The organism is Streptomyces sp. NPDC085596, from assembly GCF_044541565.1.
Lineage (GTDB): Bacteria > Actinomycetota > Actinomycetes > Streptomycetales > Streptomycetaceae > Streptomyces.
In genome coordinates this window covers 56,842-101,692 of sequence record NZ_JBITTC010000013.1, presented here as the reverse complement: position 1 = coordinate 101,692, position 44,851 = coordinate 56,842, and the positions used below count along the sequence as shown (strand labels likewise).

40 protein-coding genes, 1 tRNA gene and 1 riboswitch (1 of these 42 cut by a window edge) are annotated in these 44,851 nt (G+C 71.1%); of the genes, 27 read left to right on the top strand and 14 right to left on the bottom strand.

Features of this window, described 5'->3' with window-relative positions; genetic code table 11:
• The 17 genes from ACIGA3_RS29830 to ACIGA3_RS29750 form a co-directional block, all read left to right on the top strand.
• The coding region (locus tag ACIGA3_RS29830) for an RHS repeat-associated core domain-containing protein (protein WP_399721512.1) at positions 1 to 4,611 on the top strand (4,611 nt) is incomplete at its 5' end.
• Between the two features lie 138 nt (positions 4,612 to 4,749).
• Positions 4,750 to 5,187 (top strand): DUF4304 domain-containing protein, encoded by a 438-nt coding sequence (locus tag ACIGA3_RS29825; RefSeq protein WP_399721511.1) that lies wholly within the window; start codon positions 4,750 to 4,752, stop codon positions 5,185 to 5,187.
• Positions 5,188 to 5,345: 158 nt separating this feature from the next.
• The gene (locus ACIGA3_RS29820) at positions 5,346 to 6,464 is read left to right on the top strand and encodes a hypothetical protein (protein ID WP_399721510.1); all 1,119 of its coding nucleotides are present in this window, start codon (positions 5,346 to 5,348) and stop codon (positions 6,462 to 6,464) included.
• A 40-nt stretch (positions 6,465 to 6,504) separates the two neighbouring features.
• Entirely contained in the window at positions 6,505 to 7,500 is a 996-nt protein-coding gene (locus ACIGA3_RS29815) for a hypothetical protein (RefSeq protein WP_399721509.1), read from the top strand.
• The gene (locus ACIGA3_RS29810; RefSeq protein WP_399721507.1) at positions 7,501 to 9,267 is read left to right on the top strand and encodes an insulinase family protein; all 1,767 of its coding nucleotides are present in this window, start codon (positions 7,501 to 7,503) and stop codon (positions 9,265 to 9,267) included.
• Positions 9,268 to 9,444: 177 nt separating this feature from the next.
• Entirely contained in the window at positions 9,445 to 10,065 is a 621-nt protein-coding gene (locus ACIGA3_RS29805; RefSeq protein WP_399721506.1) for a hypothetical protein, read from the top strand.
• 151 nt (positions 10,066 to 10,216) lie between these two features.
• Positions 10,217 to 10,855 carry a SurA N-terminal domain-containing protein gene (locus tag ACIGA3_RS29800; protein WP_399721504.1) on the top strand — a complete coding sequence of 213 codons (639 nt, stop codon included), beginning with the start codon at positions 10,217 to 10,219 and terminating at the stop codon, positions 10,853 to 10,855.
• A gap of 141 nt (positions 10,856 to 10,996) precedes the next feature.
• Positions 10,997 to 11,992, top strand: coding sequence for a nucleoside triphosphate pyrophosphohydrolase (locus ACIGA3_RS29795; RefSeq protein ID WP_399721502.1), 996 nt, complete (start codon positions 10,997 to 10,999; stop codon positions 11,990 to 11,992).
• 107 nt (positions 11,993 to 12,099) lie between these two features.
• Complete coding sequence (locus tag ACIGA3_RS29790; RefSeq protein WP_399721500.1) at positions 12,100 to 13,467, top strand: cytochrome P450; 1,368 nt, start codon at positions 12,100 to 12,102, stop codon at positions 13,465 to 13,467.
• A 123-nt stretch (positions 13,468 to 13,590) separates the two neighbouring features.
• Positions 13,591 to 14,625, top strand: a complete 1,035-nt coding sequence (locus tag ACIGA3_RS29785; protein ID WP_399721498.1) for a transglycosylase family protein — start codon at positions 13,591 to 13,593, stop codon at positions 14,623 to 14,625.
• 181 nt (positions 14,626 to 14,806) lie between these two features.
• A riboswitch (cyclic di-AMP (ydaO/yuaA leader) is annotated at positions 14,807 to 14,985 on the top strand.
• A gap of 4 nt (positions 14,986 to 14,989) precedes the next feature.
• Positions 14,990 to 15,700 (top strand): transglycosylase family protein, encoded by a 711-nt coding sequence (locus tag ACIGA3_RS29780; RefSeq protein WP_399721496.1) that lies wholly within the window; start codon positions 14,990 to 14,992, stop codon positions 15,698 to 15,700.
• 347 nt (positions 15,701 to 16,047) lie between these two features.
• Positions 16,048 to 17,337, top strand: a complete 1,290-nt coding sequence (gene eno, locus ACIGA3_RS29775) for a phosphopyruvate hydratase (RefSeq protein ID WP_399721494.1) — start codon at positions 16,048 to 16,050, stop codon at positions 17,335 to 17,337.
• 167 nt (positions 17,338 to 17,504) lie between these two features.
• Complete coding sequence (locus ACIGA3_RS29770) at positions 17,505 to 17,981, top strand: septum formation initiator family protein (RefSeq protein WP_399721492.1); 477 nt, start codon at positions 17,505 to 17,507, stop codon at positions 17,979 to 17,981.
• A gap of 45 nt (positions 17,982 to 18,026) precedes the next feature.
• Positions 18,027 to 18,590 carry a DUF501 domain-containing protein gene (locus ACIGA3_RS29765; protein ID WP_399721490.1) on the top strand — a complete coding sequence of 188 codons (564 nt, stop codon included), beginning with the start codon at positions 18,027 to 18,029 and terminating at the stop codon, positions 18,588 to 18,590.
• Positions 18,587 to 19,528, top strand: a complete 942-nt coding sequence (locus ACIGA3_RS29760; RefSeq protein ID WP_399721488.1) for an exopolyphosphatase — start codon at positions 18,587 to 18,589, stop codon at positions 19,526 to 19,528. Before ACIGA3_RS29765 ends, ACIGA3_RS29760 begins: the two co-directional genes overlap by 4 nt.
• A 466-nt stretch (positions 19,529 to 19,994) precedes the next feature.
• The gene (locus tag ACIGA3_RS29755; RefSeq protein WP_399721486.1) at positions 19,995 to 21,377 is read left to right on the top strand and encodes an NAD(P)/FAD-dependent oxidoreductase; all 1,383 of its coding nucleotides are present in this window, start codon (positions 19,995 to 19,997) and stop codon (positions 21,375 to 21,377) included.
• A 193-nt stretch (positions 21,378 to 21,570) separates the two neighbouring features.
• Complete coding sequence (locus ACIGA3_RS29750) at positions 21,571 to 22,875, top strand: class I SAM-dependent methyltransferase (protein ID WP_399721484.1); 1,305 nt, start codon at positions 21,571 to 21,573, stop codon at positions 22,873 to 22,875.
• Positions 22,876 to 22,934: 59 nt separating this feature from the next.
• Here the strand turns inward: ACIGA3_RS29750 and ACIGA3_RS29745 are convergent, their stop codons facing one another.
• The gene (locus ACIGA3_RS29745; RefSeq protein WP_399721482.1) at positions 22,935 to 25,463 is read right to left on the bottom strand and encodes an ABC transporter permease; all 2,529 of its coding nucleotides are present in this window, start codon (positions 25,461 to 25,463) and stop codon (positions 22,935 to 22,937) included.
• A complete protein-coding gene (locus ACIGA3_RS29740; RefSeq protein ID WP_399721480.1) occupies positions 25,463 to 26,233 on the bottom strand; it encodes an ABC transporter ATP-binding protein in 771 nt (256 codons plus the stop codon). The genes ACIGA3_RS29745 and ACIGA3_RS29740 overlap by 1 nt, the downstream gene beginning before the upstream one ends.
• A gap of 389 nt (positions 26,234 to 26,622) precedes the next feature.
• On the opposite strand from ACIGA3_RS29740, the gene ACIGA3_RS29735 reads away from it, so the two are divergent.
• Positions 26,623 to 26,706, top strand: a tRNA-Leu gene (locus ACIGA3_RS29735).
• Positions 26,707 to 26,761: 55 nt separating this feature from the next.
• Here the strand turns inward: ACIGA3_RS29735 and ACIGA3_RS29730 are convergent.
• Together ACIGA3_RS29730 and ACIGA3_RS29725 are read right to left on the bottom strand one after the other, a co-directional pair.
• Positions 26,762 to 27,013, bottom strand: coding sequence for a hypothetical protein (locus tag ACIGA3_RS29730; RefSeq protein ID WP_399721478.1), 252 nt, complete (start codon positions 27,011 to 27,013; stop codon positions 26,762 to 26,764).
• 178 nt (positions 27,014 to 27,191) lie between these two features.
• Positions 27,192 to 27,599 carry a helix-turn-helix domain-containing protein gene (locus tag ACIGA3_RS29725; RefSeq protein ID WP_399721476.1) on the bottom strand — a complete coding sequence of 136 codons (408 nt, stop codon included), beginning with the start codon at positions 27,597 to 27,599 and terminating at the stop codon, positions 27,192 to 27,194.
• Between the two features lie 239 nt (positions 27,600 to 27,838).
• On the opposite strand from ACIGA3_RS29725, the gene ACIGA3_RS29720 reads away from it, so the two are divergent.
• From ACIGA3_RS29720 to ACIGA3_RS29700, 5 genes are all read left to right on the top strand, one after another.
• The gene (locus ACIGA3_RS29720; protein WP_161148036.1) at positions 27,839 to 28,054 is read left to right on the top strand and encodes a hypothetical protein; all 216 of its coding nucleotides are present in this window, start codon (positions 27,839 to 27,841) and stop codon (positions 28,052 to 28,054) included.
• Between the two features lie 70 nt (positions 28,055 to 28,124).
• On the top strand, positions 28,125 to 28,343 hold the full coding sequence (locus ACIGA3_RS29715; RefSeq protein WP_330236235.1) for a hypothetical protein: 219 nt from the start codon (positions 28,125 to 28,127) through the stop codon (positions 28,341 to 28,343).
• A 122-nt stretch (positions 28,344 to 28,465) separates the two neighbouring features.
• Entirely contained in the window at positions 28,466 to 30,412 is a 1,947-nt protein-coding gene (locus tag ACIGA3_RS29710) for a hypothetical protein (RefSeq protein WP_399721474.1), read from the top strand.
• An 84-nt stretch (positions 30,413 to 30,496) separates the two neighbouring features.
• Complete coding sequence (locus ACIGA3_RS29705) at positions 30,497 to 31,168, top strand: hypothetical protein (RefSeq protein ID WP_399721472.1); 672 nt, start codon at positions 30,497 to 30,499, stop codon at positions 31,166 to 31,168.
• Between the two features lie 257 nt (positions 31,169 to 31,425).
• A complete protein-coding gene (locus ACIGA3_RS29700; RefSeq protein WP_399721470.1) occupies positions 31,426 to 32,286 on the top strand; it encodes a Bax inhibitor-1/YccA family protein in 861 nt (286 codons plus the stop codon).
• A gap of 79 nt (positions 32,287 to 32,365) precedes the next feature.
• On the opposite strand, the gene ACIGA3_RS29695 is transcribed toward ACIGA3_RS29700, so the two are convergent.
• Positions 32,366 to 32,593: a DUF4287 domain-containing protein gene (locus ACIGA3_RS29695; RefSeq protein WP_399721468.1), complete on the bottom strand. Its 228-nt coding sequence runs from the start codon at positions 32,591 to 32,593 to the stop codon at positions 32,366 to 32,368.
• Between the two features lie 98 nt (positions 32,594 to 32,691).
• Between ACIGA3_RS29695 and ACIGA3_RS29690 the strand changes: the two genes are divergently transcribed.
• Positions 32,692 to 33,003 carry a hypothetical protein gene (locus ACIGA3_RS29690; protein WP_399721466.1) on the top strand — a complete coding sequence of 104 codons (312 nt, stop codon included), beginning with the start codon at positions 32,692 to 32,694 and terminating at the stop codon, positions 33,001 to 33,003.
• 28 nt (positions 33,004 to 33,031) lie between these two features.
• Here ACIGA3_RS29690 and ACIGA3_RS29685 read toward each other — a convergent pair whose 3' ends face one another.
• The 3 genes from ACIGA3_RS29685 to ACIGA3_RS29675 form a co-directional block, all read right to left on the bottom strand.
• The gene (locus ACIGA3_RS29685) at positions 33,032 to 33,814 is read right to left on the bottom strand and encodes a hypothetical protein (RefSeq protein ID WP_399721465.1); all 783 of its coding nucleotides are present in this window, start codon (positions 33,812 to 33,814) and stop codon (positions 33,032 to 33,034) included.
• A gap of 307 nt (positions 33,815 to 34,121) precedes the next feature.
• Positions 34,122 to 35,342, bottom strand: coding sequence for an acetyl-CoA C-acetyltransferase (locus ACIGA3_RS29680; protein ID WP_399721463.1), 1,221 nt, complete (start codon positions 35,340 to 35,342; stop codon positions 34,122 to 34,124).
• A 137-nt stretch (positions 35,343 to 35,479) separates the two neighbouring features.
• Complete coding sequence (locus ACIGA3_RS29675) at positions 35,480 to 36,508, bottom strand: SGNH/GDSL hydrolase family protein (protein ID WP_399721461.1); 1,029 nt, start codon at positions 36,506 to 36,508, stop codon at positions 35,480 to 35,482.
• Between the two features lie 161 nt (positions 36,509 to 36,669).
• On the opposite strand from ACIGA3_RS29675, the gene ACIGA3_RS29670 reads away from it, so the two are divergent.
• Positions 36,670 to 38,061 (top strand): cystathionine beta-synthase, encoded by a 1,392-nt coding sequence (locus tag ACIGA3_RS29670; protein WP_399721459.1) that lies wholly within the window; start codon positions 36,670 to 36,672, stop codon positions 38,059 to 38,061.
• Positions 38,062 to 38,404: 343 nt separating this feature from the next.
• Here the strand turns inward: ACIGA3_RS29670 and ACIGA3_RS29665 are convergent, their stop codons facing one another.
• A complete protein-coding gene (locus ACIGA3_RS29665; protein ID WP_399721457.1) occupies positions 38,405 to 39,055 on the bottom strand; it encodes a LysE family translocator in 651 nt (216 codons plus the stop codon).
• Positions 39,056 to 39,170: 115 nt separating this feature from the next.
• Between ACIGA3_RS29665 and ACIGA3_RS29660 the strand changes: the two genes are divergently transcribed.
• Entirely contained in the window at positions 39,171 to 40,508 is a 1,338-nt protein-coding gene (locus ACIGA3_RS29660) for a PLP-dependent aminotransferase family protein (RefSeq protein WP_399721455.1), read from the top strand.
• 147 nt (positions 40,509 to 40,655) lie between these two features.
• Positions 40,656 to 41,498 carry a MurR/RpiR family transcriptional regulator gene (locus ACIGA3_RS29655; RefSeq protein WP_399721453.1) on the top strand — a complete coding sequence of 281 codons (843 nt, stop codon included), beginning with the start codon at positions 40,656 to 40,658 and terminating at the stop codon, positions 41,496 to 41,498.
• Between the two features lie 81 nt (positions 41,499 to 41,579).
• Here the strand turns inward: ACIGA3_RS29655 and ACIGA3_RS29650 are convergent, their stop codons facing one another.
• The 5 genes from ACIGA3_RS29650 to ACIGA3_RS29630 form a co-directional block, all read right to left on the bottom strand.
• Positions 41,580 to 41,951, bottom strand: coding sequence for a hypothetical protein (locus ACIGA3_RS29650; RefSeq protein ID WP_399721451.1), 372 nt, complete (start codon positions 41,949 to 41,951; stop codon positions 41,580 to 41,582).
• 23 nt (positions 41,952 to 41,974) lie between these two features.
• Entirely contained in the window at positions 41,975 to 42,472 is a 498-nt protein-coding gene (locus ACIGA3_RS29645) for a roadblock/LC7 domain-containing protein (RefSeq protein WP_399721450.1), read from the bottom strand.
• Positions 42,473 to 42,503: 31 nt separating this feature from the next.
• Positions 42,504 to 43,328, bottom strand: a complete 825-nt coding sequence (locus ACIGA3_RS29640) for a transcriptional regulator (protein WP_399721448.1) — start codon at positions 43,326 to 43,328, stop codon at positions 42,504 to 42,506.
• Entirely contained in the window at positions 43,325 to 43,714 is a 390-nt protein-coding gene (locus tag ACIGA3_RS29635; RefSeq protein WP_399721446.1) for a hypothetical protein, read from the bottom strand. Before ACIGA3_RS29635 ends, ACIGA3_RS29640 begins: the two co-directional genes overlap by 4 nt.
• A gap of 180 nt (positions 43,715 to 43,894) precedes the next feature.
• Positions 43,895 to 44,851, bottom strand: partial view of a diaminopimelate decarboxylase gene (locus ACIGA3_RS29630; RefSeq protein ID WP_399721522.1) — the 3' portion only. The gene runs 429 nt beyond the window's last position; the window shows 957 of its 1,386 coding nt (coding positions 430–1,386); the start codon falls outside the window, past its right edge; it ends in the stop codon at positions 43,895 to 43,897.

The following is a 44,851-nucleotide window of genomic DNA, read 5'->3' as shown; positions in this document are numbered from 1 at the left end:
AACGTGCAGGTCTACCAGCGGGCCCTGTCCGCCACCGAGGTGTCCTCGCTCTACGGAAAGGGCCGCACCGGCGGCACCGTCGGCTCCTCCACCGCGCAGACCACGAAGTACGCCTACGACAAGCGCGGTCTGCCGTCGTCGATGACGGACGCGGAGAACCACACCACCGACTACACCTACGACGAGGCCGGCAACCTCGCGGTCACCACCGCCCCGGCGGTCCAGTCGGAGGCCGACGGCACCAACCCCGACACCGTCCGTCCGGTCACCACCTCCGGGTTCAACACCTTCGGCGAAGCCGTCGAGGAGAAGGACCCCAACGGCCTGGTCACCGGCACGGCGTACGACGCGGAGGGCAACAAGGTCTCCGAGACCCTGCCGTCCTACACCCCGTCGGGCGCCGCGCAGCCCAACGCGGGCACGACCGTGTGGACCTACGACAGCGAAGGGAACCAGACCTCCGTCACCTCACCGGGCGGCAAGACCTCGTCGAACCTGTTCGACCAGCTCGGCGACGTGGTCCAGAGCACCGCGCCGGACGGCACCAAGACCCATGCCGTCTACGACACGGCCGGTGACCAGCTCTCGGCGACGGACCCGACCGGTGCCCAGACGCAGGCGACGTACGACTTCATGGGCCGTCCGCTGACGCAGACGACGCTGGAGCGCTACCCGTCGACCCGGACGCTGACCTCCACCAGCTCCTACGCGGTCACCACCGGAAACCCCTACGGCGCGCACGTCGCCTCGACCACCAGCCCCGGCGGTGTGTCGTCGACGTACGCCTACAACCGCGCGGGTGACATCACCTCGGTCACCGACGCGGCCGGCAACGCCACCAAGTACGCCTACGACTTCGAGGGCAACCCGTCGAAGACGACCCTGGCGGACGGCACCTACACGACGACCGACTACAACGCGTCCGGCGACCCGACGGCCACGCACTCCTACGACGCCGGCGGCACCCAGCTCTGGACCACGTCGCAGCAGTACGACGGCGTCGGCAACATGACCGCCGCGACGGACGCCAACGGTCACACCAGCCAGTTCACCTATGACGCGGCCGGGACGATCACCCAGGAGACGCAGCCGGTCGACGCGACGACGTCGATCACCACGACCTTCGGCTACGACCAGGCGGGCAACCGCACCCGGTTCACCGACGGCCGCGGCAACTCCTGGCGCTACGCGTACACGCCGTGGGGTCAGCAGGAGAAGGTGATCGAGCCGACCACGTCGAAGTTCAGCTCGGCGGCCGACTCGACCACGACCTTCGCCTACGACGCGGACGGCCAGGCGACGAAGGCCACCCTGCCGGGCGGCACCACGACGTCGATGACGTACGACGGCAACGGCCAGCTGAAGACGATGTCCGGCTCCGGCGCGGACGCGGTGACGGCCACCCGCAGCTTCTCCTACGACACCGACGGCCGCGTGCTGTCGGCGGACACGGCGGAGGCGGGCACGGTCGGAGCGGTCGACCACCAGAGCGCGACGCACGACGCGTTCACCTACGACGACCGCGGTGACACCCTGACGACGTCGGGCTCGGCCGGTTCGTCCAGCTTCGCCTACAACAACGACGGCGCGATGACCTCGCGCACGGACGCCGCGGGCACCACGTCCTACGGCTACGACACCGCGGGCCGCCTGTCCTCGCTCAACGACGCGGCGACCGGCACCCAGCTCACCTACTCCTACGACCAGCTCAACCAGGTCAAGTCCGTCAAGTACGGTGCGACCGGCCAGACCCGCACCTTCGGGTACAACACCGCGCACGAGCTCACCACCGACACCCTGGTCCAGGGCGCGTCTACCCTGGCGAGCTTCGCCTACGGCTACGACAAGAACGGCAACCTGACGTCGAAGACGACGACAGGCGTGTCGGGCGCGTCCAGCAACACCTACGGCTACGACTGGGCGAACCGCCTCACGTCGTGGAACAACGGCTCCACCAACACGACGTACGGGTACGACGCCTCGGGCAACCGCATCCGCAAGGGCTCGGACGTCTACACGTACGACCAGCGCGACCAGCTGACGTCGGACGGTGTCCACACCTACGACTACTCGGCACGCGGCGCGATGACCCAGGAGTCGTCGGCGTCCGGCACGCTGTCGTACAAGACGGACGCGTTCGGCGACCAGATCGTCGCGGGTGACCAGGCGTACAACCTGGACGCGGTGGGCCGCAACATCACCGACCGGGACACCTCGGCCGGCGGACTCACGCGGACCTTCGCCTACTCGGGCGGGGGCAACACCATCGCCTCGGACGGCGACTTCACCTACACCCACGACACGGGCGGCGGTGTGGTCGGTGTGAAGCCGGTCGGCGGCGGCGCCGGAGCGCTGGCCCTGACCGACCAGCACAACGACGTGGTCGGCACCTTCACCTCCGGCGCGACCGCGCTGGCCGGCTCGGCCTCCTACGACCCGCTGGGCAAGGTGGTCTCGCCGACCGACACGGTCACCGGCCACCTGGGCTTCCAGTCCGGCTGGACCGAGCCCGGCTCGGGTGACGTGGGCACGGCCTCGCGCTGGTACAACCCGGACACCGGGCAGTTCCTCAACAAGGACAGCATGTCCTTGGACGCGGTGCCGAACTCGGTGGCGGCGAACCCGTTCGCCTATGTCGACGACAACCCGCTGGCAGGTACCGACGAGTCGGGCAACTGCTCCTGGTACGACGTGGTCTGCGGGGCGAAGAAGGCCGCGCACCATGTGGCCCACACGGTCAAGCATGTGGCGCACAAGGTCTACCACGCGGCCAAGCATGTGGCCCGCAAGGTGGTCCACGCGGTCAAGCACGTGGCACACAAGGTCGCGCACCATGTGCGGGACGTCTACCACGCCACGGTCCGGGCTGTGCGTCGCGTCTACCACTACGCGGCACGGCACGTCAGACGCGCGTATCACCAGGTAGTCCATGCGGTGCACTCGGCTTACCACGCGGTGAAGAAGGCCGCGCACCGGGTGGTCCACGCGGTGAAGAAGGCGGCGAAGAAGGTCGCCCACGCGGTGAAGAAGGCCGCGCACGCGGTGGCCCATGCCGCCCGTACGGCCTACCACGCCACGGTCAAGGCGGCGAAGACGGCGACGAAGTTCGTCAAGAACCACGCCGCCGCGATCACGTCGCTCGTGGTCTCCACCGCGGTCTTCGCGGGCTGTGAAGCCTTCACGGCCGGCATCGGCTCCATCGGCTGCGCGGCCGTCGCCGGCGCGGCGGGCGCCCTGGTCGAACAGGGCTTCAAGTGCGCCGACAACGGCGGCGACGACTGCAGCGTGGGCGCCTTCGCGGGCTCGGCGGTCGAGGGCGCGGTAACCGGCGCGGCCGGCGGAGCCCTCGGCGAACTCGGCGGCAAGATCCTCGCCAAGGCGGCCCCCAAGGCCCTCGAGGTCGCGGGCGGCCTCTTCGGTAAGGGAGCGACAGAAGCCGGCGAATCAGCCACAGCCGACGCGACGGACGAAGCCGCGGCAGCGGCAAAGTCCGAGGCATCGGGAACCAAGTCCCAGTCCCACTCGGACGAGGCACCGGCGGAAGAAGGCGCTAGCTGCCCGATCAGGCCGCACAGCTTCACCGGCTCGACGCAGGTCCTGATGGCCGACGGTACGACCAAGGCCATCGATCACATTAAGGTCGGCGACACGATAGCCAACTCGGTGCCTGGCGCTAAGGGCACGGAGGCGCACAAGGTCACGGCGGTGATCGTGACGCACACGGACCACGACTTCGTGGACCTGGCGATCAGGAAGACCGGTGACAAGCGCTCGGTGAAGGCCGGCGCCAAGTCCCTGGCCAAGAAGGCGGCCCGCAAGGCGGCCTTCGGTCTGGCAGCGTCGGCCGCGGTCCTGGGCGCACTGTCGGCCGCCCACGGCCACGGTGACACCCATCCGGCGACGGCACCGGTGGCAGCGGTCACCAAGGCGTCTTCGACACAGGTGACCGAGCCGAAGCCCGCGCACCTGACGACGACCTTCCACCACCCCTTCTACGACGAGACCCAGTCAGCCTTCGTCGAAGCCAAGGACCTCAACCCCGGCGACGTCCTCCAGACGCCCACCGGCACGACCGAGGTCACCGGTGTCCGCCTGTTCCACGCGGACACCACGACGTATGACCTCACCATCGGAGCCCTCCACACGTACTACGTGGAGGCTGGCAACACTCCAATCCTCGTTCACAACATCAAGCCGGGCGATAAGTTCGAATGCGGGGTCGGCGGTGAAATCACAGATCCGCAGTTCACGGGTGTCAGTCTGAACAAGCAGATCGGAGATGCATACGCCAACGATATGGCTGCAGGTATCCCGGGTGCTAAGCGCGAGGTGAGCCATTCCATGGCGAATGGAACCACTCGGCGGACGGACATCGAAGCTCCCCTTCCTTCGGGTGGCACCAAGGGAATCGAAGTGAAGGTGGGGCGCGTCTCCAACGTTTCGTCGATCCGACAGGAGATGGCGAACGATGCGACGTTGCTCAGCGATGGAACTCACGCGGAGCAAGAATGGGAATTCTTTAGGAGCCCTTTGACCGGAAAGATGGGTCCGACCGGTAGCGTTGCCTGGCGACTCCTTAATCAAGGGGCCAAGATCAAGCTTCACTACTAGCACTCCATTCGTCGGATGCCCGCGTGGAAGACTTCCTCTTGATGGAGGGATTCACGCGGGCATCCGCGCACTTCTGCGCTAGAGTGCTGTGCTGTTGATTCAGGGGGGTCTTGTGGATGTTGGGAGTGGTGGTGCTTAGTGACCGCACAGGAAGTGTTTTCCGCGGCAGTTCGACAGGGTGTTGCTCCGGAGTTGCGGAAGCAGGGCTTCGTCGGATCTGGTCAGGTGTTCGAGCTCCCGGATCCGAACGTTTGGCTGCTGCTCGGTATTCAGAAGTCATCCGGTGCGTCTGTGGATCGACTGAAATTCACTGTAAATCTTGCGGCGGTACCCAAGGGGAAGTGGCAAGAAATTCTTGACTCGGGGGCCAAGTATCCGTCGCGACCGAGTCCCAATAAGGTTTACGGCAAGTGGGCCTGGTGGGCGAGGATTGGTGAACTGATGCCGGGCGGGCAAGACTTGTGGTGGGTCGTTACAGGCGATGCCGGGAAGGGTGACTTGGTGCGCAAGGTCGTGTCAGCGTGTGTAGAGTATGGAATTCCTGCTTTGCGAGAGCAGGGTAATTTGTATGGATGAGTTTAGGGTGTGTGGTCTGGGGGTGTGGAGCCCCATCGCGGTTCGGTAATAAATTACACGAGGCCGGCGTGTTTCTCGGAAGCTTCGAATAATGCTCCTCCTCCGCGCCTAGCTAAGCCCGTCGTCTGCTTTTCGCTCATTCTTCAAGGAAACTCCCCGTGAACCCCTTCATAGCCATAGCCGGGGTAAGTGCCCTCGGTTACGCCGCCGTCACCATCCCCCGCAATGCCCGCAAGGCACGGGCGCAGCGGGCCGAGCAGGCGGCCAGGACGAAGCGGGTAGTGATTGATCCCGTCGAGTTCGGGCTCGTGCCGGGGGATCAGCTGGACGCGCAGTATGCCGGGCCGGACCCGGAGGCGGATGCCGTTGCCGCGGCGGCTGTCGCCGGGGACTGGCGGGTCGCGGCCAACTACCTGGCGGGGGCCGGGCGGGACTGGGATCTGCGGTGGTACCGGCTCGGCATCCTCGTGCACGCGGCCGTGGAGGACGACGGTTGGCTGCTGGAGTGGCGCAGGGAGTACCCGCACGACCCCGCCGCCGCCCTCGTCCACGCCGACGCGCTGGTCGCGTTCGCCGGCGAGGCCCGCGGCGCGAAGGGCGCGAAGCACACCACCGCCGAACAGTTCGAGAACTTCCACCAGTTGCTCGCCCAGGCGCTGCCCGCGTGCGAAGAGGCGGCCCGGATGGCGCCCGACGACCCGACCCCCTGGGTCGCCCAGATCACCATCGCCCTGGGCCTGGGCTGGTCGCACGACCACTTCCGGGCGCTGTGGGCCGAGATCACGGCCCGCGACCCGCACCACTTCGGCGCCCACGTGGCGGCCCTTCAGTACTGGTGCGCGAAGTGGCGCGGCTCCGACGAGCTGATGTTCACCTTCGCCGAAGAGGCCGTCGCCTCCGCGCCCCGAGGCAGCCTGCTCCCCGTACTGCGCCTGTATGCAGCGTTCGAGCACCAGTTCCGGGTGAACGACCTGTCCGTCTACCAGAAGCCGTTCATGACCACGGCCATCGACGCCACCCTGGACGCGGTCGACCAGGTACCGGCCGACCACCACCGTCTCCCTACCGTCCGCCATCTGCTGGCCAACGCGCTGTTCCGCACCGAGCGGTTCGCGGAGGGCGTCGAGCAGTTCCGGGCCGTCGGTGCCTATATCGGCGGCGTCCCGTGGAGCTACTCCGGCAACTCGGTCAAGTCGTTCGTCCACGCCCGTACCAACACCTTCATCGGGTGGGACAAGGAGGGCCGTCCGGCGCCCCCGGCCCGTGCCGCCCGCTGACGAGAACCCGCTTGTCACACCCCTCGCCTAAGATCCGGGCATGTCGCTCGCCTCCCCGCTCCCGCCCCCGGACTTCGAGATCACGTCCGCCTATCCCGAAGTCGCCTGGCTGCGGCAGGCGGTGGCCGCGTGGGACTGGGCGGGGGTGCGCCAGTACCTCGCCGGACTGCCGCAGGGGAGCGACACCTCCCAGGTCTTCGGCGTGGTGGCCGGGACGGAGGGCGTCGAGCGGGCCCTGCGCGACCTGGTGGCGGCCGCCCCCGACGACGTGTTCGCGCTGACCCTCCTCGGCGCCCGTGAGGTCGAGATCGGCTGGGAGGTCCGTACGGGCGCCCGCGCCGAGAGCGTGACCCGAGAGCAGTTCGCCACCTTCCACGCGCACCTGCGCACCGCCGAACAACTGCTCATACGCGCCACCGCCCTCGACCCGTCCTACGCCCCCGCCTGGGCCGAGCGGCTCAACACCGCCCGAGGGCTCCAGCTCGGCCAGAACGAGGCGCGCCGCCGCTACGACCGGCTTGAGAAGTCCCACCCGCACCACTTCACGGCCCAGACCCGGCTGCTCCAGCAGCTGTGTCCCAAGTGGGGCGGTAGCTGGGAGGCCGCCCACTCCTTCGCCCGTGACCGCATGCTCGGCGCCCCCGACGGCGCCCTGAGCGCGGGGCTGGTGGCGGAAGCGCACCTCGAGCACTGGCTGGACCTGGACGCGGGCGAGGAACGGCACGCGTACCTGCGGCAGTTCCACGTCCACGCGGAGCTGGTCGAGGCCGCCGGACGGTCCGTGCTCCACCCGGAGTTCCGGCGCGATCCCGGCTGGGTCACCGTCGCGGGCTGTTTCGCGGCCCTGTTCTCCCTGATCGGCGACACCGCCCGCGCCGCCGCCCACTTCCGCGCGCTGGGCAACCTGGCGTCGAAGGTGCCCTGGAGCTATCTCGGCGAGCCGGCCGAGGTCTACGTACGGCACCGGGACGCGGCCCTCGCCTCCGCGTCCGCCCCCTTTCCGAATGCCGCGCACCGCGCCGAACCGAGGCCGTAGATGAACCCGCAGTCCGCCGTCCACCACACCGAGGTCGACGGCATACCCACCCTCTTCACGTACGCCGCCGGGCCGATGCGCGCCGGGCTCGTCTTCCGGGTCGGGGTCGCCGACGAGACCCTCGGCCGGGCCGGGCTCACCCATCTGACCGAGCACCTCGCGCTGTACCGGCAGGGCGTAGCGGACTACCACTACAACGGCGCGACCAAGGCCGCGTTCACCCACTTCCACGTGGAGGGCGCCGAGCACGAGGTCGCCGCCTACCTCACCGGTGTCTGCGCCTCCCTCACCGACCTGCCCATGGACCGGCTGGAGACGGAGAAGGAGATCCTGCGCACCGAGGAGTCCCGCCGCGAGACGAGTTCGCTCCCGCTGTGGCGGTACGGCGCCCAGGGATACGGCCTGGTCAGCTACCCGGAGTGGGGTGTGCGCAACGCGAGCGCGCACGACGTGTGGCAGTGGGCGCAGAGCTGGTTCACGCTGGACAACGCGGTGCTCTGGATCGCCGGTGAGCGCATCCCGGCCGGCCTCTCCCTCAAGCTGCCCGCGGGCGACCGGCGACCGATGCCCGCGGTGACCTCGGCCCTGCCCGTCACCCCGGCGTACTTCTCGGACGGCAGCGGCGGGGTCCTGCTGGACTCCGTGGTCGCCGACACGGCCGCGGCCCGGCTGTACTCGGCCGTCCTGGAGCGCGAACTGACCCGCGCCCTGCGCCAGGAGGGCGGCTACTCGTACACGACCGCGAGCGACCTCACGTCCCGGCGAGACGGTTTCGCCGTCGTGACCGCGTTCGCGGACGCGCTGCCCGCCAAGCAGGACGCGGTGCTCGGCGGCTTCGTCGACGTGCTCGCCGGGTTCCGGGCGGGCCGGATCGACCAGGCCGACCTGGACGCGGTGCGCGGCCGCGCCGACGCCGCCCTGACCGCGCCCGAGGCGGCGGCGCGACGGCTGCCCGGCATGGCGGAGGACCTGCTCGCGGGGCGCCCGTCGCACGATGTCGCTGAACTGCGTGCCGAGCTGTGGACGGTGACACCGGGGCACCTGCACGAGGTGGCCCTGTCGGCTGCCGGGACGGCCCTCATGCAGGTGCCCTCCGGACACTCGGCGGACTGGGCCGGGTACACGGCCGCGCCGACCGCCTCGGACCACGCGGTCACCGGCCGGCGCTTCATCACGGGACGGGCGGGCGACGCCGAGCTGACCGTGGGCGACGACGGCGTCAGCCTGACGGAACGGTCGGCCCCCGGACCCGACGGGACGCGGGTGGCGACCGTCCTCCACCGCTCCTGCGCCGCCATGCTGAGCTGGCCCGACGGCGGCCGCCGGCTCATCGGCACCGACGGCCTGACCGTCGATGTGGAGCCGGCGGTGTACGGCGTCGAGGCGAGCACCATGGCGGCCATCGACGCCGCGGTACCGCCCGACGCGGTGGTGCTGCTGCCGCCACGGCAGAATCCACCGCGCCTGGACAGGGCACCGGCGTCCGGCACCACCACAGCCGCACGCTCCAGGGCGACCCCTGCCACCGCCGGCACCGCCCCGGCCGACCGGCCCCGGCGCACCGGAGGCCAGACGGTGGCGATGGTCCTCCTCGGGGTCCTGGGCGGCTGCTTCGCCCTGCTTGCCCTCATGCTCACCGTCTTCGGCGCGGACGATCCGGAGACCAGCACCGGCGAGTGGCTCGCCATCTCGGGGTTCCTATGGGGGGTCACCGCCCTGCTGGCGTGGCCCGCCGTACGGATTCTGCGGCGCACCAGCCGGAGGTGAAGGCGCCGGCCCACCCAGGTTTTGCTGTTGCTTAAGTGAGTCTTGTGATTTTCATGGCGGGATCTTTTCTGGGAGTCGGACGGGCGTGGGCTACGGTGCCAACCGGTTTCGGCATCGTGGATACGTGTCAGCAGCCGTAGAACCCGTGCCGGTCCGGAGCAGGAGAGCAGGTAGTTCGTGACCAAGCAGGTCCGACAGGTGACGCAGTCGCGTCCGGCGGCGACGCGGCGGCCGGAGGCGGGGGTCGCCCGCTTCGGCCGGGCTCTCGTCTCCTGGCTGCGCTCCCTCAGCAGGCGCACGATCATGCTTGCCACAGGCACCCTGGCTGTCGTCGCCGCGGTCGTCGTGGTGTGCGCGTTCCTCTTCGGGGGCGACGACCGGCCGCCCATCCCCGACACCCGTGCGCGGCACTACACCGAGATCGACGCCTGCCTGCTCACCGGCAAGGACGGCATCGCGGCCGGCACCCCCGCCGCGGCCGTCTGGCAGGGCATGCAGGACGCCTCCCTCAAGACGCACGCGCGGGTCAACTACCAGCAGGTTATGGGGGAGCAGAGCGTCGGCAACGCGCGGCCGTTCCTCAACAGCATGCTCCAGGGTTCCTGCGAGGTCGTCGTGGCGGTCGGCGGACCCGAGGTCTCCGTCGCGGCAGAAGCGGCGCCGAAGTACGGCAAGACCAGCTTCGTGCTGGTCGGCGGCGGGCGCTCCGGGGACAACGTGTCGGTCGTCCGCACCGGCGAGGGCCTGCGGGCCGACGTGGCGGGCGCCGTCGAGCGGGCGGTCGACGCGAAGAGCTAGCGGGCCCGCGTGACACGGGAAACACCGGCGGCGGTGCCCGAACTCGTGGTGAATCGTTGGTCCAATGGGTTGGCCGGAGCAGTACGGCTGCCTAACATCGATCACCGCAAGACTTTGTGCACCGTCGCACAATCTCCTCAGGAGGTTCCCCTTGCTCCGCCGCCGTCGCACCGCGCTAGCCCTCACCGCCGCGATCGCCGCCGCGGCCCCGCTCCTGACCGCCTGCGGCAACGACGCGCATCCCGGCGCGGCGGCTGTCGTCGGCGGCTCGCGCATCACCGTGTCGCAGCTGGAAGGCCGGGTGAACGAGGTGCGGGCGGCGCAGCGGGCGGAGGTGTCCGACCAGGCCCAGTACCAGCAGGTCCTGGCCTCCACCGGCAGCCTCACCCGCGACACCCTGCACAACATGGTCCTCGACCAGGTGCTGCACCGCGCCGCGCGGGACCAGGGCGTCACGGTCACCCGCAAGGAGGTCCAGCGGATGCGCACCGACCTGGAGAAGCAGGCCGGCGGCACCAAGCAGCTCCAGTCCGCCTGGCTCCAGAAGTACGGCATCGCACCCGAGCGTCTCGACGACAACCTCGGGCTCCAGATCGAGGCGCAGAAGCTCGCCACCAAGCTGGGCACCGACACCAGCCAGCCCCCGTTCTGGGACGCCCTGTCCAAGGCGTCGAAGGAACTCCACATCGATGTGAACCCGCGCTACGGCGCCTGGGACGTGGCCAAGAGCAGCCGGGTCGACGCCCGTACGCCCTGGCTGCGGGACGCCTCGGCGGCCCAGAGCGCCTGACGGACGCGGTACGCCCGGCGCGGGCCGTGTGACCTGCTGGTTCCCGGCCCCGCGCGACGTGTCGGTCATACGATCACAGGACTCTCCCGTCCCTGTGGATAACTCGACCCGTCATTTCGCGTCCTGGGTTACGTTCGGATCGTGAACGCAATCAGCCCCGAAACCGCCCCTGGCCGCATCGTCCTGCTCACCACCAGCCACCGCGTCGCCCCCGGCCTGCTGTCCTGGCCCGCCTGGCAGGCGCTGCGCACCGCCGACGCCGTGCTGTGCGCGGACGGCGCCCATCCGCAGGTGCCGTATCTGCGCGAGGCCGGCATAGCGGTGTCGGAGGCGTCCCCCACCGCCGAGGAGCTGGTCGACGCCTGCGCGGGCGACCGGACCGTGGTCGTCGTCGCCACCGGCGAAGGGGAGCCCGCTCTCACCGACGGCCTCGCCCGGCTCGCCGGATCGGGCCGGGTGCAGATGCCGGAGCTGGAGCTGCTCCCCGCCTCCTACGACCTGCCCGGCGCCCGCCTCCTCGACCTCGTCCAGGTCATGGACCGCATCCGCGCCGAATGCCCCTGGTCCTCCCGGCAGACCCACGAGGGCCTCGCCAAGTACGGCATCGAGGAGGCGTACGAACTGGTCGAGGCGATCGAGGCCGGCGACCGGGAGGAGCTGCGGGAGGAGCTGGGCGATGTGCTGCTCCAGGTCGTCTTCCACTCCCGCATCGCCGAGGAGGACCCGGACGCGCCCTTCTCCATCGACGACGTGGCCGGGGGCATCGTCACCAAGCTGATCCACCGTCACCCGCATGTCTTCGGCGAGGAGGAGGCCGAGACACCCGAGGACGTCAAGGCGCACTGGCTGCGCACCAAGGCCGAGGAGAAGCAGCGCACCTCGGTGACGGAAGGCGTCCCCCTCGGCCAGCCCGGCCTCGCCCTCGCCGCCAAGCTGGCCTCCCGCGTCCGCACCGCCGGCCTGGACGTCCCCCTGCCCCAGGGCGACGGCATCGGGTACGAGCTGCTGGACCTGGCCGCCCGCGCCGAGGAAGCGGGCGTCGACCCGGAAGCGGCCCTGAGAGCGGCCGCCCGCACCTACCGGGACGCGATACGCACAGCCGAGGGCGTGCCCGCCCCGGACGACGACACCGAGTAGCCCAGGCCGGCAGGGCCCGGGACCCCAATAGACCGGCAGGGGCCCGGGACCCCAATAGAGAGGAGCCGACCCGCACCCCGCCCCCGCCCTCCGGATACCGTCGAGAGGTGACCCAGCCGCACCAGCCCACCCCTGACGACCCCACCCCCGAAGACCCGGCCGGAGCCCCCGCCGGAGCCTCCGCCGAGGACACCGCCCCGGAGCTCTTCACCTGGGAGTTCGCCGCCGACCCCTACCCCGCCTACGCCTGGCTCCGGGAGCACGCTCCCGTGCGCTGGACCAAGCTGCCCAGCGGGGTGGACGCGTGGCTGGTCACCCGGTACGCGGATGCCAAGCAGGCCCTGGCCGACCAGCGGCTCAGCAAGAACCCGGCACATCACGCCGAGACCGCGCACGCCAAGGGCAAGACCGGCATCCCCGGTGAGCGCAAGGCCGACCTGATGACCCACCTGCTGAACATCGACCCGCCGGACCACACCCGGCTGCGCCGCCTGGTCAGCAAGGCGTTCACCCCGCGCCGGGTCGCCGAGTTCGCGGACAGGGTGCAGGAGCTGACGGACGACCTCATCGACCGGTTCGCCGAGAAGGGCTCGGCCGACCTCATCCACGAGTTCGCCTTCCCGCTCCCCATCTACGCCATCTGCGACCTGCTCGGCGTCCCGCGCGAGGACCAGGACGACTTCCGGGACTGGGCGGGCATGATGATCCGGCACGGCGGCGGGCCCAGGGGCGGGGTGGCGCGTTCGGTGAAGAAGATGCGCGGCTATCTCGCGGACCTCATCCACCGCAAGCGCCAGGCACTCCCCGCCGAACCCGAGCCCGGCGAGGACCTGATCTCGGCGCTCATCCGGGCCTCCGACCACGGCGAGCACCTCACCGAGAACGAGGCCGCCGCCATGGCCTTCATCCTGCTCTTCGCCGGCTTCGAGACCACCGTCAACCTCATCGGCAACGGCACCTACGCCCTGCTCACCCACCCCGGGGAGCGCAGGCGGCTCCAGCTCTCGCTGGCCGCCGGGGAGACCGGACTGCTCCAGACCGGGGTGGAGGAACTGCTGCGCTACGACGGCCCGGTGGAGCTGGCGACCTGGCGTTACGCAACCGGGCCGCTCACCATCGGCGGCCAGGACATCGCGGCCGGGGACCCGGTGCTGGTGGTCCTCGCGGCGGCGGACCGCGACCCGGAGCGGTTCGCCGACCCGGACCTGCTGGACCTCGGCCGCCGCGACAACCAGCACCTGGGGTACGGGCACGGCATCCACTACTGCCTGGGCGCCCCGCTCGCCCGGCTGGAGGGCCAGACCGCGCTGGCCACCCTGCTCACCCGGCTCCCGGACCTGCGCCTGGCGGCCGATCCGGCCGAACTGCGCTGGCGCGGCGGGCTCATCATGCGTGGACTGCGCACACTGCCGGTGGAGTTCACACCGGTCGGTCCCAGTCGTGAAAGCGCACATGACGGACGTTCAACTATGTGATCTTCACGTGATCTGTGCGGCATGAACTTGTGACAAGCGATCGTCTGCCGATACGTTCACCCATCAGTGTGGCGCCGAGCACCACTTGCCACGCCGTACTGCTGTCGCACGAAAGGCAACCGCATGCTCTCCGGGAACGGTAGGCACCGTCGACCCCGCCAGGCTCCGGCGCTCCTCGTCGCGGCCGGCGTGACCACGTCCGCCATCGCCATCCCGCTCCTCGGGGCGGCGAGCGCGAACGCGGCCGACGGCACCACCTGGGACAAGGTCGCCGAGTGCGAGAGCGGTGGCTCCTGGAGCGCCGACACCGGCAACGGTTACTACGGCGGCCTCCAGATATCCCAGGACGACTGGGACAAGTACGGCGGCACGCAGTACGCGGCCAGCGCCGACCAGGCCAGCCGTTCGCAGCAGATCTCGGTGGCCGAGAAGATCCTCGACGAGCAGGGCACCACCCACTGGGCCACCTGCGCCCTGCTCGCCGGACTGACCTCCAACTCCGGCTCGGTGGACGTCGACACGGGCGTGAGCGAGTCCCCGTCCGCGGACCAGGACGGCTCCGGCGGCGGTACCGACAAGGCGGACGAGACCCCCGACGCGGGCGCTTCGTCCGATGATTCCGACTCGTCCGGACTGGGGAATTCGTCCCCCTCGTCCGACTCCTCCGCCAAGGAGACCGGCAAGCCGTCCGCGAGCGCCGAGGAGAAGGCCGGTTCCGGCCACTCCGGCAAGGACACCGACACCTCCCGCTCCGGCGCCTCGGCGCCCGCGGCCTCCGGCGGTGGGTACAAGGGTGGCGGTTCGGCCTCCAGTGCCCCCGCGGCCAAGGAGTCGGACGACTCGTGGGAGGCCGGCGGCTCCTGGAGCCTGGTCGACACCGGTGACCTCGGTGGCGGTGGCCGTCACCGCGGGGGCAGCGCCGAGGAGAGCGTGACGGGCGGTCAGCACGCGGCCGGAACGGGCCGCCATGCCACCGCCTCCCCGACCACCTACACCGTCCGTGACGGTGACACGCTCGGCTCCATCGCCGACTCCCTTGACGTGGACGGCGGGTGGGAGGCGCTCTACTCCGCGAACAAGCAGGCCATCGGCTCCGACCCGAACCATGTCGACCCCGGTCAGACCCTGAAAGTGCCGGGCGAAACGGACGCCGAATAGCGGAATCTGACACCCACTATCCTCTTATATGTCCCATTTGGCGAAAGTGTGGGATGACTCTCAGAAGCCCTGATCGTCTTTGAATTTCGCCGCGACGCGTGTCTACGGTCGGGACCGCTCGTCACCACGAGCACCCGTGGCCGCAACGCCGAATCCTGCCAGCGGCCCTCGGGGACAACCGTCGCGTCAAGCGCCGTAGGCAGGAGCGGGGGACCCAAGGTAAGTGCCCGAACCGGTGATTGACGCCGGTTGGGGCTTGGGGTGAAGCCACGCCTTCCGGGAGTACGAGGGAGGGGTGGCCGGGCAACTCAACCGGCCCGAACCCGACAGCTCACCTCGCAGGCGTCGGTGAGGGGATCGATCCATGCTGTTCTCCAGCAAGGGCAAGCACCGTCGCCCGTCCAAGACCGTCCGTGTCCTCGCGCTCGCCGGTGTCGCCGGCGCGGCCGTCGCGGGCCCGGTGATGGCGTCGGGCAGTGCCTCCGCCGCCACCGGCTCCGAGTGGGACGCCGTCGCCCAGTGCGAGTCGGGCGGCAACTGGTCCATCAACACCGGCAACGGGTACTACGGCGGTCTGCAGTTCTCCGCCTCCACCTGGGCCGCGTACGGCGGCACGCAGTACGCCGCCACCGCCGACAAGGCGGGCAAGGAGCAGCAGATCACCGTCGCCGAGAAGGTGCTCTCCGCCCAGGGCAAGGGCGCCTGGCCGGTCTGCGGCACGGGCCTGTCCAGCACGCCGTACAGCGGCTCCGCCGCCCCGGCGAGCCCGGCTCCCGCCACGGAGAGCAAGACGGAGGACAAGGCCGCGGCCGTCACCTCCGACCGCGCCGCCGACGAGCAGACCGCTTCCCGCTCCACCGAGCGCCCGGCCGCGAGCAAGACCGTCACCACCCCGACCGGTGAGAAGGTCGAGAAGGGCGACGGCGAGTACAAGGTCGTCAAGGGCGACACGCTCAGCTCCATCGCCACGAAGCACGGTGTCAAGGGCGGCTGGAAGAAGCTGTTCGACCTGAACAAGGACATCGTGAAGAAGGCCGACCTCATCTACCCCGGCCAGATGCTGCACCTGAAGTAACCGCGACCCGCTCACGGGACCGGCCCCCGACCCGTCCGGCCCCGTGAGCTCCCGGTCCCCTGACGGACCCCCGCCCCGGTACGCGTTCCCCCCGCGCGCCGGGGCGGTGCGCGTTCCCCCGGCGGGTCCCATCGCCCAGAACCCTTTGCCCGGACCCTTTGCCCGGACCGTTTGCCCGGACCCTTTGTTCCGGGCGTGAACAATGGGTACGGTCTCCCTGCACCACCCCGTTCACAGGGCGGTCGGTCGATGGCCGGCACCCCTGGGACGGTTAGGCTCTAGGCGCAAGGCATGCCATCCGGCATCCGCCGCGCACTCATTGCGTCACATCCACGAAGGAGATGCTCGTGCCGTCCATCGACGTCGTCGTAGCTCGGGAAATCCTGGACTCCCGAGGCAACCCCACGGTCGAGGTCGAGGTCGGCCTCGACGACGGCAGCACGGGCCGTGCCGCCGTCCCGTCCGGCGCCTCCACCGGTGCCTTCGAGGCCATCGAGCTGCGTGACGGTGACCCGAACCGCTACCAGGGCAAGGGTGTCGAGAAGGCCGTCCTCGCCGTCATCGAGCAGATCGGCCCGGAGCTGGTCGGCTACGACGCCACCGAGCAGCGCCTGATCGACCAGGCCATGTTCGACCTGGACGCCACCGACAACAAGGGCTCGCTCGGCGCCAACGCCATCCTCGGCGTCTCCCTCGCCGTCGCCCACGCCGCCTCCGAGGCCAGCGACCTGCCGCTCTTCCGCTACCTGGGCGGCCCCAACGCGCACCTGCTGCCGGTGCCGATGATGAACATCCTGAACGGCGGCTCGCACGCCGACTCCAACGTGGACATCCAGGAGTTCATGATCGCTCCGATCGGCGCGGAGTCCTTCTCCGAGGCCGTCCGCTGGGGCGCCGAGGTCTACCACACCCTCAAGAAGGTCCTGAAGAACAAGGGCCTCGCCACCGGCCTCGGCGACGAGGGCGGCTTCGCCCCGAACCTCGGCTCCAACCGTGAGGCCCTCGACCTCATCCTCGAGGCCATCAAGGAAGCCGGCTACACCCCCGGCGAGCAGATCGCCCTCGCGCTCGACGTCGCCGCCTCCGAGTTCTACAAGGACGGCAAGTACCTCTTCGAGGGCAAGGAGCGCTCCGCCGCCGAGATGACGGAGTACTACGAGGAGCTGGTGGCGGCCTACCCGCTGGTCTCCATCGAGGACCCGCTGTTCGAGGACGACTGGGCCGGCTGGAAGGTCCTGACCGACCGCATCGGCGACAAGGTCCAGATCGTCGGCGACGACCTGTTCGTCACCAACCCCGAGCGCCTCGCCCGCGGCATCGAGGAGGGCATCGCCAACTCCCTGCTGGTCAAGGTCAACCAGATCGGCTCGCTGACCGAGACCCTGGACGCCGTCGAGATGGCCCAGCGCAACGGCTACAAGTGCATGATGTCCCACCGCTCCGGCGAGACCGAGGACGTCACCATCGCCGACCTGGCCGTCGCCACCAACTGCGGCCAGATCAAGACCGGTGCCCCGGCCCGCTCCGAGCGCGTCGCCAAGTACAACCAGCTGCTGCGCATCGAGGAGATCCTCGACGACGCCGCGGTCTACGCCGGCCGCAGCGCCTTCCCGCGGTTTCGCTCTGCGAACCAGTAAGCACAGCAAGGGCTGACCTAGGCGCGGGCCAGCCCCGCCCGTCGTACCTACGTCCCCGGACCCGGTCCCGTACCGTGTCCGGGGACGTACGCACGTGTGAGCCCAGCAGCGCACGGCACGAGAAGCACAGCACAAGACGCACAGGCACAGTGGAGGCGGAGAGCCAGATGGCCGCGAGGGACCGGGACCGTTTCTCCACCACGACCAGGCTGCGGCTGCTCGGTGAGCAGACGGCGGCCCGCGTCTACCGTTCCCAGACCAAGCGGCAGGCCCGCCGCTCCCGCCTCACCGGCCGCGCCGCCCTGCTGGCCCTGGTGCTGTGCTCGATGATCGTGGCGCTCGCCTATCCGATGCGCCAGTACGTCTCCCAGCGCGCCGAGATCGCGGACCTGAAGCACCGCCAGGAGCAGGCCCGCGGCCGCGTCGAGCAGCTCAGGGACGTCAAGGCCCGCTGGCAGGACGACGCCTACGCCGAGCAGCAGATCCGGCGCAGGCTGCACTATGTGATGCCTGGCGAGACCGGGTTCGTCGTGATCGACCCGGGCGCCGCCAAGCAGTCCCGCACCGACCGAGGGGCCGCCCACCGGCCCTGGTACGCGAACGTCTGGGACGGCGTCGACAAGTCCGACGCCTCCGACCAGTGACCGGCACCCGCCGGTGACCGACAGAAAGCCACCCTGGAAGCAGTCATGGAAACGCCCCCGCCCCACACTCCGCGTACCGAGCCCACCGAGGCGGACATCGCCGCCTTCGAGCTCCAGCTCGGCCGCCCGCCGCGCGGCCTGCGGGCCATCGCCCACCGCTGCCCCTGCGGCCGGCCGGACGTCGTGGAGACGGCGCCCCGGCTGCCCGACGGCACGCCCTTCCCGACGACGTACTACCTGACGTGCCCGCGCGCCAACTCGGCCATCGGCACGCTCGAGGCCAACGGCGTCATGAAGGAGATGACCGAGCGGCTCCAGAACGACCCGGAGCTGGCCGCCGCCTACCGGGACGCGCACGAGGACTACATCCGGCGCCGCGACGAGATCGAGGTCCTGGCGGGCTTCCCCAGCGCGGGCGGCATGCCCGACCGGGTGAAGTGCCTGCACGTCCTGGTCGCCCACTCGCTGGCCGCCGGTCCGGGCGTGAACCCGCTGGGCGACGAGGCCATCGCCATGCTGCCCGAGTGGTGGGCGAAGGGCCCGTGCGTGACGCCCGGCGACGCCTGTGCGGCTCAGCCGGCCGAGTCCGGTGCGGAGGAGGGCCGGTGACCCGGGTGGCCGCCGTGGACTGCGGCACCAACTCCATCCGCCTGCTGGTCGCCGACGCGAACCCCGAGACGGGTGAACTGACCGACCTGGACCGCCGGATGACGATCGTCCGGCTCGGCCAGGGCGTGGACCGCACCGGCCGCCTCGCCCCCGAGGCGCTGGAGCGCACCTTCGCCGCGTGCCGCGAGTACGCCCAGGTCATCCGCGAACTCGGCGCGACGAAGGTGCGGTTCGTCGCCACCTCCGCCTCGCGCGACGCGGAGAACCGGGACGAGTTCGTGCGCGGGGTCGTGGACATCCTCGGCGTGGAGCCGGAGGTCATCACCGGCGAGCAGGAGGCCGAGTTCTCCTTCACCGGCGCGACCCGGGAGCTGTCCGGCAGCGACCACCTGGACAAGCCGTACCTGGTGGTGGACATCGGCGGCGGTTCCACCGAGTTCGTCGTCGGCGACGACCACGTGGGCGCCGCGCGGTCGGTGGACATCGGCTGCGTGCGGCTCACCGAACGGCACCTGGTGCACGACGGCAAGGTCACCGACCCGCCCGCGCACGAGCAGGTCGCCGCCATAAGGGCCGACATCGCGGCCGCGCTGGACCTGGCCGCCGAGACCGTGCCGCTGGACGAGGCGCGCACGCTGGTCGGGCTCGCGGGCTCGGTCACCACGGTGGCCGCCATCGCGCTGGAGCTGCCGGAGTACGACTCCGCGCGCATCCACCACTCCCGGATCTCGCGGGGCCGCGTCCGCCAGATCACCGAGTGGCTGCTCAGCTCCTCGCACGCCGAGCGCGCGGAGATCCCCTCCATGCATCCGGGCCGGGTCGACGTGATCGGCGCGGGCGCCCTCGTCCTGCTGGCGATCATGGAGCGGACCGGCGCGGAGGAGGTCGTCGTCAGCGAGCACGACATCCTCGACGGCATCGCGTGGTCCGTGGCGTAGCCGGGCCCGACGGCCTTGGAAGAACGGCTCGTTACCGTCCAGTAGCATGCGGCTGAGCAGCCTGGACGACGTTTGAGCGCCCCCGTGGAGCGGCCGACACGCCGCTTCGCGGGGCTCCGTCAGGAACCTTCGTGAAGTTCTTCACAAGGAAATCGGCCCCGGTGGGGGACGCAAGGGTCCGCATTGACCCGTTCGGGGGCCGGAAGGCCCCTGGAGCATGATCACGACCGTATTGCGCGGGTGTTTCGACGGGGTGTCCGAAGCGTCTGTGAAGGGTGCCCCGCGGGGGGCTCGGGAGGCCGGACGGCCAGCTCAAGCGGCATTGACAACGGGTCAGGGACGCCCGCGGTTCCCCCTTGTGAACATGACCTGCGTCACGCGAGTGGCGGAGGATAACACACCCCCTCTCCAACCTTGTGAAGGGGCGCACGAGCTACCCCCCAGGACCGGGTGGATACTCGATGGCATGAGCACCACGGAGCGTCCCAGGATCCTCGTAGTAGGCGGTGGGTACGTAGGCCTGTACGCAGCTCGGCGCATCCTCAAGAAGATGCGCTTCGGAGAGGCGACCGTCACGGTCGTCGACCCCCGGTCGTACATGACCTACCAGCCCTTCCTCCCCGAAACCGCCGCCGGCAACATCTCCCCTCGCCATGTCGTCGTACCGCTGCGACGCGTGCTGCCGAAGGCGGAGGTCCTCACCGGCCGGGTCACCACCATCGACCAGGACCGCAAGGTCGCCACGATCGCCCCCCTCGTGGGCGAGGCGTACGAGCTGCCGTTCGACTACCTGGTCATCGCCATGGGCGCGGTCTCCCGCACCTTCCCGATCCCCGGCCTCGCCGAGCAGGGCATCGGTATGAAGGGCATCGAGGAGGCCATCGGCCTGCGCAACCACGTCCTGGAGCAGCTGGACAAGGCCGACTCCACGACCGACGAGGAGATCCGCCGCAAGGCGCTCACCTTCGTCTTCATCGGCGGTGGCTTCGCGGGCGCGGAGACCATCGGCGAGGTCGAGGACATGGCCCGCGACGCCGCCAAGTACTACAAGAACGTGTCCCGCGAGGACATGCGCTTCGTCCTGGTCGACGCCGCCGACAAGATCCTCCCCGAGGTCGGCCCCAAGCTCGGCCAGTACGGCAAGGAGCACCTGGAGAGCCGCGGTGTGGAGATCTACCTCTCCACCTCCATGGACTCCTGCGTCGACGGCCACGTCGTGCTGAAGAACGGCCTCGAGGTCGACTCCGACACGATCGTCTGGACCGCGGGCGTCAAGCCCAACCCGGCCCTGTCCCGCTTCGGTCTGCCCCTCGGCCCGCGCGGTCACGTCGACTGCCAGCCGACCCTCCAGGTCACGGGCACCGACTACATCTGGGCCGCCGGTGACAACGCCCAGGTCCCCGACCTCGTCGGCCGCAAGGCGGGCAACGAGAACGCCTGGTGCCCGCCGAACGCCCAGCACGCGCTGCGCCAGGCCAAGGTCCTCGGCGACAACGTGGTCTCCGGAATGCGGGGCTTCCCGCAGAAGGACTACGAGCACGCCAACAAGGGCGCCGTCGCGGGTCTCGGCCTGCACAAGGGCGTGGCGATGATCGTCATGGGCAAGATGAAGATCAAGCTCAAGGGCCGTCTCGCCTGGTACATGCACCGCGGTTACCACGGTCTGGCCATGCCGACCTTCAACCGCAAGATCCGCGTCTTCGCGGACTGGACCCTCGGCATGTTCCTCAAGCGCGAGGTCGTCGCCCTCGGCGCCATGGAACACCCGCGCGAGGAGTTCTACGAGGCCGCCAAGCCCGCCCCGGTCGCCGCCGCGCCGAAGACCGAGGAGAAGGCGAAGGCTTCCTGACCTCCGGTCAGCCTCCGTACACCGTTTCACCCGAAGGACCTTCCGCCATCCGTGGTGCGGGAGGTCCTTCGGCGTTCCCGGCCCCGAGGCGCTGTTTTGCCCTGTCGTAACCCCAATGCGGGACTGTGCCGGGTACGTCGAGGTGTTTACGTGGTAACGGACATCCGGGATCGTCGTCTTGGAGGTGTGCGTCATGGCCGACGCCGCGTCGCGCTTGGTGAGAGTTGCCGAACAACTGCTGGGAGCCCCCCTCCCGCTGCGGGTCCGGGCCTGGGACGGTTCCCAGGCCGGCCCGCCGGGTGCCCCTGTGATCGTCGTACGTAACCGGCGCGCCCTGCGCCGCATGCTGTTCAAGCCGGGTGAACTGGGCATGGCCCGCGCCTGGGTGGCCGGTGACCTGGACATCGAGGGTGATCTGTACACCGCCCTCGGCGCCGTCGCCGGTGCGCTCTGGGAACACAACGACGAGGACAGCGGGCGCTCCCTCGTCGAAACGGTGCGCGACCCCGCCGCGCGGGCCGCCGTACGCGAGCTGATCCGGCTCGTCGGACCGCCGCTGCCGCCCGCACCGCCACGCGAGGAGGTCCGCAGACGGCGCCATCTGCACACCCGCCGCACCGACAAGCGGGCCATCAGCCACCACTACGACGTCGGCAACGACTTCTACGCGCTGGTCCTCGGCCCGTCCATGGTGTACTCCTGCGCCTACTGGGAGGCCCCTGACACAGGTGCCTCCCTGGAGAGCGCCCAGCGCGACAAGCTCGAACTGGTCTGCCGCAAGCTCGGCCTGAAGCCCGGTCAGCGGCTGCTGGACGTCGGCTGCGGCTGGGGCTCGATGGCCGTCCACGCCGCCCGCGAGCACGGTGTGAACGTCGTCGGCATCACCCTCTCCCAGGAACAGGCTGCCTTCGCCCGCAAGCGCGTCGCCGACGAGGGCCTCACCGACCGGGTCGAGATCCGCGTCCAGGACTACCGCGACGTCCGCGACGGCCCGTACGACGCGATCTCCTCCATCGGCATGGCCGAGCACGTCGGCGCCGAAGGCTACCTGGACTACGCGCGCGACCTGTACGGCCTGCTGAAGCCCGGCGGACGGCTCCTCAACCACCAGATCGCCCGCCGCCCGCAGCGGGACGAGACGGAGTACGAGGTCGACGCGTTCATCGACTCCTACGTCTTCCCCGACGGCGAACTCGCCCCCGTCGGCACCACCGTCACCATGCTGGAGCGCGCCGGGTTCGAGGTGCGGGACGTGGAGTCGCTGCGCGAGCACTACGCCCGCACCCTGCGCGCCTGGGTGACCAACCTGGAGGGCGACTGGGAGCGAGCGACGCGGCTCGCCGGGTTCGGCCGCGCCCGCGTCTGGCGGCTGTACATGGCCGCCTCCGCGCTCGCCTTCGAGCGCAGCCAGATCGGCGTCAACCAGGTCCTGGCCCTGCGCACCCCGGAGTCCGGCGCCTCGGGACTCCCGGCCCGCACCCGCCTCTGGAACGCCTGACGACACGCGTGGGGCCCCGCTCCGAACCCGGAACGGGGCCCCACGACTGCTTGGGTGCGCTACTCGGTCTTGATCGCGCCGAGCACGTTCAGCCGGGCGGCCCGCCGGGCCGGCCACAGCGCCGCCAGCACGCCCACCAGGGCCGCCAGCAGCAGGAACAGCGCCAGCCGGGACCAGGGCAGCACCAGCTCGTACGTCGCCAGCTTCGTGCCCAGCAGCTCACCGGCCGCCCAGCCGAAGAACACGCCGAGCCCGATGCCCAGCACCCCGCCGAACAGCGAGATCACCAGGGACTCCAGGCGGACCATCCGCTTGACCGACCCGCGCTCCAGGCCGATCGCGCGCAGCATCCCGATCTCCTGGGAGCGCTCGAACACCGACATGGCCAGCGTGTTGATGACACCGAGCACCGCGACCACCACGGCCATGCCGAGCAGGCCGTAGACCAGGTTCAGCATCAGCGTGAAGATCTTGGCGATGCCGTCGGTGATGTCCTGCTTGTCCTGCACCTGGATGGCCGGGTTGGAGCCGAGGGCCTTGGCCAGCCGGTCCTTGGTCGCGTCCGAGGCACCGTCCGTCGTGCGGACCAGGACCTGCATGTCGGCCGGGGCGCGCAGGTGCGGGGTGAGCACCTTGTCGTCGATCATGATGCCCCGGATCATCTCGTTGCCCTCGTACACCCCGGCGACGGTCAGCGTGCCCTTCGTGCCGTCCTCGAAGTGCGCGGTGAGCTTCGAACCGGCCTTCCAGCCGTGCTCCTTGGCCCGGTCGGAGTCCACCACGATCCGCGAACCGGACACGTCGAACGTGCCCTGCTTCACCTTGAGGTCGGTCAGCTCGCCGATCGCCGAGCCGGTGACACCGGTCAGGAACTCGGTACCGCCGTCGATGCGGGAGGCACCGTTGCGCAGCGGGCTGGAGGAGGCGACCCCGTCGGTGGCGGCCAGCTTGGTGGCGACGTCGGGGGAGAGCGGGGTGTGGTTGGCCATCGAGACGACGTAGTCCGCGCGGATCGAGGCGGCGGCCATCTTGTCGATCGACTTCTGCAGACTGCCCGCCATCACCGTCATACCGGTGATCAGGGTCAGGCCGATCATCAGCGCGGACGCGGTGGCCGCCGTACGGCGCGGGTTGCGCACCGCGTTCTGCCGGGCCAGGCGGCCCGAGACGCCGAACAGACGCAGCAGCGGAGCGGCCGCCGCGATCAGCGGGCGGGACAGCAGCGGGGTCAGCACGAACACGCCGATGATCAGCAGCACCGCGCCGAGGCCCATCGCACCCTGGCCCTTGTCGGTGTCCATGGTGGTGGCCGCGAGGACCACGGCGGCGCCGGCCGCCGCGAACAGCGTGCCGATGGTGTTGCGCACCACCAGCGAGCGGGTGGTGGCGGTCGCGTGCACACTGCTCATCGCCGCGACCGGCGGGATCTTCGCAGCCCGGCGGCCGGGCAGCCAGGCGGCGAGCACGGTGATGACGATGCCGACGGCGAGCGCGGCGGCCACCGTGCCCGGCGTGACCACGAGCGGCCCGTCCGGCATGCTCGCGCCGAAGGAGTTCAGCATGGCGCGCAGTCCGGCGCCGATACCGACACCGGCGGCGAGTCCGGCCACGCCCGCGACCGTGCCGACCGCGAACGCCTCGGCCAGCACCGAGCGGGTGACCTGCCCGCGCGAGGCGCCGACCGCCCGCAGCAGGGCGAGTTCCTTGGTGCGCTGGGCGACCAGCATGGTGAAGGTGTTGGCGATGATGAACGTGCCGACGAACAGGGCGATGCCCGCGAACACCAGCAGTACCTGGCGCAGACCGCTCATCGACGAGGAGATCTGCTCCGCCTGGTCGGCGGCGAGCTTCTCACCGGTGGTGGTGCTGACCTGGCCGGCCGGGAGCGCCTTGTCCAGCGCGGCCTTGAGCGCGCTCTGGCTGGTGCCGGGGGCGGCGGTCACGTCGATCTCGTCGTAGGCGCCCTTCTTGCCGAGCAGGGTCTGCGCGGTCGGCGTGTCGAAGAGGGTGAGGCTGCCGCCCGCTGCCACGTTGCCGTCGTCGGTGGTGAAGACACCGGCGACGCGCGGGGTGAGGACCGGGCCGTCGACCGAGAGACGGACGGTGTCGCCGACGCGGTAGCCGGTGCGGCGGGCGGTCTCGGAGTCGATCAGCAGCTCGCCCGCGCCGTGCGGGGCGTGGCCGGAGACGAGCTTGTAGCGGGCGTCCTCGGTGCCCCAGTAGTTGCCGCCCATGGACTGCCAGCCGTCGCCGACCAGCTTGCCGTGCTTGTCGGCGAGCGCGGTGAAGCCGCTGACGACACCGGTGGCGGAGGCGGCGCCGGGCACCTTCTGGGCCTGGGCCAGCAGCGCCGGGGTCAGGTCCGGGGTGGAGCCGACCCGGTCGCCGCTCGCCTTCTGGTGCTTGGCCCGTACGGCCACGTCGACACCGTCGAAGCCCTGGGCGGAACTGTTCTCGAAGGCGCGGGAGAGGGTGTTGGTGAAGACCAGCGTCCCGGACACGAAGGCGACGCCGAGCATGACGGCGAGCACCGTCATCATCAGCCGGGCCTTGTGCGCGAGGACGTTGCGCAGCGCGGTGCGGAACATCAGCTCGTACGGCCCTTCGCGTCGAAGCGCTTCATCAGGTCGAGGACCGAGTCGGCGGTCGGGTCCTGGATCTCGTCCACGATCCGGCCGTCCGCGAGGAAGACCACCCGGTCCGCGTAGGCCGCGGCGACCGGGTCGTGGGTCACCATGACCACCGTCTGGCCCAGCTCGCGCACGGAGTTGCGCAGGAAGCCCAGCACCTCGGCGCCGGAGCGGGAGTCGAGGTTTCCGGTCGGCTCGTCACCGAAGATGATGTCCGGCTTGGAGGCCAGCGCGCGGGCCACGGCGACGCGCTGCTGCTGGCCGCCGGAGAGCTGGGAGGGCCGGTGCGTAAGCCGCCCGGACAGGCCGACCATCTCGATCACCCGGTCCAGCCACTCCTTGTCGGGCTTGCGGCCCGCGATGTCCATCGGCAGCGTGATGTTCTCCAGCGCGGTCAGCGTCGGCAGCAGGTTGAACGCCTGGAAGATGAAGCCGATCTTGTCCCGCCGCAGCCGCGTCAGCTGCTTGTCCTTCAGCGAGCCCAGCTCGGTCTCGCCGATGCGCACCGAACCGGAGGAGAAGGAGTCCAGCCCGGCCACGCAGTGCATCAGCGTGGACTTGCCGGAGCCGGAGGGGCCCATGATCGCGGTGAACTCGGCCTGCCGGAACTCGACGGAGACCCGGTCCAGGGCGACCACTCGGGTCTCACCCTGCCCGTAGATCTTCGACAGCTCCGCGGCGCGCGCGGCCACGGCGGTGGTCCTGCCGGCGGTGGGTGTGGTGGTCACGGGGTGGGGCTCCTGTCGGACGGCGGTCTCGGGGTCTCCCCCCATCGTCCCCGTTCCCGGAAGCCGTCCGGTCAGCCGCTGTTCCCGTTCCCGACCGCGACTCCGGTCGGACGAAGCGGAGCGGTGTCATACCTGGGGAGGACGGCCGACCCTGAGGGGACGTACCGCCAGGAACAGGGGGACCGCCCTTGTTCGGTAGGTGAAATTCCGTCATTCCGCGTACAGGCGTGCGGGTGTCACGGCAGGCTGCTGGCAAGTGCGGATGGCTCGTACCGTGGTCTGATGCACCCTCAGACATCAATAAAATAAGACAACATCGGTCCGTCCTCTCCGCTGTCCGAGTGAAGCCTCCCGATAGGCTCATGCTCTCGAAGCGGAGCCCACGGCCTGCCCGGATGGTGGAATGCAGACACGGCGAGCTTAAACCTCGCTGCCCCTTCGCGGGCGTGCCGGTTCGAGTCCGGCTCCGGGCACATTCCTTGTCGTGGCGGACCGGCCGACGCCGTCGTCTCAGCCCTCGTACATCGTTCAGCCCTCGTACACCGTCAGTACCGCACCGTCGACCTCGATGCTGCGGCCCGCTCGCATGCCGTTGCGGCGCAGGGTGTCGAGGCAGGTGTGGAAGAGGGTCAGCTCCTCCGTGCCCAGGATGGCCGCGGCGAGGTCGAGGAGTTCGTGGACCGCCCGGTCGGTGAGGACCTCGGGGAGTTCGCCGGACAGGAGTACGACGGACTCGCCGTCCGGGCCCCGGACCACCGCGGTGGCAGGCCCGCCATGCACGAACAACACGTTCCCCCCAAGGGCCCGTGGTCGTGCGGCTCTCGCTCCTCGGGCAGGACGAGAGACTAGCGGGGGATCTCGGCCCGTTCGGGTGGACTTGCTTTCTTTTTCCCAGTTGGCGGAAGCGCGCCCGGGCCGGGGCGCCGTTCGGACACCCCGCAACGCGCCCCGGTCCGGGTCAGGCGTCCGGGTCCGGCTTCGCCGGGCGGCCGAGCAGGGACTCCACCAGGGCGGCGACATGTCTGCGGTCGTCGGACGACAGCCGCTGCACGCTGGCGATGAGCAGATCCACCTCGGGGTCGCCGGAGCGGGGCGCGGTCGGAGCGTCGTCCTCGCCGGCCGGGCTGCCGTACACATGGATGCCGCATGCCTCGGCGGCCGCCCGGCGGACCGTGTCCAGCGGGAGTTCGAGTCCCTTGGCCAGGCCCTCCAGGGTGCCGGCCTGGGGCATGCGCACCACGCGCTCGGTGGTGGCCAGGTGGTGGACGGTGGAGCGGGGGACGCCGCCGCGTCGCGCCACTTCGCCGTAGGACCAGCCCTCGCGGTCCAGGCGTTCGCGGATCAACTGCTGCAGTGCGTTGGCCACCGTTGGTCACTTCCTGCTCGTCCTGCTCGCCGCTCGGCCGCACGTCCCTGTCGGGAGGGAGTCTACGGGCGAGTAGCTGAACCGCCGAAAGGGTGATTACCCGAAAGGGTTGCGCGTCGCCCCCGCGAGGACCTAGTGTCCAATCTCGTTGGACAGCTCGTCCGACCAAGTTGGACAGAGTCCGGGGGGAACCTGACTCGGTCCGACCGGAAGTGCCCATTTCCCGAGGGGGAATCATCATGATGGACGCCCACGAGCTCGAGGCCGAGTCCGCCGAACTGCTGCCCGGCCGCGAGGCCCTCGGCAAGCTGAAGTTCAGCTTCGGCAAGACGGTGAACGTCACCAAGCACGTCGCCAACATCGAGGCCGCCAACCAGTCGGCCGCCCTCAACGACCACTCGGCGTGGTCCGTCGCCAACTCCGGCGCCTCGCAGGCGATCAGCGTCAGCCAGTAGTCCGCGCGCACCACCGCCCACGCGTCATCACCAGCAGGACCAGGAAAGCCAGAAGAGAGGGACACCCATCATGAGCATGGACATGCGCGACCTGGACGCCGAGTCCGCGGAGCTGCTGCCGGGCCGCGAGGCCCTGGGCAAGCTGAAGTTCAGCTTCAACAAGACGGTCAACGTCACCAAGCACGTGGCCAACATCGAGGCCGCCAACCAGTCCGCCGCGCTCAACGACCACTCCCTGTGGTCGGACGCCCAGTCGCACGCCGGACAGACGATCACCGTCAAGCAGTAGCCCCACCGCCGCGACGGCGGTCACGGGGGCGGACCGCGCCCGAGCACGGGCCGGTCCGCCCCCGCGGCCATGCCGGGGGGAAAGCGGCGGTGAGGCGGCATCGACGTGGGGGGAGACCATAGATGACGGTGCTGGGGAACGGCACGACCGCGCTGTACGACACCGGACCGCTGCCCGGACCAGGTGGCTGGCCGGTGACGTACGAGCAGGTGGCGACCGGAAGCCTGCCGGCAGCCGGGGTGCCCGCCCGGCCCGTCCCGAGGCTGAGCGCCGGGATGCGGCTGCACGGCGAGTACCAGGGTTCGGGGTTCACCGAGTCCAAGTACATCGCCCGTCGGGGGGACGGGCAGGTCGTGCAGCTCTCACGCCTGCTGTACCTGGTGGCGTCGTCCGTCGACGGGGTCCGCGACGACGACACGATCGCCCACCGGGTCAGCGCGCGCTTCGGCCGCGAGGTCAGCGCGGAGAACATCCGCTACCTCGTGGAGAACAAGCTCGACCCGCTGGGCGTGACCGTGCCCGAGGGGCAGGAGAGCGACGAGGTCGACGCCCCGCGTTCCGATCTGCTGCTCGCCCTCAAGGGCCACCGGGTGATCTTCAACGAGCGCCGCACCGCCCGGATCGCGCGGTCGCTCACCTGGCTGCACAGGCCGGCGGTGGTCGCCGCGGTGCTGCTGGCGGCCGTCGCCATGGACGTCTGGCTGTTCGGCTTCTTCGGCGCGATCGAACCGGTGCTGGAGGTGCTGGACCAGCCGGTGCTCATCCTGCTGGTCTTCGCCCTCACCGTGGCCTCGCTCGTCTTCCACGAGTTCGGCCACGCCTCCGCGTGCCGGTACGGAGGGGCCAGACCGGGCTGCATCGGCTGCGGGCTCTTCCTCATCTGGCCGTCGATGTACACCGACGTCACCGACGTCTACCGGATCAACAAGGCCGGTCGCATCCGCACCGACTTCGGCGGGGTCTACTTCAACGTCGTCTTCATGCTGGCCATGGCCGGCGCCTACTTCGCCACCGGGGAGCAGTTCTTCCTGGCCGCGGTCTACCTCGGCCACTTCGAGATCCTGGAACAGCTCATGCCCGCCGTCCGCCTGGACGGCTACTACATCCTGGGCGACCTCGCGGGCGTCCCGGACCTGTACGGCAAGATCAAGCCGATCCTGCTCTCCCTGGTGCCGGGCGAGCGGGGGCAGTCGGCCCGCCAGGAGGTCGCGGGGCTGAAGAAGTCCGCGCGCACCATCGTCGCCACCTGGGTGCTGACCATGGTGCCGCTGATCATCGGCGAGCTGGGCTACGGGCTGTGGAACCTGCCCCGGATCATCAGCACGATGATCCGCTCGCTCACCGAGCAGGTCACCGGCACCGGGTCGGCGTTCGCCGACGGGGACGTGCTGCCCGGCATCGTCGGGGTCCTGGGCACGCTGATGCTGCTGTTCCCGATGGCCGGTGTCCTCTATCTCTCCGTGAAGATCGGCGGCAGGCTCTTCCGGCTCGCCAAACGCTCCACGGCCGGACGGCCCACCCTGCGGATCGCGCTGTGCGGGCTGCTGCTCGCCGGACTCGGCGGACTGAGCTACGCCTGGATGTCCGGGGTGACCCCGCAGCCGCTGCCGAAGAAGCCGCCCATCGCGCCGATCCTCCAGCCGGGGGTGCCCACCACGGCGCCGCCGTCCCCGGACGCCTCGACGCCGGGCGCCGGTCCGGGACACATCTCCGGCGGGCCGGGCGCCGCATCCGGTGAGCCCTCGGCGGCACCGGGCGCGCCGGCCGGGGGCGAGCCGGGGGACCCGAGCGCCGGGGCTCCGGACGGTGCCTCCGCCTCCGCGCCGCAGTCGTCCTCCGCCTCGTCGGCGGCACCGGACAAGCCGACGCGCGGCGAGGACGGGCCCCAGCAGAGCGAGAGCAGCAGCGGTGGCGGGGCGCCGGCCGGCCAGCCGTCCACGCAGCAGTCGCCGCCCCCGGTCACCGAGACCTCTCCGGTCCCCTCGGAGAGCGCCACGCCGACACCCTCGGCCGCACCTACGACGGCGCCGGCCACCAGCGATCCACCGGCTCCGGTGTCGTCGTCCTGACCCCGTCGCGGCTCGGGGCCCGGCCCGCGTCCGCGCGTGTGCCGGGCCGCCTCATCAGCACGTCATCCATTCATCGGGAGAACCATGAGCAGTCACCGGAAACCACGCAGCAGCCCGTTCAACGGGCGTGCCGTCCGTACCGTCCTCCTCGCCGCCGGTGCCGCGGGAGTGGCCACCGCCGTCCCGGCGCACGCCGCGACCGGGCCCGCCCGGTCCGCCGCGGTGGTCTCGGACAGCGTGTTCACCAACGCGGGCCGGCTCCACCACACCCAGGCCCGCGACTCCTTCACCATCCGCCAGTTCGGCAAGGTCGACGCGACCTCCGTCCGCAACCAGGCCAGAGCGGTCTCCATGGGCTGCTCGGTCGACGACCACTGCCGGTCGGTCGCGCTGTCCTTCCAGATCGTCACGGTCGCCGGGGACGCGCACCACCTGAAGGCGGTGAACGTCAGCGACGCGGCCAACAAGTACTGCGACGGCTGCCAGACCCTGGCCGGCGCCTACCAGTTCGTCGTCTCCACGCCCCACCCGCTCACCCTGGACGCGGGGGCCCGCCGCCGGCTGGCCGACGTCCACCGCAGGCTGGACGCGCTGACCCGGTCCACGCTGCCCGCCGCCGAGCTCCGGACCAAGGTGGACGCCCTCGCGGGCGAGGTGAACGGCGTCCTCCAGGCGGCCGTGGCCAAGGCGCCCAAGGGCACTGACAAGCCCGACGTCACCCTGCACCGCCGACTGGACGGCTGGCCGGGCCACTGACCCCGGTCTGACCGTCCCTCCCGGCCGGCCGCCGGTTCCCGCGAGCGCCTCCCGCGGGAACCGGCGGCCGGCCTCTTCCGCTCTGGGCAGGCACATAAGAGCTGGCATATAAGACGACCGAGCTGGGAACATGGCTTCCGCGTGGTGCGTTGGTCAAGCACGGCGAAGGAAAGATCCTCCTCTCGGAGCAGGGCCGGTCCTTTGCCAGTCCATTACTCTTGAGCCAAGGCTGCGCACGGCAGCCATGGAGGAGTGAAATGAGGAGCAGTAACCCGGTCTTCTCGCGCCGAGGATTCGGCCGCGACAACGGCTACGCAGGCTTCGACACCGCACAGCAGGCCGGGTACGCGCAGGGCAACCCGTACGGCCAGAACCCGTACGCGCAGAACCCGTACGCGCAGACCACCGTCGGCCAGGGCGCCCCGCCGCAGGCCCCGCCCACGACCGGCCGGATGACGATGGACGACGTGGTCGTCCGCTCGGCGATCACGCTGGGCACCGTCGTCGTCGGCGCGGTGCTCGCCTGGGCCCTGCTGCCGGTCACCCCGACCAGCTACGCGCTGGGCTTCGGGTCCGCGATCGTCGCCATGGTCCTGGGCCTGGTGCAGAGCTTCAAGCGCAGGCCGTCGCCCGCGCTGATCCTGGCGTACGCGGCCTTCGAGGGCGTCTTCCTCGGGGTCATCAGCGAGATGTACAACAGCCGCTGGAGCGGTGCCCCCTTCCAGGCGGTGCTCGGCACCATGGCGGTCTCCGCCGCCACCCTGCTGGTGTACAAGGCCGGCTGGATTCGTGTCACCGCCCGGTACGCCCGTATCGGCATGGCCATCGCCATCGCGTTCGTGCTGGCCATGGCGGTGAACATGCTGCTGGTCGTGTTCGGTGTCGCCCCGGACGGCGGTCTGCGCGGCATGGGCCCGCTGGGCGCGATCGTCGGCGTCATCGCCATCCTGCTCGGCGCGTTCTTCCTGACCCTGGACTTCAAGCAGATCGAGGACGGCATCGCCTACGGCGCCCCGCGCGAGGAGTCCTGGCTCGCCGCGTTCGGTCTCACCGTTGCCCTGGTGTGGATCTACCTGGAGATGCTGCGCCTGGTCGCCATCTTCAGCAACAACGACTAGCGCGTCAGCGCGTCCACACGGCAAAGGGCCCCCGGTGCACAGCACCGGGGGCCCTTTGCCGTGTGCGGGCCGGGGCCGGTCAGCGCAGCTTGCGCGCGGCCCTCCTCAGGTCGTACTCGTGGACGATGGCCTTGGCGTGGCCGTACGCGAGGTCGTGCTCGTGCCGGAGCCAGCTGACCTTGTCCTCGAAGCGGAGGGACGGGCCCTCCTCGACGGTGCGCAGCCAGTCGGCGACTTCACGGCCGGTGCAGTGCGGGATACGGGCGAGCAGGTTGCGGTGGGTCTCCTCGGAGAAGACTTGGGACATCGGCGCCTCCGGACACAAGGGAAATTAAGGCCGGTCCTTCAGGTCACCGTGCCCGAGCGCGGGCCGCTTGGCAACAGTGCCCGCGTTACGCTCGGCGCGTGCTGGATACGACGCCCCTGACCAAAGCAGTGGAACACTTCGCCGACCGGCTGCGGGCCGCCCCGCAGAGCCGGCTGCAGCGCGGCGCGGCCGCCGAGGCGCTGGCGGTCGCGCGGGAGCTGGCCCGGCGGGCGCAGGAGCTGGAGGAGCCGGGCAGCGAGCCGCGCGAGATGCCGGACGCGGGGATGTTCGCGGCGGCCGACCAGATCACGGTGGCCGGGCACGACCTGGCGGTCGCGCTGCGCGGCGAGGACCAGCTCAAGGAGGCGGTGGAGCTGGTCGAGGAGGCCCGCAAGCGGGCCGGCGTCTGAGGCGCCCGGCCCGGCTCGCCCGGTACCGCTACAGCGAGGCGATGACCCGGTCGGCGAGGACGTACACCGTCTCCTCGCCGCAGGCGAAGGTCAGGGTGAAGGCGCCGGAGATGCCCGAGCCGCCCAGCAGGCAGGGGGCCTCGCCCTGCTGGAGCGCGGAGGCCAGCCGTTCGGCGGTCTCGCGGTGGCCCGGTGTCATGCACAGGGTGGTGCCGTCGGCGAAGACATAGACATCGAGGGTGCCCAGCGGGCCGGGGCGGACATCGGCGAGCGCGGTGCCCTCGACGGACAGCCGCTCCAGGATGGTGACGGCGCGCTCCTCCTCGTCGCCCACGGGGGACTGCACCGGGACGAAGTCGGGGTGCGAGGGGTGGCGGCGGCGGGCCGCGGCCAGCTCGGGGGAGTCACCGGAGAACTCGTCCGGCTCGACGGCCGGTTCCGAGACCGGCTCCAGGCCCGCGAAGTCGGACTGGCGGGGCAGGAACGTATCGGCGTCCAGTCCGTAGAGCGGGGGCGGCGCGTCGGAGAGGTCGCGGACCTCCTGCGCGGCCCAGAACGCGCGGGCCTCGGCCAGCTCACGCTCCCGCTCCTCGGCGAGCGCGGCGGCCACGGCCTCGCGTATCTCCTCCGCGTCGGCGGTGGTGCGGGCCGCGGGCAGCAGCGCGCGGATCTCGGCCGCCTGATGCGCGGCGAGCTGGGTGTGCAGCTCGGCGATCTGGCGGCGCAGCCGCAGCACGGTGCACAGGACGGCCACGCCCACGGCGCCCGTGGCGGCCGTGGTGAGCAGCAGGGCGATGGGCATGGCGCTCACTGACGTACTCCCAGGTTCAAAGTCGACCCCCGACTTCCTACCTCAGCTTGAAGGGTGGACTGACCGCCTGTCAGTGCGTAACGTCACGAAACGGACAGGACTTTGGCCTCAGCGGCCTCTGGCGCCACTCGGGTCACGGCACTGACCTGCGCCGATTCCCCCAGCGAGCGAGATAGGTCACACCCTGGGGGAGATTGGATCACAAAAAGGCCCAGAACCCGGGTGGTTTACCGGGTTCTGGGCCGTTCTCGACCGACCGTGCGGAGACGGTCACGGAGGGTCGATCAGCGGAGGTTTGCCGGAAGGCTCAGCTGAGGCGCTCGATGACCATCGCCATGCCCTGGCCGCCGCCGACGCACATGGTCTCCAGACCGAACTGCTTGTCGTGGAACTGGAGGGAGTTGATCAGCGTGCCGGTGATCCGGGCGCCGGTCATGCCGAAGGGGTGGCCGACCGCGATGGCGCCGCCGTTGACGTTGAGCCGGTCCAGGTCGATGCCCAGCTCCTGGTAGGAGGGGATCACCTGGGCGGCGAACGCCTCGTTGATCTCGACCAGGTCGATGTCGCCGACGCCGAGACCGGCGCGGCTCAGCGCCTGCTTGCTGGCCTCGACCGGGCCGAGGCCCATGATCTCGGGGGAGAGGCCGGAGACACCGGTGGAGACGATGCGGGCGAGCGGGGTCAGGCCAAGCTCGCGGGCCTTGGTGTCGCTCATGATGACGAGGGCCGCGGCGCCGTCGTTGAGCGGGCAGCAGTTGGCCGCGGTGACCAGGCCGTCGGGGCGGAACACCGGCTTCAGGCCCTCGACGCCCTCCAGGCTGACGCCCGCGCGCGGGCCGTCGTCCTGGCTGACCACGGTGCCGTCGGGCAGCGTGACCGGGGTGATCTCGCGCTCCCAGAAGCCGTCCTTGATGGCCTGCTCGGCGAGGTTCTGCGAGCGGACGCCGAACTCGTCCATCTCCCGGCGGCTGATGCCCTTGAGCCGGGCGAGGTTCTCGGCGGTCTGGCCCATGGCGATGTACGCGTCCGGGACGAGGCCGTCCTCGCGCGGGTCGTGCCAGCTGGTGCCCTCCTGCTCGGCGACGGCCGCGGTGCGGGCCTCGGCCTCGGCGAAGAGGGGGTTGCGCGTGTCCGGGAGGCTGTCGGAGTTGCCCTTGGTGAAGCGGGAGACCATCTCCACACCGGCCGAGATGAAGACGTCGCCCTCGCCGGCCTTGATGGCGTGCAGCGCCATGCGGGAGGTCTGGAGCGAGGAGGAACAGTAGCGGGTGATCGTGCAGCCCGGCAGGTGGTCCATACCCATCTGCACGGCGACGATCCGGCCGAGGTTGTTGCCCTGCTCGCCGCCAGGCAGGCCGCAGCCGAGCATCAGGTCGTCGATGTCCCGGGGGTCCAGCTCGGGGACCTTGGCGAGCGCCGCCTGGATGATCGTGGCGGTGAGGTCGTCCGGGCGCAGGTCCTTCAGGGAGCCCTTGAAGGCGCGGCCGATGGGGGAGCGGGCGGTCGACACGATGACGGCTTCAGGCATCACGGCTCCAGAGGCTTGACGGAATTCGGGCAGGGCCGAGTCGGAAGTTACCCGTACGTATGGTCCGGGTCACCCGTGCGGCGGTGTGACACTGACCGCAATTGTCTAAGCGCTTGCTTGGGCCGGGGCCGCCGGGTTCATGGCCGGGTTCGTGAGGGCGCGGCCGGCTCGGTCTCCCGCACCCGCCGGCGCCGGCGCCGCTTGAGCAGCGCCCAGGGGCCGCGCGGCCCGGTCGGCATCGCCGCCGCGACCTCCGTACCCGCCTCCGACGCCGCCTCGGCGGCCGCGCGGGCCACCGGCAGGAAGCCCTCCCGGCGCGAGGCGTCCGGCCCCTCCTCCCCGGCGGGCCACAGGCCGAGCGCCGCGCAGAGGGTGGGCAGCACCGCCATCGCCGCGGTCGCGTACCCCTCGGCCGAGGGGTGGTAGTGGTCCGGGCCGAACAGCTCGCGGGGGTTGGCCGCGAACTCCGGGCCCAGTAGATCGCCGAGCGACACCGTCCGGCCGCCCTGCTCCACCGACCCGATGGTCTGCGCCGCCGCCAGCTGCCGCGAGGCGCGCCGGGCCAGCCAGCGCAGCGGCTGCCGCACCGGCTCGATGGTGCCGAGGTCGGGACAGGTGCCGACGACGACCTCGGTACCGGCCGCGCGCAGCCGCCGTACCGCCGCCGACAGGTGCCGGACCGAGCGGGTGGGCGGGATGCGGCGGGTGACGTCGTTCGCGCCGATCATGATCACGCAGATGTCGGGCGCGGCCAGCGGTGCCGCCACCACCAGCGCCACCTGCCGGTCCAGGTCGTCCGAGGTGGCGCCCGGCAGCGCGACGTTGTGGAGACTCACCGGCCGCTCCGCCACCGCGGCCAGCCCCGAGGCCAGCAGCGCGCCCGGTGTCTGGCCCGCCCGGTGCACACCCTGCCCGGCGGCCGTGGAGTCGCCCAGCATGGCCAGCCGCAGCGGGGGCTCGCCGGACCGTCCGTACCCGGAGCCGTACACCCCGTCCGCCAGGGGCACCCGGCCGGTGGCGCCGTTGTTCACATGGCGCCGGGCCAGCCGCATCTCGGTCAGCACCAGTCCCACGGCGGCCGCGCCGACCAGTCCGACCCCGCCGCCGCCGTACGCCGCCCCGGCCGCGATGCGCCGGGCCACTCTCGCCCTCGACATGCTCGTCATGCGTCGCCGCCACCTCCTCGTAGCCGTACCCACTCCTTGCCCCGTACGGCATGTGCGCCAATCTCCACACGGAGTGAAGGCCCGTCCGCATCTCCTCCGGCTGGCCGTAGGCTGGCACAACCACGACGACCACAGTTTTTTGCAAGCAACCGGAGACAACGGTGCATTTCCACGACTCGATGATCAGTCTCGTCGGCAACACCCCGCTGGTGAGGCTCAACAGCGTGACCGAGGGCATCCAGGCCACCGTCCTGGCCAAGGTGGAGTACTTCAACCCCGGCGGTTCCGTGAAGGACCGCATCGCCGTTCGCATGATCGAGGCGGCGGAAGCGAGCGGGGAGCTGAAGCCCGGAGGCACGATCGTCGAGCCGACCAGCGGCAACACCGGCGTCGGGCTCGCCATCGTGGCCCAGCAGAAGGGGTACAAGTGCATCTTCGTGTGCCCCGACAAGGTCAGCATGGACAAGATCAACGTGCTGCGCGCGTACGGCGCCGAGGTCGTGGTCTGCCCGACCGCCGTGGACCCGGAGCACCCGGACTCCTACTACAACGTGTCCGACCGGCTGGTCCGTGAGACGCCCGGAGCCTGGAAGCCCGACCAGTACTCCAACCCCAACAACCCGCTCTCGCACTATCACTCGACCGGCCCCGAGCTGTGGGAGCAGACCGACGGGAAGATCACGCACTTCGTGGCGGGCGTCGGCACCGGCGGCACCATCTCCGGCACCGGCAACTACCTGAAGGACGCCAGCGGCGGCAAGGTCAAGGTCATCGGCGCCGACCCGGAGGGCTCCGTCTACTCCGGCGGCTCGGGCCGCCCGTACCTGATCGAGGGCGTCGGCGAGGACTTCTGGCCGACCGCCTACGACCGGAACGTGGCCGACGGGATCGTGCCGGTCTCCGACAAGGACGCCTTCCAGATGACCCGCCGCCTCGCCAAGGAGGAGGGCCTGCTCGTCGGCGGCTCCTGCGGCATGGCGGTCGTCGCCGCGCTGCGCGTCGCGGAGGACCTCGGGCCGGACGACGTGGTGGTCGTCCTGCTCCCGGACAGCGGCCGCGGCTACCTCTCGAAGATCTTCAACGACGAGTGGATGGCGGACTACGGCTTCCTGGAGGACGAGGGCCCCAGCGCCCGCGTCGCCGACGTGCTCAAGGACAAGGCCGGCGGTGTCATCCCGTCCCTGGTCCACATGCACCCGGAGGAAACGGTCGGCGAGGCCATCGAGGTGCTGCGCGAGTACGGCGTCTCGCAGATGCCGGTCGTGAAGCCGGGCGCCGGTCACCCGGACGTGATGGCCGCCGAGGTCGTCGGCTCCGTCGTGGAGCGGGAGCTGCTGGACGCGCTGTTCTCGCAGCGGGCCTCGCTGGGCGACCCGCTGGAGAAGCACATGTCGGCCCCGCTGCCGCAGGTCGGCTCCGGTGAGCCGGTGGGCGACCTGATGACGGTGCTGGGCGCGGCGGACGCGGCGATCGTGCTGGTCGAGGGCAAGCCGACCGGTGTGGTCAGCCGCCAGGACCTGCTGTCCTTCCTGGCCAAGGGCGGCCTGCACTAGCCCTCTTGGCCGAGCCGTGGTGCAAGTGGCACGAGCGTGTCACGTGCGCGCAGCACCCGCTTAACACGGCTCCGGCACAGTGGTGGGTGTCGGCAAGGGTGGTGGGGGCACCTCCCAGGCTTCAAGCACTGGGGGAGGCTTCTCGCCCGTGCCGACGCCGAACGGCGCCCAGGAAACTCCGGAGCGGCTCCCGGACCTCCAAGGCGCCCCGGACGCGCACGGGCCTGACCCGACCCGCGTCCCTCGCGGGGACCGCCGTCGTCCCGCCCCCCTTCACCGGGGGTGCGGCGGTCCCCGCGAAAGCCTTTTACGGGGCTCTTCCACGGGGTCCTTCCACGGGGTCTCAGCTCGTCGTGCTCGGCCCCGAGGTGTCCATCGCCAGGGTGACGGCGAGGGCGCCCAGGACCGTGCCCATCGCGTACCGCTGGATCTTCAGCCAGGTCGGACGGCGGGTCAGGAAGGTGGCGATGGTGCCGGCGGCGAGCACGATGGCGAGGTTCACCGCCACGCTCACCGCGATCTGGCAGGAGCCCAGCAGCAGGCCCTGGGTGAGGACATGACCCCGGTCCAGGTCGACGAACTGCGGGATCAGGGACAGGTACATGATGGCGATCTTCGGGTTGAGCAGGTTCGTCATCAGGCCCATCGTGAACAGCCTGCGCGGCGAGTCGGGCGGCACCTCGCGCGGGGCGAAGACCGAGACCCCGCCGGGCCGCAGCGCCGACCAGGCGAGATACGCGAGGTATCCGGCGCCGGCCAGCTTCACCGCGACGTACAGCTCCGGCACCGCGAGGAAGAGCACCGACAGGCCCAGGTTGGCCGCCAGCAGGTAGGCGACGAAGCCCAGGGCCACCCCGCCGAGGGAGATCAGCCCGGCGCGTCTGCCCTGGGTGATGCTGCGCGAGACCAGGTAGATCATGTTCGGGCCCGGGGTGAGGACCATCCCGAGGGCCACCACCGTCACCCCCAGGGCCGCGCTGGGCTCGATGAGCATGGGAAATCCCCCGGTGTGTGTGCGTGAGCGGTAATGCCTTGAGGTTATGGACCGTCAATTCTCGGTGCAATAGCCGCTATTGTTCTCGGGGCAATGTCGTGGGAGGGGGCGCGGAGTGAGCGACTACCGGATCGTGGCCGACGCGGTGGCCGAGGAGATCCGCAGCGGGACCCTCCGCCCCGGTGACCGGCTGCCCCCGCAGCGGGCGTTCGCCCGGCGGCACGGCATCGCCGACTCCACCGCCACCCGCGTCTACCGTGAACTCGCCCGCAGGGGCCTCACCGTGGGCGAGGTCGGCCGGGGCACCTACGTCCGCGCCGGAGCCGAGACCGCCGCCCCCGCCCTCACCGAACCGGCCGCCGCCCGCGTCGACCTGGAGCTGAACCACCCCGCCCTGCCCGGCCACACCGCCCTGCTGGCCGAGAGCCTGGCCCCGCTGACCCGGCCCGACATCCTCGGCGACGCCCTCCGCCCGGTCGGCGCCGCAGGCACCCCCGCGGCCCGTGAGGCCGCCGCCGACCTGCTCGCCCGAGGCGGCTGGCGCCCCGACCCCGGCCAGGTGCTGTTCGCCGGGAACGGCCGCCAGGCCATCTCGGCCGCCGTCGCCGCCCTGGTCCCGCCCGGCGGGCGGCTCGGGGTGGAGGAGCTGACGTACCCCGTCATCCGGACGGTCGCGGCCCGGCTCGGCGTCACCCTCGTACCGCTCGCCATGGACGACGAAGGGCTCGTCCCCGGCGCCGTCGAGCAGGCCCATCGCCGCGCCCCGCTGCACGCCGTCTACACGCAGCCGACCCTGCACAACCCGCTCTCGCTCACCGCGCCGCCCGACCGGCTGGCCGCGCTGGCCGAGGTGCTGACCCGGCTGGACCTCCCCGTGGTCGAGGACGCCGTCTGGGGCTTCCTGTGTGATGAACTCCCGCCGCTGGCTGCCCTGTTGCCCGAGCGGACCGTGCTCGTCGACAGCCTCTCCAAGCGCGTCGCCCCCGGCCTCACCCTCGGCTTCCTCGTCGCGCCTCCCGCCCGCACCGACCGCCTCGCCACCTCGCTGCGCTCCGGCGGCTGGACCCCCATGCGCTTCGCCCTGGAGGTCATGCGGCGCTGGCAGCGCGACGGCACCGCCGGGAGGCTCGTACGGGACAAGCGGCGGGACGCCGTCGAGCGGCAGGCGCTGGCGGCCCGGCGGCTCGACGGGTTCGACGTGCGCGGGGACTCCCGCGCCTACCACTGCTGGTGGCGGCTGCCGGAGGGCTGGCGGGCGGACACCTTCGTCGCCGCCGCGGCGCGGCACGGCATCGCCGTGGCCCCCGCCGCCGCGTTCGCCGTACGCCGCGACAGCGCCCCGCACGCGGTCCGGCTCGCCCTCGCCTCCCCGCCCTCCGACGCGCTCGGCGCCGCCCTGGACACCCTGGCCGGCATCGCCCGGTCCGCCCCGGAGGATCTGCTCGCCGACTGACGCCCAGCCCGCCTCGCTGTATAAAGGTATGCAGGGCGTCTCTCGTCTGAATAGGCGACGGTGCCCGACCCCGCCCCGGCGCTGTACCCTCCGTACTTTCCGCGCGGGGGCGCCCAGGACCCGACGACATCTGGAGGGGAGCGCGGCATGAGCGCGAGCGACAGCCCTGCGAACCGGTTGCAGGCGCTCTTCGAGGGGCACCGGCTCACGCCCACCCAGCGCCGCATCGCGCACAGCATGGTGCGCCGCGCCGCCGACGTGCCGTTTCTGTCCAGCGTGGAACTCGCCGAGCTGGCCGGGGTCAGCCAGCCCTCCGTCACCCGGTTCGCCGTCGCCCTCGGCTTCGACGGCTACCCGGCGCTCCGCCGCCATCTGCGCGAGGTCGTGCCCGCCGAACCGGCCGCCGACAACGGCGCGTTCAACGAGTACCAGCAGGCCGTCGAGGCCGAGATCGAGAACCTCAAGCACCTCGCCGAACTGCTCGCCGACCCCGCCCCCGTCCAGCGCGCGGGCCGCCTCCTGGCCGCCTCCCGCCCGCTGCCGGTGCTGGGCCTGCGCGCCGCCGCCCCGCAGGCGTTCGGCTTCGCCTACTTCGCCGCCAAGGTCCACCCCGACGTCCGGCTGCTCGACGAGGGCGGTTCGATGGTGCAGGACCGCATCGACGCCGCCGTACGGGCCGGTGCCTCCGCGCTGCTCTGCTTCGCGCTGCCCCGGCACCCGCGCGAGGTGCTGGACACCCTCGCGCACGCCAAGGAGGCGGGGCTGACCGTCGTCACGGTCGCCGACTCCGCGTTCGCGCCGGTCGCCAAGTACTCCGACCTGCTGCTCCCCGCCGCCGTCGGCACCGGGCTCGCCTTCGACACCGCGTGCGCGCCGATGCTGCTGGGCAGGGTGCTGCTGGAGGCGCTGTGCGACGGGCTGCCCGACGCGCAGTCCCGGCTGGAGGAGTTCGACGCGCGGGCAGCGGCCCGAGGACTCTTCGCGGAGTGACCGGCACGCTCTGTCGGCTGGACCGGCGCGGCGGGCGACGCGGCCCCCGGAGGGGCCCGCCGCCGTGCCGGTGCGGGTCGCTCAGACCTCCAGGTCCTCCTCGATCCGCTTCAGCTGGTGCCGGGCCATCGCCAGGTTCGCCCGGCCGTCCAGCACCAGGTAGAGGAACAGCCCGTTGCCGCCCCTGCCCTTCAGCAGGCGGATCAGGTGGTACTGGTCGCTCAGCGTGATCAGGATGTCCTCGATCTCGGCGTTGAGCCCCAGGTGCTCCATGGTGCGCATCTTGGCGCGGATCACATCGGTGTTGCCCGCGGCGGCGACGTTCAGGTCGAAGGTCTTGCTGCCGCCCAGCGTGCCCAGCGCCATGCCGCTGGTGTAGTCGACGAGCGCGACGCCGGTGGCACCCTCGATGGAGGTGAGCGCCTCTTTCAGTGCCGTTTCGGTGTTCGCCATGGTTCTGCTGTCCTTTCGGAGGTTCAACTCTCGGTTGCGGTCGGTGTTTCGGTGGCCGTGGCCCGCGCGGTGCGGGTGGCGCGGGTACGGGCGGGTGTGGGCCGGGCGGGCCGCTCCGGCGGGCGGCGCCGGGCCTCGGCCTCGGCGGCGTCGAGCAGCTCCCCGACGCGGGCGCCCGCCCGGCGGCCCTCCAGGTGCAGCCGCCCGACGTTGACCCGGTCCTGCGCGAGCAGCGTCAGTACGGCGGTGCGCCCGGCCGCGTAGGTGGCGACATAGCCGCGCTCGCCGCGCACCAGCAGCTCCCGGAAGCCGCCGTTGCCGGTGGCGTCGGCTAGCCGGACGGCGACGCCGAGTGAGGCCGCGGTGAGCGCCGCGAGCCCGTCGGGGTCGACGCCGGGTGTGTCATGGGCGACGACGAGGCCGTCCACGCCCGCGGCCAGGGCGCCGGTGAGCTGGGGCACCCGGGTGCGCAGCCGCCGCAGCTCGTCCAGGACGGCGGCCAGATCCGATTCGGGCAGCATCAGCTCTCTCCTCTCGGCGGGCGGTTGCCGTTCAAAGCGCCTCCAGCGCATTCCTGAGCCTCTTCAGCAGCGCGATGTCGGGGTCGGTGACCGTGAGCGGGGCGGGCGGATGGAACGCCGCCGGCGGCGGGTCCGGCGCGGTCGGCACCGGGGCCAGCAGGCCGTCCGCCGTGAGCCGCCGCACGTCCACCAGCGTGTGGAACGCCTGGCGTCCCAGGTCGTGGGCGATGCGCAGCGCGGTGCGGACGCCGTCCACCCGCTCCAGCACCGCCCGGCGGCGCGGCGGGACCTGGGCCGCTCGGGCCGGGTCCGCCCGGATCAGCGGGGCGCTGTCGGCGGCCGGGTCGGGCCAGAGCCGGTGCAGCAGCAGGCGGCGGCGCAGCGTCTCCCGCTCCAGCGCGACGACCGGCACCGAGGGCAGCGGGCCCAGCTGGGGCGTGCCGTCGTAGCGGAAGCGGCCCGGTGCGCTGCTCGGCGCGAGGGCGAAGTACCCGGCGTCGTACAGCGCGTCCAGGTGGCACAGTTCCAGCGCGCCCTCGGGCAGCAGCCCGGCGTCGAGCAGCAGCCGGGCGGCGTCCGACGGGCTCGCGGAGCGCTCGGTGGCGCGCTGCCAGGCTGTCGTCGCGAGGGTGCCATGGGCGGTGAGGAGCACGCCGAGGCCGGGGGCGAGCGGACTCTCGGCGTGCACCACTCTGCCCTGGGCGAGGTAGAGGGTGCCGTGCTCGCGGACGAGGACACCGGTGGCCCGTTCCTCGGCGAGCCGTCTGAGCATCGGGGACAGGGCGCCCGCGGCCATGTCGCGCTGGTCGCTCCGGTCCCGCACGGGCAGCGGCGGGGGTATGTCCACCACGGTCATCCCAGCACCAGCCGGGCGGCCATCTCGCCGAGCCGGATACGGGCGAGCGCGAGATTGCCCTCCTCTCGGCCGACCCACAGATGGAGGAAGACACTGCTGTCGAAGGACGTGTCCACGAACCGCAGCAGGTGATAGCTGTCATGGTTGCTGACGATCACGTCCTCGACGGGTGGCCGCCCGTCCTCGCTCTCCCCGGCCGAGAAGGCGCCGTGTTCGGCGGCCAGCCGGGCCAGTTCGGCGGCCTCGGCGGCCGTGGTCTCGTGGTCACCGCCGGGCGCCTCGCCGACCGTGCCGAGGGCCAGTCCGCTCGTCCAGTCCACCAGCGCGGCCCCCCGGGCGCCGGGCAACCGCATGGCTTCCAGTAAGCATTCGTCGATTCCGGGCACCGTGGGCTCCCTCCCCGCCTGGGACTCCGGCTCAGTGACACCGAGACTACGCAACGTGTGCGTGGCGGGTGAGGGCTTTGGCATTTTCCGTTGGAACGTGCGTCCGGCGTACTAGTGTGGGCCGATTGGCGTGCGTTGCGCGGAAGTCGGTCCCTTTGTCCATCGGCCCGGCTCTCCGCGTCAACGGCTCCCGGGCGCGCCCAGGGTGGTGAGCGCGTCCGCGTGCGCCCCGCCGGACTCGGCCACGATCTCCGCCACCGTCTGCGGCTCGCGCACGACTGCGAACTCCACGCCCCCGGCACCGTCCGGCACGAAGCCGTAGATCCCGGGCCGGGCAAGGGAGTTGTACGAGTAGTGGTGGGCGAAGTAGTAGGCGCCGGTGTCCAGCGCGGCCGCCAGGTCGCCCTGCTCCAGTGCGGGCAGTGAACGGCCCTCGGCGAGCAGGTCCCCGGAGAAGCAGGCGGGCCCCGCCACGTCCTGCACCACCTCCGGCCCGGACTTCGGCCGGCCCTCGGCGTCGTACGCGGCGACCCGCAGCGGCCACTGCTCGGGCGCGTACACCGTCCGCGTGGCCACCTGAACGCCCGCGTGCGTCACCGCGATCCGCCGGCCGCCCGCGCTCTTGGCGTACTCCACTCGCGCCAGCACCGTGCCGTGCTTGGCCAGCAGCGACCGGCCGAACTCGGTCACCAGCCCGTACCGCCCGTCGAACAGCCCCGGCACCTCGTCGGCCAGCAGCCGGGCATACTTCGCGTACGTCGGCGTGGTCGCCTCGGCCGTGAAGTCGACCGGCAGGCCGCCGCCGATGTCCAGGGTGTCGATCTGGCGCCGCCCGGCCCGTTCGTTGACCTCCTCCGCCAGCGCGTACGCCTCCGCCACGCCCCGCGCCATCAGCGGCAGCGGGATGCCCTGCGAGCCGGTGTGCGCGTGCAGCCGGGTCAGCCACGGCCGGTCCAGGTAAGCCCGCACCACCCACTCCCTGGCCCCCTCGTCCAGCAGCGCCACCCCGAACTTGGAGGTCGGCGTCGCCGTGGACGTCGCCCCGATGGTCCCCCCGCCGACCTGCGGGTTCACCCGGATGCCGAGCGGGGAGCGGGTGGGCGCGGCGGCGACCAGCGCGTCGATACGGGCCAGCTC

Coding starts and splice junctions, on each gene's coding strand:
- ACIGA3_RS29645 (WP_399721450.1), bottom strand. CDS start 42,472: ATGCTGCCCGAATCGGATCTGGCCGCCGTCCTGGACGAGCTGCGGCGG.
- ACIGA3_RS29810 (WP_399721507.1), top strand. CDS start 7,501: ATGAACCCGCAGTCCGCCGTCCACCACACCGAGGTCGACGGCATACCC.
- ACIGA3_RS29750 (WP_399721484.1), top strand. CDS start 21,571: ATGGCCGACGCCGCGTCGCGCTTGGTGAGAGTTGCCGAACAACTGCTG.
- ACIGA3_RS29655 (WP_399721453.1), top strand. CDS start 40,656: ATGAGCGCGAGCGACAGCCCTGCGAACCGGTTGCAGGCGCTCTTCGAG.
- ACIGA3_RS29640 (WP_399721448.1), bottom strand. CDS start 43,328: ATGACCGTGGTGGACATACCCCCGCCGCTGCCCGTGCGGGACCGGAGC.
- ACIGA3_RS29785 (WP_399721498.1), top strand. CDS start 13,591: ATGCTCTCCGGGAACGGTAGGCACCGTCGACCCCGCCAGGCTCCGGCG.
- ACIGA3_RS29680 (WP_399721463.1), bottom strand. CDS start 35,342: ATGCCTGAAGCCGTCATCGTGTCGACCGCCCGCTCCCCCATCGGCCGC.
- ACIGA3_RS29720 (WP_161148036.1), top strand. CDS start 27,839: ATGATGGACGCCCACGAGCTCGAGGCCGAGTCCGCCGAACTGCTGCCC.
- ACIGA3_RS29650 (WP_399721451.1), bottom strand. CDS start 41,951: ATGGCGAACACCGAAACGGCACTGAAAGAGGCGCTCACCTCCATCGAG.
- ACIGA3_RS29705 (WP_399721472.1), top strand. CDS start 30,497: ATGAGCAGTCACCGGAAACCACGCAGCAGCCCGTTCAACGGGCGTGCC.
- ACIGA3_RS29675 (WP_399721461.1), bottom strand. CDS start 36,508: ATGACGAGCATGTCGAGGGCGAGAGTGGCCCGGCGCATCGCGGCCGGG.
- ACIGA3_RS29710 (WP_399721474.1), top strand. CDS start 28,466: ATGACGGTGCTGGGGAACGGCACGACCGCGCTGTACGACACCGGACCG.
- ACIGA3_RS29695 (WP_399721468.1), bottom strand. CDS start 32,593: ATGTCCCAAGTCTTCTCCGAGGAGACCCACCGCAACCTGCTCGCCCGT.
- ACIGA3_RS29715 (WP_330236235.1), top strand. CDS start 28,125: ATGAGCATGGACATGCGCGACCTGGACGCCGAGTCCGCGGAGCTGCTG.
- ACIGA3_RS29780 (WP_399721496.1), top strand. CDS start 14,990: ATGCTGTTCTCCAGCAAGGGCAAGCACCGTCGCCCGTCCAAGACCGTC.
- ACIGA3_RS29755 (WP_399721486.1), top strand. CDS start 19,995: ATGAGCACCACGGAGCGTCCCAGGATCCTCGTAGTAGGCGGTGGGTAC.
- ACIGA3_RS29665 (WP_399721457.1), bottom strand. CDS start 39,055: ATGCTCATCGAGCCCAGCGCGGCCCTGGGGGTGACGGTGGTGGCCCTC.
- ACIGA3_RS29700 (WP_399721470.1), top strand. CDS start 31,426: ATGAGGAGCAGTAACCCGGTCTTCTCGCGCCGAGGATTCGGCCGCGAC.
- ACIGA3_RS29815 (WP_399721509.1), top strand. CDS start 6,505: ATGTCGCTCGCCTCCCCGCTCCCGCCCCCGGACTTCGAGATCACGTCC.
- ACIGA3_RS29770 (WP_399721492.1), top strand. CDS start 17,505: ATGGCCGCGAGGGACCGGGACCGTTTCTCCACCACGACCAGGCTGCGG.
- ACIGA3_RS29765 (WP_399721490.1), top strand. CDS start 18,027: ATGGAAACGCCCCCGCCCCACACTCCGCGTACCGAGCCCACCGAGGCG.
- ACIGA3_RS29745 (WP_399721482.1), bottom strand. CDS start 25,463: ATGTTCCGCACCGCGCTGCGCAACGTCCTCGCGCACAAGGCCCGGCTG.